The organism is Thermoclostridium caenicola (assembly GCF_900142095.1).
Taxonomy (GTDB): Bacteria; Bacillota; Clostridia; order DSM-8532; family DSM-8532; genus Thermoclostridium_A; species Thermoclostridium_A caenicola.
On record NZ_FQZP01000011.1, the window covers coordinates 1 to 56,821 of the forward strand.

Here is a 56,821-nt window from a genome sequence, read left to right on the forward strand (position 1 = left end):
ATCTTCATTCTTAATTATCATTTCCGTCACCCAATAATATTTTACTATATTAATGCAAAAAAGCCCAGTTCTCACTGGACTTTTTCGACAGTCTGACAGGAACCCTCGGGTTCCTGCTTTGTTCATCCATGAACTGTTTTTACTCGTCCTTATTGTTCTGAGCGTTCTTGTTCTTGTTGTTGTTCTGCTTGTTAGCTTCGTTCTCGCAGTTTTTCTGCTTGTCTTTGCCCATTTATTCCACCTCCGAGGTTTATTTTGTCCTGCGCCGGTGAAAATATGCGCCCGAAAATACTAATCTTTACCCGGTTGTATATTCAACGGCTGCATTCCTTTCCGCCTGCCGCTTTCGCCGGTGCTCATTCCCGGACAGACCCGGGAGAGATTACTTCTTGATGAACATCTGCACAAACAGGTAGCCGTACTTGTTGCTCCTGGTGATGCCAATACCGGTATAGTTATAGTCGCCGTTGAGGATATTGGCCTTGTGTCCCGATGATTTCATCCAGGCGTTCACGGCTCCCTGGATGGTGGAGTTACCGGCTATGTTTTCAGCAGCGGCCTTGAAGGATATGCCGAACTGCCTCATCATGTCGAAGGGCGAGCCATAGGTCGGGGAATAATGGGAGAAATAGTTGTTCTGGGCCATGTCATTGGCCTTGGTACGGGCCACCTTCATCAGCTCCATGTCCACCTGGAGCGGCGGAAGGCCTGCCTTGGCACGCTCATTGTTGATAAGGGTCAGGAGCTGTTGCTCTTCGCTGGTCAGCCCGGTGGTCGTCTTGGGTGTGGACGGGCTGGGCGCCGGGGTCGCTGCGGGCTGTTTCGGCACGGTCGTGCTGCCGGAACCCGCCTGCTTCTTGAAGGTCTCTCCGTCCATCAGGTATTGCTTGGCCACACAACCCACCTTGTCGGTGTCCGGATCATAGACCACATACCAGTCGCCTATCTTGGAAAGCACGTTCACCCACTTGTTCTTTTTCAGAACCTGTATGATGGAATGCTTGGTGGATGGTCCTGTCCGCATGTTGAGCTCATTGGCAATGACTACGCCACTGATGAAATCCACATCTTCAAAGGTCTGGGCAGCCCTGGCCTTCGGCATGCCGCCGCCGGACAAGCACATGACGCTCAGTGCAAAAAACACTGTCAGCGTTGCAGCCAAAAAACGTCTTTTCATACTCTCCCTCCATTGTCTTATTTTGATTGCCTGGTTAGTATTCTCTTTTTTCCGGACAATTATTTGAGTATAAAAATATGGCAACAACCATTAAGTATTGTTGCCACATTGTTCTGATTATATAATCCGCTGGCCGCCGGCGGAATATCTGCTTTTCAGCCGTACCCCTCTCCTGCCCGGGTGCGTTCTCATAGGACAGGACTTCTCAGCCAAGGCTTTGAATGATTTTATCCAGTTCTTCCGGGGTGAAGATGTACTTTCGATTGCAGAAATGACAATGGAGTTCGGTATCCTGTTTGTCCTGGGCGATCTCCATCAAATCCTTTTTCCCCAGGCTGATGAGATTCCTTTCCATTCTCTCCCTGGAGCAATTGCACCGGTAATGGACCTCGCTATGCCCCAGGATCCTCACAGGCTTTTCCTGGAAGAGCTCGTGTATGATCGCTTCGGGCGTGAGTCCGTTGGATACCATGTTGGTTATGGGCGGAAGTTTCATAATCCTTTCCTCAAGAAAAGCGATCAGTTCTTCCGGCGTGTCGGGCATGAGCTGCACAAGCAATCCCCCGGCAGCCAGGATATGCCCCTCTGGCGCAACCAGCACACCCAGGTTCACAGCCGTGGGAATCTGCTCCGAGGAGGCGTAGTAGAAAGCAAGATCTTCGGCGATTTCACCGGAAACCAGGTTCACATAGCCAATATACGGCTCCTTGAGCCCGATATCCTTGATCACGTTCATGTAGCCCTTTCCCACGGCGCCCTTGATATCAAACTTGCCCTTATCGTTCAGGGGCAGGTCGAAGAAGGGGTTGTGCACATAGCCGCGAACATTGGCATTGGCATCGGTCACCGCAACGATGCCACCAATCGGGCCGTCCCCCTTGATCTGGATGGTGATGGTATTGCTCCTGTCCTTGAGGGTTTGGGACATGAGGGCTGCCCCGGTGAGCGTTCTGCCCAGGGCAACGCAGGGGGTCGGGTTCATGCTGTGAATGTTTCTGGCTTGCTCCACGGTTTGGGTAGTAACGCCCGCATAAACGCTGATGGTATCTGCCACCAAGGCTCTGACGATATAGTCCTGCATGGCTCCTCCTCTGAATGTTCTTAAATCTTATTTTGCTCGAAAAAGCTTTGAATCTTTCCGGAAAGCATTGTAAACGGCAGGTCTTATGGACCGTCACAGGGCAGACCCGTGTCATAGCTGAGATCCGGAAAAAGCCCGTCGATGGGTTCTCCCTTCAGGATGCCCGCAAATACCCCGTTGATGTGATTGGCCGCCTCAAAGGAAGCCTTGCTCAGGATTTCATCCACCGATTCCCGATGGGCTTCCCCCGCCTTAAAGGGATGCGTCCAGGTCCGCCGCTTCCGGTTGGCCCAGTCGACAGTCTCATCCAGTAAGGCCGGATAGGGCACCTTGGGCGGTTTTATTCCGCCTCCGGTAAAGGCATCCAGCCAACCGACCAGCTCTTTCTTCCATCCCCTGGGATCATACAGAAGATCATGGCCCCTGTAAAAATCGGAGAGGACTCTGTTCAGGCTTTTCTCATCGGCCCGGACACCATAAAGGCTGGCAAAGGCCTCCAGGAGAAAATCCCTTACGCTTTTGGGCCACTGCCTGCCGATATCCACGTACTTCCGGGTTTTCACCTTACAGGCGGAAGACATGCGCCTTTCCTTCCAGAACAGCACGTCCAGCGCCATTTCAACAGCCTGGTGCGTTGTGCTGACCAGGCGCCCGTCCACCGACCATATCCAGTTTTCCGCCGCCCAATAGACATAGGGATGGATCAGGCGGTCGAGGGTGAAATGGCAGATAAAGCCCGAAAGGTATGCGGCAAGCTCCAGCCATTCCTGCTCCCAGGACACCTTTTGAAGCCGGCTGAATCCCATTTTCAGGAATGCGCCGGTATGCTTTTTGTGCATGGTATGTCCCAATTCCCTTAACGGGCTTCTTTTGCCGCCCGATATGAACTCATAAAAAAACAGGGGATCAGGCCCCTGGGCGCCAAGCCGGTACAGCGTCCTGTACCTTTGAATGCCCTCCAGCACCCTTCGGCTTTCAATTTTCTCCAAGACGTCGTCCGACAACAGGATATGCATCAGAAAATCGGCCATGGATCCTCCTTCAGGATATCATCATGGGAAATATCCCGCATCAAGCCACAAAATCTGCAGGCCTTTCCCCGGTGATGCCAAAACCGTGAAGCAGCGCTTCAACAATGCGTCGGGACGCCCTGCCATCCCCATAGGGATTAACGGCCCGCGCCATTTTTGTATAGAGTTCCTCCCTGTCCAGAAGCTCCCTGACAGACCGGTAAACGCTTTCATAACCTGTACCCGCCAGGCGGACCGTTCCTGCCGCCACGGCCTCTGGTCTTTCGGTTTCATTGCGGAGGACCAGCACAGGCTTTCCGAGGGCCGGCGCTTCCTCCTGCAGGCCGCCCGAATCGGTCAGAACCAGATAGGAACGCGCCATCAGGTTATGCATCTCCTGGACATTGACAGGCTTAATCAGGTGTATCCGGGGATGATCCCCAAGAATTCTACGGGCCGGCTCGCCCACCAGGGGATTCAGATGCACCGGGTAAATGATGTGAACGTCGGTAAAATCATCGGCAATCTTCCTGACGGCTGCAAAGATCTCCTCAAAAGGCCTGCCGATGTTCTCACGTCGGTGTGCCGTCATGGCGATCACCCTTTTATTGTCAAAGGAAAATCCCTTCAGAAAGGGATCCCCGAAGACAAAGCCGTCGGAAACGGTTGTGGACAAGGCATCGATCACCGTATTGCCGGTCACATAGATTTTTTCGGGGCTTATGCCTTCCCGGATCAGGTTCTCCCTGTTGGATACGGTAGGCGCAAAATGCAGATCGGCAATCGCGCCGGTAAGCCTCCTGTTCATCTCCTCCGGATAGGGAAAATACTTGTCGTGGGTCCTGAGGCCTGCCTCCACATGCCCCACCCGGATCTTCAGGTAGTAGGCAGCCAATGCGGCGGCAAAGGTCGTGGTGGTGTCCCCGTGGACCAGCACGATATCAGGGGCCGCTTTTCCGAACACATCATACAGGCCCTCCAACGCCCTTGTGGTGATATCCGCAAGTGTCTGCCTGTCCTGCATGATGTTCAGATCGTAATCCGGACGGATACCGAAGATATCCAGCACCTGATCCAGCATCTCCCTGTGCTGGGCTGTGACGCACACCGACGATTCCATGTATGGATTTGCTTCCAACGCCTTTACCAGCGGCGCCATCTTAACCGCTTCGGGACGCGTCCCGAATACGGACATGACCTTGATTCTCTTCATGATCCCGCTCCTTTATCCTTATCGGTCGTGTCGGATCCTTCCGCCGGTTTCCCCGGTTCTTCAGAGTGCTGGAGACCGGATGCCGCTTCAAGGCTGGCTTCATCCACGCCCTTCTCCTTGCCGGTCTTCGCCGGATGACCATTGATCGGAAGATCCTTGTTCATCTCGGATATGTTCCTGGCGCCGCCTACCATGAACATGACAATGAGGATCAAAAGTATAATTGAAGGCAAGAGCCCCTTATCCACCAGCACAATGGACAGAAGCCCCAATGCACCGCTTATTACGTATAGGATCACAACCGACATTTTATGGCTGAACCCCATATCGATAAGCCGGTGGTGGATATGCCCCCTGTCACCCTCGCCGATGGGTCTTCCGTTGGCAATACGCCTCAGGATGGCAAACAGGGTATCAAAGATGGGAAGGCCCAGCACCAGGATGGGGATGGCCAGGGCCAGGGTTGTAACCGATTTCAGGGTTCCTTCAATGGACAAAACGGCCAGAATAAAGCCCAGAAACGTGGCGCCCGTGTCTCCCATGAAGATCTTGGCGGGATTGAAGTTATAGGGTAGGAAACCGAATATGGCACCGGCCAGCGAGACTGCCGCCAGCGCGATGTCATCCTGTCCGCGGATGACCGCAACGATGAACAGGGATGCGGACGCAATTCCCGAGACACCTGCAGCAAGCCCGTCAAGCCCGTCAATCAGGTTGATGGCATTGGTGACACCCACAATCCAGAATATCGAAATGAGAAAGGCAATGGTTTCTCCCAGGATGTAGGTCATCCCGTTATCGGCACCCGATGTGAAAGGCATGGTAATGGAAATGATACTGGTGCCCGTTGCGACGACCACACTGGCTGCCAGCAGTTGAACAACAAACTTAACACCGGCCTTCAGGGGTCTGATATCGTCCACGATGCCCAGCACCACGATGATCAGCGCGCCGAAAATGATGCCCAGGGATTTTGGCCGGGACAGGAAGAACAAGAACTCGGATAAATCCCGGGACGCAAAGCCATAAACCATGGCGATGACAAAGCCCGCAATAATGGCCAGACCGCCAAAAAGCGGCATGGGCTTCTTATGCATGCGCCTGTTGTCCCTGGGTACGTTTACCGCGCCCGTGCGAAAAGCGATCCTTCTGGCGATGGGGGTGGAAAAAAAGGCAATGATCAGTGCTACGGAAAAGGCTACCAGATGTTCATATTCAATGGTTATCATTTCACACCTCGGACCTCTTTACAATCCCCGGGTCAAAACCATGCGACGGTTCTTCATATTTAACCACCCGGATGCCAGCTTCCTTCAACAATTCCATGGCAAGCTCATCCGGGTAATCACCCTTGAAGACAATCTTTGAGATACCGGCGTTGATGGCCAGCTTCGCGCACATGACACAGGGCTGTGTCGTCACATACAGGATGCTGTTTTTGACGCTGGTTCCCGAATAGGCGGCCTGGGCGATGGCATTCTGTTCCGCATGGGTGGCACGGCAGATCTCATGCCGCTGGCCCGACGGCACGCCCAGTTTTTCGCGGAGGCATCCCACCTCCAGGCAGTGTTTGCAGCCCACCGGCGCGCCGTTATAGCCCGTTGCCAGGATCCGCTTGTCTTTGACCAGCAGGGCGCCAACCTGGCGTCTCAGACAGGTGGAACGCGTCTTGACCAGTTCCACAATGCTCATAAAATACTCATCCCAGGTAGGACGCATGTGCACCTCTCCTTGTCCTATTTGGTCCCGAACAGCCTGTCGCCGGCGTCGCCGAGACCCGGTACAATGTAGCCGTCGTCATTCAGCGTCTCATCGACAGCCGCACAATAGATGGCCACGTCGGGATGCTCCCTGTGAAGCCTCTCAATGCCCTGCCTGGATGCGATGAGGCAGACGAACTTGATGCTCTTTGCGTTGTTTCTCTTCAGAACCTTGACGGCGTCACAAGCCGAACCGCCGGTTGCCAGCATGGGATCGAGCACAACCACATCCCGTTCGCTGATATCTTCGGGCAGCTTGCAATAATACTCCACGGGTTCCAGGGTGTCATGATCCCGGTACAGCCCGATATGGCCGACCCTGGCCATGGGAACCAGTTTTAAAAGGCCGTCCACCATACCCAGCCCGGCACGCAGGATGGGAACGAAGGCCAGCTTTTTGCCCGAAATGACTTTCGTCCTGGCGTGGCCAATGGGGGTTTCAATCTCAACCTCTTTCAGCGGGATATCCCGTGTGACCTCATAGCCCATCAGCATGGAGATCTCCGATACCAGTTCCCTGAACTCCTTGGCGCTGGTGTTCTTGTCCCGCAGCAATGAGATCTTATGCTGGATGAGAGGATGATCGAAAACAAAGACATTATTCATTTTATTAACCTCCAAAGTCATTTTAGATACCTGTTCTCAATATCATGAACCTTATTGATCCTGTTTGCGTGCCGTTCCTCGTTGGAAAAGGGTGTTTTGATCCATTCATCCACGATGGCCGCCGCCAGTTTTTCTCCAACAATAAAAGCGCCCATGGCCAACACGTTGGTGTTGTTGTGTTCCCTTGTAAGCCGTGCTGAAAGCAAGTCATGGCAGAGCGCGCACCGAATTCCCCTGATCTTGTTGGCCGCGATAGAAATGCCTATACCTGTTGAGCAGACCAGAACCGCCCTGTCGCATTTGCCCTCCGTCACCAGCTGACAGGCTTTGAGGGCATAATCGGGATAGTCCACCGATGATTCGTCATAGGTTCCGCAGTCGGTGCATTCATGTCCCTGTTTTGTCAGATGCTCTTTTATGAATTCCTTAAGGCGAAAACCGCCGTGATCACTGCCTAAAGCGATACGCAAGCCCATTTCCCCCTCTCTTTCATTGATTGTATAGTAATCAATCCTTATTGTCAAAAATTTTGTCGGCGATATGCATCAGCGCATTTTCTATCTCGCTGGCACACTGCCTGTAGACCTCATAATCACCGCCGAACGGATCGGATATGCCCGAACCGGTATCCCGGATCTCGGCATAGTCCTTGATTGTGAAAACCTTGTCGGCAGCTTCGGGCCACACATCCAGGATCATCCTCCTGTGTTCCTCGGTCATGGTCAGGATCAGCCAGGCACTCCTGATATCGTCAATATCCAGAACCCTGGCCCTGTGGGATGTGATATCGAGCCCGTACTCATTTTTAAGTACCTCGATGGCCTCATGGCTGGCCGGATCGTTCTCAAAAGCGTATATTCCGGCCGAGGAAACCACGATATCCTTTCTGTTCCGCTGATCCAGGAGGTGGTTGAACAGGGCTTCAGCCATGACACTCCTGCAGGTATTGCCGGTACAGACAAACAGAATCTTTCTCATAGGGTCCATCCTTTCATTCATCATCAAAAAGCGGTTCCTTCTCATCCTGCCAGGGTTTCGGATGATGCCTCAGACCCGGATCATCCTGCCGCCTGCCGCTTTTTTCAGGCGGTTCATGATGGCAAGGCCGATCCCCTCTTCCGGGAAGGTTTCCGAAAAAATAACCTCCACACCCTGATCGTCAAATTCGCGCAGGCATCTGTAAATGGCCGCCGCCACAGCCTCGGGTTCCTGCCTGGATCCGGGGCTCAGCACCACATCAGCGGCGTAACTCATCTGGGTTTCGGAAGCAGCCAGAACGCCGGTCTTCCTGTTCTTTGCCCGGTTTTCCGCCACCAGCGCATTGATGGTATCCGCAACCCGTTCCGGTTCCCCGCACACGAGAGTCATCTCAGCCTTCGGGGAATAGTGCCTGTACTTCATGCCGGGAGACTTGGGCACGGTATTTCCGCCCATTTCCGGCAGTTTATCCACCTGGACGGGACCAATGACCCTTTCCAGCATTTCCACGCTAATCCCGCCCGGCCTTAAGACCACCGGGGAGTCTGCGGTCATATCCAGGACTGTCGATTCCAGCCCGACCGAAGTGCTTCCACCGTCAATAATGTAATCAATGCGCCCCGAAAGGTCCTCGATCACATGGTCAGCGCATGTGGGGCTGGGCCTTCCGGACAGATTGGCGCTGGGCGCGGCGACGGCCACCCCTGACAGGCGGATCAGCGCCAGCGCAATCGGGTTTGCCGGCATGCGCACGGCCACGGTGGACAGCCCTGCCGTTGTTTCATCGGGTATCTCTGCGGCCTTGGGAAGGATCAGGGTCAGCGGACCGGGCCAGAAGGCTTCCATCAGCCGGCGCGCCTTTTCGGGTACCGTGGCGGCAATGGACTCCAGCTGCTCTATGTCCGAGATGTGCACGATCAGTGGATTGTCCGAGGGCCTTCCCTTGGCTTCGAAGATCTTCCGCACGGCCCGGGCATTGCGGGCATCCGCCCCCAGACCGTACACCGTCTCGGTGGGAAAGGCCACCAGTCCACCTGCGGCCAGCGACTGCGCGGCAGGAAGCAGCTCCTCCGGCTTAAAATCGCTTTGGTTTATCCTGATAACAGTTGTTCTCATAGCATCGCCCTGTTTCGTTTGTCGCTGCACTTGTCCGTTTTTCCCAAACTTACCTCTGGATATTATATCAGAATACACAGGCTGATTGAAACGCTGCATGGCAGTTATTAAAATTATGAGGATTGCCTGAAGATTTCATGCGGTTTTTCAGCCCATCCCGCATCAGTTGCATGCCGCTTTGGATCCAAAGCGGCTCTTTTAGGCTCATGAACAGGCCGATGGGGCTGCCGGCGCGTAAGCCGACAACCCCATCCCTTTATCGAATATGCCAGTTTTTACTTTTCATCCTTTTCATAATACCGGACTTCGCGGGTATACTTGTGCTTGTCCTCCTTGAACTTGCCGTATGGTGTGATCTTTACGCCTTTCAACTGTTTGGCGGTTCCTTCCCTGTAACAGATGTCACAAAAGCGGCCGCTGTTCACAGGCTTTCCGCACAGCTCACACCGGAGGAAACCCTTGTTGTCCCCTACGATCTCCAGTCTTTCCTCTTTCAGATAGCGCTTGATCTGCCGCAGCGACACACCCGTATGCTGCATGACCTCGGTGGTGCTGGCTCCCTGGTGTTCCGACAGGAAATCCTTGATCTTTTTAAAATCCTCCTCGTCCAGGGGCGCGCAGACGGGACAGACATTTTCCAATCCTCTTCTCTCAAACATGCGACCGCATCGCTGACACTCGTAGTTTGCCATAGTCCCCTCCGTTACTTTTTTTGATCAAAATAGGGATTGGCAAGATTCTGCCCGGGGCGCAGGTAGGCCGCACTAACCTTTCTGAAACTGTTGGACTGGCTGATTTTGCCCTTGAGTTCGGCTATCCTGCTCTTCACCGCCGCGGTATTTTCATCATCCACGACCTTGATTTCGCGGAGGATGTCAAGAACAGCAGCGGTATTCTCCTTCAGTTCCGCAGCGCCGGGAATCTGCCAGGCGGGCAATTCGTCGAGGGATTTTATCCCCAATGTCCGCTTAAGCCCCTGCAGATAGACCAGGAACTGCTCGTCCAGCTTGTCCACCGCATCCATCCTCGCCTGCTTTTTGGCGATGAGGAGTTCCAGTTCATCCATGTCGTCGCCGGCAATGGCTTCTTTCTGAAGACGGGTCAGGTCCAGCATCTCCTTAAGCCGCGCCTGCTTCTGGACAAGGATTTCATTGAGTCTTGAAAGATATACCTGAGGCTCCATACCGGCAGCTCCTATTTCGCCTGCTCGACAAGCTCAGGCATCTTCCGGGGATGTTTGGCAAGCTTCATGGCCTGTTCCCATGTATCCCTCAGCTGCTTTGCCATGTCGAGGACCTCTCCCAGAATGGCGGAATCCTTGTGGGTATTGGCTTCGATCAGCCTTCTGAGCATATAGTCGTAAAGCAGTTCCAGACTGGCGGCTATTTCGTATTTCTTATCCAGTGTGGCCATGAATTCCTGGATGATATCCTGGGCCCGGATGATATTGTTGTGCGCCTCTTCGGTCTTGTTCTTCTCGACGGCATCAATACCCCTCATGATAAACTTGACCAGGCCGTTGTAAAGCATCAGGGTCAATTCTTCAGGACTGGCCGTCTGGATGCTTTTTTCCTTGTATTGCTGATAGGCGTTCTGAGCTAGCATGAAAATGATCCTCCCCTGAAATCAAGCTTTGCGCGGCACTCTATGGTCAGCCCTGGTTAAATTGCATGGCCAGCCATGCGCTCTGCATATTCATCTGGCTGATATAGGTCTCCAGCACAGAGAACTGCCGGTAATAGTTTTCTTCCTTTCTGGTCAGCTTTTCAATCATGGCCTTGATCCTTTTGTCATAGTCCTCCAGTTCGTCATCCAGCAGGTTGTCGTTGTAGGTGATATCCCCCTCCATGCCTGCCTTCTCCAGGAGAACGCCCTTATTGCCGTTGGCATCCCTGTAAATGGAGATCTGATCCTCAATGATATCGGCTATCCTGTGGAAGACACCCGATTTCTTGTATCTGGATGCCTTCTGCTCGGCTGTGGATGTCCTGTAATAGGCCGGATTTTCGGGATCCACGCCGTTCAAAAGTTTGGCCACTTCATCGGGATTCTCCATCAGGGCCTTCCTGAGTTTGTCCTCATCGACCGTCAGCCTGCCCCCGTCAAGGTAGCTGGTGGTTCCGATGCCGATATCCTTCATGGTCAGGCTGCAGCCTTCAACGGGTTCATACATGGCCGTACGCATGGCTGTCAGCATCCTGCGGAGGATGTCATCATTCCTCAGAAGGCCGGTCTTGGCCTTCGCCTCCCATTTTTCGATGTCGGAATCCTTCATCTCCGCCTTTTGGGCATCGGTGAGGGGTGGGAAATTCCTGTCATACTTCTCATTGATCTTGCCGTTGAGGTAATCGATGAGCTCATTGTATTTATTGATGAAATTCCTGATATTCTCAACGGCCTTGTCCACATCCATCTCCACCGTGACGGTGTCTCCTTCGGAATCGGTGGGATGCGCTTCCTTCAGGTTGTAGGTCACGCCGTTGATGGTGAACTGGTTGGAACTTCTGACCACCTGCTGGTTCCCGTTAATCAGGATGACGGCATCCTGGCCCTCAGTGCGTTCGGCCCGGTCATCCGAAAGGCCAAGCGCGGTCAGGAAATTACCGCCAATGTCCTCCACCACCAGGTTATCGCCCTGGCCCAGCTGTTTGGAGGTCAGGGTAAATTTATCGGCCAGCTCATCATACTGGATGGTTACATTGGCCTCGGTGGTGTTGTTGATGCGGGCCAGCACCTGGGAAAGGGTCTCAGTCTTTTTGGCGGTGATAAGCTTGCCATTGATGCTGAACTGGACTTCGCCGTTCTCATTGAACTGGAGCGGTTCGGCCAGCTTGTCCTGCAGTTTTTCCAGCGTGTCGTTGAGGGATATGCGGTTGGAATCCCCGGCCTTAAGGCCAAGGGCGGAAAGACCGCTTTTTTCGGGATCTGCTGGATTTCCTACGGTCACCCTGGTGGCACCACCAGTGGTACCGATGGTCAGTTTCCCGGACTCAAAGCCCACTGTGAGCTTGCCTGTCCCAAAGGCCTTATCCAGGGCATCCTGAAGCTGTGTGGCTATATAATTCGGATCCGCCGGATTCAGGCTGTAATTATCCAGCGCGATTTCCTTCGATACCCCGTCCAGGGTTACCATGATGCTCTTGCCTGAGAGGTTCAGGTCATCGGAAACCTCACCGGTTATCGCCCTGCTCACGGGCGCGCCGCTGACAGCCTTATCCCCGGTAGCCACCTGCAGCACCTTCACCCGGTGGATTCCGGCCTGCGCGTCGGCGACGGCGGAAACATCCAGGTAGGCATTGCTGCTGGTTTTTGCCGACATCACCTTGACGGAATTGGTGGACAGGATATAGGACGAGCGGTTCACAATGTCGAAGAACGTACTCTTAAGTCCCCTGAGCCTGTTGATCACTTCACGGTAAGCATCCCGCTTCCATTCCACGAGGGTCCGTTTTTGGTAAAGCCTGTCCAGCGGGATTCTTTCGGCCTTCATGAGTTCCTGGACCATGGTATCGGTATCCAGTCCCGACAGCCCGGTGATCCTTGTTTTGGACGAAAATCCCGTAATGCCGCTGGTATTGAATATATTCATATATTAGTCACCTTCTTTCATCCACCAGCAGGCCCGCGATTTCGAGCATGCTGGCAAACATGTCCAGTATCTTTTCCGAAGGTATCTCCCGGATCACTTCCTTTGTTTCGCTGTCAACGACGCGAACAATGATCTCATTGGTCCTTTCATGGATCCGGAACTCCAGGTAACGGTTCTGGATGGCCATGGTCTTGTTGGCCTTTTCCACGGCTTTCCTCAGAAAGCCTTCGCTGAGCTGCCAATCGGAGGCGGTCTCCTCATACCTGGCAGCTTCCTTTACAGGGCCGGCATTCCCGGGGGATACGTTCTTCGCCGCAGTCTCCGAGGAAACCGGAGCCTTAACGGTTACATTATTTTCTATACCACCAATTCGCATACCTTTCCCTCCCGAAACAAACGAAAACTTCAAACCTCTTGCGAAATATATATCGGCATGCCGTGAAAAAAAATGAATTCATTAAAAAACAATAATAAATTATTCAAAGCAAAAATGCGATGATTAAACCGCCGGTGTAATTTTCCAAAATTTTTGTTTTGTCATCCGCCATTGTGGTAAAAAAGTATTGCGCACTCTAAAGTCGGACACAAAGTGAGACGATATATTTGGCAGAAGGAAAACTTTTTTGCCGTTCAGGCGCCGGTTCGGCAGAAAGGTTTACCCATAAACCCCGTTCCGGGTGAAAGGAACAAAACGCGGGAGAAAGGACTCTCCCGGAAAATGAATCAAGGAGGATGATTGTATGATTATCAATCACAACATTTCCGCGCTGAACACCTATCGTCAGCTGACCGTCAACAATTCCGCAACCAGCAAGTCTCTGGAGAAGCTGTCTTCCGGTTACAGGATCAACCGTGCCGGTGACGACGCTGCCGGTCTTGCCATCAGTGAGAAGATGAGAGGTCAGATCCGTGGTCTGAACATGGCTTCCAAGAACGCGCAGGACGGTATATCCCTGATCCAGACCGCTGAAGGTGCCCTCAATGAAACCCACAGCATCCTGCAGCGCATGAGAGAGCTCGCCGTACAGGCTGCCAACGGCACCAACACCGATGCGGATCGTACAGAGATCCAGAAGGAAATTGAACAGCTGAAGTCCGAGATCGACCGTATCTCCACCGACACCGAGTTCAACACCCTGAAGCTCCTGGACGGTTCCATCTCCAATAACATGAAGCTGGATGACACAAATGCAACTAAGATCCTTTCTGTGGAAGTCATGGACGACAACCTTAAGGTTGGGGATTTCACCATATCCCTCACCGGAGCAACAGTTGTAGCCGCAGCTGAAAATAACTTGAGCGGTGTCGACACGACTGTCGGATTCACATCCAGCGGAGACCCCGTCAAAATGGGGACTTATACCCTTCAAATCAAAGACTCCGGAGATGGTACTACTTTCAACCTGTATCTTGTTGATTCAAAGAAAACCGTTATTGGTACAGGTTCCGTAGATAAGGATTCCAGCGGTTCAACAACTGTTGTGTCAATAGGCGGCTTGGATTTCACATTTGACGAGACGGCAATAGCTGAAGGCGATGTAGAGATAACCGTATCCGCTGATATTGAGGGTTCTGTGACTGGACCTGACGGTACAGTGCTTGGCGCCATAGATGCTGATGACATCACCACCGGTTATGTGAATGTTGGCGGCTTAAAGATCAACTTTGACAGCACAATAACTGGCGGTTCGTCCGGTTCACCTACAGTAACCAAAGCCACCTTCTCATCCAAAGCGGTCGCCTTCCAGATCGGAGCCAATGAAGGACAGTACACCAAGCTGGCCATCAACAACATGTCATCCGAGGCTCTGGGTGTTGACGGCATTGATCTTTCAACCGGTGAAAGCGCCAGCAAGGCCATCACCACCATCGACAATGCTATTCAGCTGGTTTCCGCTGAGCGCGCCAAGTTGGGTGCCATCCAGAACCGTCTGGAACACACCATCAACAACCTGGGTACCTCCGCAGAGAACCTGTCAGCCGCCGAAAGCCGTATCCGCGACGTAGACATGGCAAAGGAAATGATGGAGTTCACCAAGAACAGCATCCTGCAGCAGGCAGCACAGGCCATGCTGGCTCAGGCCAATCAGCAGCCCCAGGGTGTACTGCAGTTGCTCAGATAATTCAATCATACAACCGGCGCAAATCAAAAGAACCGGATTTATATCCGGTTCTTTTATTATGGTTTCAGGTTCTAAAATAAATAGGTTCTATATTAAGGTTCTACATCAAATGTTGGGGTGGAACCAGTAAAATGAAGTAGCGTATGTAATAAAGGCAGATGATCAGGTATGGTCATCTGCCAATTTTGAAGGTTCTATAATAAATGTTGGGGTGCTGAAGAATGAACGCTTCAGCACTCCATCGAAATGCCGGGGCATTGGCTGAACGTCAGCAACGACCCGGCATTTGTATGCGTTCTGATAGTATGGACATGTGATAAACCATCACTGGAATCCTGTCAGCATTACAGCCCAGCAATATTGCCCGGGCTGGCCCTGCTTCAGGCCTCCGGCTCAGCGTCTCCCTTCAGCGGTCGGCCTTTCAGCCTGTCAATGACATCCCGGGAACGCATGGTGGCCAACTGGTTCTCACTCCGGATCTCCTCATAGATTTCCTTGCGGTGCACGGCCACGCTCCTGGGCGCCTTAATCCCAAGCCGCACCTGGTCCCCCTGGATATCGATGAGGGATATCTCTATATCATGGCCGATCATGACCGATTGTCCTTTTTTTCTTGTCAGTACCAACATATGGTTCAACCCCTTAATCGCGCGGCGGCTTCGTTACTGTCATCGGTTGAGGTAGTACCGGATGGGCAGGGATTCGTCCTGCTGAAGCACCTGCTTGCCCAGTTTCTTTTCCACATTGATGATGAGCGGCGCCTTCAGGTTCACCCTTATGTCCCTGGGATCTTCAGGAATGACCACAACGACCAGAGTCAATACCGTATCGGGGCTGGTGATGCCTAAAAACTCAACATCCGCATCCTCCAGCTTTACCTCATACCCATTATATATAACAAAGGGATCGGTGACAACAAAGCATATTTCAGGCCTTTCAAGGCTCTGGAGCCAGAAGAAGTTCACAAACCCTTCTCCCATGCTCAGCAGGGTAAACCTGCGAAGCTCCTCAAAGCCCGGTATGCCCTCGGGAAAGGTGATCACATCTTCCTCATGAATCTCGATGGCTCCAAAAGGCTCCGTATTGATTTGCATAGCAGCACCTCCAATATGTCCCGATGGCATGATGCGCATCATTTCAGGTAATCAACCAGTGACGGCTGAATTACCCTGGCCGTGGTCGAGAGTGAAGCCTGATACACGTTTTGCTCGTTAAACAGGTTCATGATGGCCTCCGCCATATCCACGTCCTCATTGAGGCTCATGAGCTTGGTGAAATTCACATAGTCGTCGTCCAGGCGGTTGCTGGTCAGCTCGACGCGGTTCATCCTGGCACCGAGACCGGCCCGGACGCGGAGCAGGTTCTCTATTTCCAGATCCAGTTCCCCCAACAGGTTTGAAATCTTTTCATGCTGATTTTCACCAGGATCTAGCTCCTCGCCGTTTATTGCCTTCTTAATGTTAACCAATGTACTGATTAATAAGCAATCGCCATCCTCGGCAGCATCATTTGCCCGGTTGAACAGATCGCTTCCCGGCACGTTCACGTTGATTCTATCGCCTATGCCGATCTCGAACTGGATAAATTCATCTTTCGCAACATCAACATTAAATGTTCCATCACTCTTCAGCAGAGGTTTGTCGGTTTTAAAGCCGGAGAAGATGTAGCGCCCGGCGTAAGAAGTATTGGCCAGCTGAATGACCTGCGTGATAAGTTCCTGGGCCTCTGCGCCTATCTTTTGCAAATCATCAGGCGTATTGGTTCCGTTGGCGGCCTGCACGGTTATCTCCCTGAAACGCTGGAGAACGTCATTGATCTGGTTCATGGTGGCCTCGGTGATCGCCATCCAGGAAAGGGCATCATCCATATTCCTGCTGTACTGCTGTATCTCGGCCACGTCAGTCCTGAGCTTCAGCGCCCTGGAGGCCACGATGGGATCATCAGAGGGCATGCTGATCTTCTTTCCCGTGGCCAGCTGATTCTGGTATTTCATCGTCCTGTTCAGGTTGCTGGACAAATGCGTCATGATATTGTTAATGAGCATGTTATTGGTGATTCTCATAACCCTACCTCCCGGAATACCGTTCTTTGAGCGATTGCATGGCGCTCTATACGCCCAGCCGGTTGATCAGGATGTCCAGAACTTCCGAATAAGCCTGGATCATCTTGGCAGCCGCCCCATAGACCTGCTGGTACTTGACCAGGTTAACCATTTCCTCGTTCAGGGAAACACCGGATATGGATTGCCTTCTGCCCTCAATCTGCTTTACTACGCCCTCCTGGATGCCCAGGTAGATGGAAGCCTGCTGTCCGTCCACGCCCATGGTGGATATGAGGGTTTTGATGAAGTCCTCGCCGGTACCTTCCATGAACATATGGGTATTGTGCCGCATCTCAATGAGCTTGAGCAAATTGTTATTGTTCCCGATCTCTCCGGCTTGATCTGAGGCCGCAATATTCTCCACCGGATCAGAGTCAATCTCAAAACTGATGGAGAAGTTCCTGGCGGTGAGGATCCCGTATCCGGCGACCAGCTTATCAAAATTCGACGCAGTAACCCCTTTGGCCTCCGCATACTTATATACCTCTGATTCAAATTGATCGCTGCTCATGGGCTTGCCTTCATCATCCAGCATGGTGAAGAAGCGACCGGCCGGAGCTCCGGACAGGGTATACCCGTCCACATGGCCATCTGCATCATTCAGAACGCCATCACCGTCAATGTCTATTATCCCTTCATTGAATGCGCGGGCAAAGACCTGGACAAACTCGTTCATCTTGCGCTGGTAGTAGGGGATGCCCATGCAGCTCGGGCTGTTGCCGCTGCCGTTCAGCGCAGGCAACCCGTCGTTGCCATCCCTCATGTCCAGGTAGCCCTTAAGCTCGCCGGACTTGATTTTGAGCTTGTTGCCGTCCTCCCAGACAACCTCATAGAGGTTGTCAATATCCTCAAAATTCAGTTTTTCTTCACGGGTAACGCACTTGAGATGGACAACGCTTCCATGATCCACCAGGGCCTTGCCGCTGATTGCCACGACAAAACGTTTCTCCGGCATGCCGTTGGGCAGCGTATAACCGGTTTCCACCTCATAGGCGTCACAGTTAACCAGTTGAGCCAGCTTGTCCACAAGATAGGTGCGCTGATCCCTGAGATCATTGGCCGTGTAGCCCATGACCTCAAAATTGTAGATCTGCATATTCAGCTTCTGGATCTGATCGGCCAGGGTATTGATCTCCTCCACCTTGGCGTAGACCATGTTGTTCAGATCCTCCTGGAGGTGGTCAAAATGGGCGGCCACGCTGTTGAAGTATTTGGCCACCGCAATACCCTTCTCCTTCACCGCATTCCGGATGCTGTGGCTTGAAGGATCGGTGGACAACTGCTGCAGCGCATCATAGAAATCGCTGATGATCTTGGAGAAGCCGCTGTCCGACGGCTCGTTGTATATGGCCTGCAAATCAAGCAGGATGGTGTGCTTCACATACCACTCGCCAAAATGCTGGATTTCGCCCCAGTATTTCTCGTCCAGGTAGGTATCCCGGATCCGGTCCACCGAGACCACGTCGGAACCCATGCCCACCATACCGACCCTTCCGGCCATCAGCATGGGGCGGGCCGCCTTCTGGTTGACGACCTGCCTGGAATATCCCGGCGTATTGGTATTATCCACGTTATGGCTTACGGTAGCCATACCCCTCTGTGATGAATAGAGTCCCCTCAGGGCGATTTCCATTCCCAGAAACGCGGAATTGCTCATAAGCGCATTCTCCTCCCTTTAACGGAGCGTTTCAGCGATCAATCATCTGCCGGCCAGACCCAGGCGATAGATGAGGGTTTCCAGCATGCTGTCGATCACGTTTATGATTTTCGAATTGGCGTTATAGGCATACTTGAACTTGATCATATTGGTCATCTCCTCATCCAGGGAGACACCCATAATGGACTGCCTGAGCTGATCAGCCTGCTGAACCAGCTTCTTTTGGCTTTCCAGCATGTTGGCAGCCTCCTGACCCTTATTGCCCACATCCATGATGATGTTCTGGTAATAGGTATCCAGGCTCAGCACCTTGCCATTGCCCGTCATCAGGTTGGCATTTCTCAGCCCTGCAATCCTGAGGGCCAGGGTGTTGTCGCCGTTGGCATCGATGGCAGAGGCCACAATATTGTTAAAGTCATTCAGGCTGCCTGCAACCATCAGATTGCCCATTTCTATGGGCAATTCATCGTTCACCGGCTCAAAGAACAGGCCGCCGTCAGCACCATTCAGGGTTTTTCCCGACTGATGGATGTAATTGATCTCGCGGGCCATAATGTTGATAAGGGCGTTCAGCTGCTTCTTCACCGAGGAGATAATGTTCAGATCCTCGGGTATGGTGGAAATCTTCATGTTGACGTCATCATTGATGCCCTTGCTGATGGCTCTCATCAAGTCCACATAGCCGGTGCTTGTAATGTCATAAAGGCGTCCGGTAAGGGCATCCCAGCCACTTTCACCGGTATCGTCGGAACCGCTATAGTTATCCGTTTTGGTAGCTACCGACAGGGTAAAGCCATGGGCATTGAGCTTTTCCTGATAGGTCTTGATATCATCGCTGCTTGCCGTCGAACCATCCCCGTTCAGGCTGTCGCCGGTAAACATCAGAAGATACCTGTTGACCTCCGGATTCAGCGTGGAGATTGCCTCTCCGGCCTTGTCGATAACATCCCCGAAATCATAGGTATATTCAACAGTCACAGGAACGCTGGATGTAATCTTGTTGATAAGAGCGTCCACATCTCTGCCGAAATTCACGCTTTCGAATTCAGTGGCGCCATCTACACCGATGACCATGAGCCGGAGATTATAGTCCAATCCCCGTTTTCTGAGATCCTCGGCCAATTCCCGAATATTATTCTGAAGCTTGGTACGGTAGTCGTCCGTAGTATTGTTCGCTATGTCCACGACAATGGTAACATCCGCCGTGGTGTTGGGCGTGCCGTTGTCATAGCTTCCCTTGGCGCCGCTGACCTGCCCCCTGGCTTCCAGCAGGCCCTGAATCAGCCCCTGCCCCAGATGGATCTCCACATCAAAGCCCTCCACCATGGGGGTATAGAACTGGGAAAGATCATCGCTGGGCTGAGCGTAAATCCTTGTCTGTTTTCCCTTGCTGACAAGGTAATAACCTCCCACCATGATATCCATATTGCCTTCAGGGCCAAGATAAGTCTCTGCTTTTACAAGGGTGGAAAGCCTGTCCACCAGGGCATTTCTTTCATCATAGTAGTCGTTGGGCGTATTTCCCGCCGCTTCGGCGCTCATGATCTTGATGTTGAGATCGGCAATTTTTTGTGTGATCTCATTCACTTCATCGATTCGAAGCTTTATCTCATTGTTCAGATCCTTCTGCAGCTTGTTGAGCTGGGCGCCGATATGGTTGATGCAATCGACCAGAGCATCGGCCCTTTGCTTGAGCAGGGCACGGATGGTCAGGCTCTCAGGAGCTTTGGAAAGTTCCTGCCAGCCATCCCAAAACCGGTTCAGCGCGCTCTGAAGCCCTTCGGCCATAGGTTCAGCCAGAATGGCCTGCAGATCGTTGAGGGCCGTGCTTCTGGCTTCCCAATACCCCTGGGCATTGGTTTCAACCCTATAGATATTATCCAGGAACAGGTGCCGGATCTGGCGGATCTGCTGGATGCTCACGCCCATTTCCACTTTCCAGTTGCCGTAAACGTGCGGAAGGGCAGTCGCCATGATAACCCCCTGGCGGGCAAAGCCTGCGGTTCCCAGGTTGGAAACATTGTGACCGGTTACCTCAAGGGCCCTCTGGTTCGCTGATAAGCCTGATACGGCATAATTTAATCCAGGAATCACCCTGCGTCACCTCCTAATACCGGATATCCAGCATGCTTCTTTTCCCGCCGGTCGATATTTCCGTACCGGACTTGCCGTAAACCGATGCTTCGGGTGCCGGACCCGCCATCAGTTCCAGGTTAAAATTGATATATTCCAGCGCATTTTCTATGAGCTTCTGGTTGATGCCGTTCCGGAGCATCAGCTGCATCACGGTTTCCTTCAGCCTGGCCCTGATATCGGCAAGCTGCGCCGCCTGCGGCTCGGACAGAAGCTTTTCAGCCTCCTCCAGGGAAGCATTGGCAGCGAGCCCGAGAGCCTCGTTGAGCTTTGCGGCATATTGCTCGCGCACTCTGGCCAGTTGTTTGCTTTGCTCTGCCAGTTTGCCTTCTTCCTCTGTGAGAGCCGACAACTGGGCAGTGTCATGCCTGACCAGGACATCGGTTTTTTTCTCGGCCAGTTTCAGAAGCTCTTGATAGATGCGCCATTCATACTGAAGCGCTTTCATCAGGTTTTCGGTCAGCTTGACATCCGGCATCGACTGTCACTCCAATTTGCCTAAAGTACACCTTCAAACTGTTTATCGGCAAAAAAAAAGAATGGGATAACGCAAAGCTCCACATTCCTTTCCTTCCTTTTGATGCGGGGTTTCTGTCAGAACCCCCTCATCATGAGTTCCGTTATCTTGGCGGCGACATCCTTGGCTGATACAGCATATTCGCCCCTGTTGATCCTTTCCAGTATCGCGTCAACCTTATCCTTCCGGATATCCGGAACATCCCTCAGGGCTTTCATGGCAACGGAAAAATCCCTGGCAGGACCCGACAGGGTGAGCTGATCCTTTTTGGATGCCACAGCATGGCTTTTTGACAGCTTTTCAGTTGCGCCGGTATTACCATAAATACCGGTAATTTTGGGCACGTCACCCCAAATCTTCATGTTTACCCCTCTTCCTATTCATACCGCATTTGCTAAATCCAGCAGACTAATCTTTTGTAGAAGGGAAACGGGATCAGGCTCCCGCCTTATTCTATATCGTCACGGTCATATTTTAACTTAACCACATTTTAAAAATTACCGGTTTCTGTCGCGCCGATACTCGTCAAGATACCGCAGACCGCGCGATTCCTCGTCGTCAGCTCCGCCCCTTTTCCGTTCGATGGCATCCCTGAGGGTTTTCCCGGTAGCGATCATTTCGTTGGCCAGTTTTCTTGAGCAATTGATGCAGAACCTGCCGCTGGTTATCCTGACGCCGCAGTTTTCGCAAAGGAGCGCAATGGGGCTGTCCTCCGACACCTCAAGACGCCCCTCCCTGAGGAATTTGTAAATCAGTTGGGCGCTGACTTCGGTTGCCGCGGAAACCTCCTGTATGGTGGCACCGGGATATTCGCGCAGGAATTTGCGCACCTTCTCAAAATCCTCTTCTTCCTGCTTCTTGCAGACCTCGCAGATCTGCGGTCCCATGGCATACATAAAGATTCTCTTGCATCTTTTGCAGTTTCTCAACTCAGGCATCGATCCCCACCCCTTTTATTCATAAAAAATCATAACGCCCAACCATGCCCATCCGGTTTCCCAGGCCTGGGACTTCTTCATCGGATTAAACAGATTCTACTATTTATTAATTATATCGTCATTTTCCCGCAATGGCTATAACGGCTGCAAAAATCCATGAGGCACCGGCCTCGCGCAGGGCCCTGGCGCAGGCGCCAAGGGTGGCTCCCGTGGTGGCCACATCATCCACCAGAAGGATGCTGCGCCCGGCCACAACCGTAGGGTCGGCGACACGAAACGCGTCCTCCAGGTTCGTCAGCCGCTCTTCCCTGGTCGACAGGCTTTGGGGCTTGGTATGCCTGGTCTTAATTAGCGCGTGTTCCACAGGGATATCCAGCATTTCTCCCAGGGCCTGCCCAATTATCCCGGACTGGTTGTAGCCCCGGCTGAGCTGTTTTCGTCGGTGCATGGGCACCGGAACAATGAGATCACAATCGGGCGTCATGGGATGCCTGCCCATTTCCTCCCACATCAGAAAAGCGAGCGTATGCGCCGTTCTGGGCCTGCCAAAAAACTTCATGGCATGGATGGCCTGCTCCACCATGTCCTCATACACGAAGGCGGCAAACAGGCCGTTGACCCACGGGATATGGGGAGCCCGCTCAAACCCTCTGCCATACCTGGGCAGCGTGGCATGGCAGACCTTGCAGGTACTGATTTTTGCGGTTTCCGGGAGTATGGTCCCGCAAAAAACGCATTTTTCCGGATAGAGCAGCCTTAAGAGCCGCTCCCAAAAACCCGGCCCGTCAAGCAAACCGGTTCTGGGCACACAATCTCTCCTTTAACCCGGAATAACGTTCCCTTTCATTGCTGTTTTCGACCATCCGCCGAAGCACTTCAGGGTCCCCCACGATCACCACCAGCTTTTTTGCCCTGGTGATGGCGGTATACAGAAGGTTTCGGTAAACCAGCACGGGAGGAACCTTCAGCAACGGTATTACCACGGCAGGGAACTCACTGCCCTGGCTCTTGTGGACAGTCACTGCATAGGCATGCTCCAGGTTGTCCAGTTCGTCAAAGGTATACTCACAGATCCGCTGATCGTCATATTTGACGGTGAGGATCCGGTTTTGCATATCCACATCGGCAATAACGCCGGTATCGCCGTTATAGACGCCCAATCCGTCGCTCAGGTTGCCCTGCCGGTCCAGTTGCATCCACACCTTGTTGTAGTCGTTCCTGATCTGCATGACCCGGTCCCCGACGCGGTAGATCACGCCGCCCGCCTGCTTTTCCGGCTTGTTTTCGTGGGGCGGGTTGAGCCGCTGCTGCAGCATGGCGTTGAGATGATGAACGCCGGTATCCCCCTTACGCATGGGTGTAAGCACCTGGATATCTCTCATAAAATCAAAGCCGAACCTTTCAGGGATATGGGAAACGCAAAGCTCAACGACGGTTTTGACCGCCTCCTGGGCATTCAGCCTGGGGATGAAGTAAAAATCGCCCTCATCCGTGCTGAAAATGGGCTCCAGGCCCCGGTTGATCCGGTGGGCATTGACGATGATCATGCTTTCCTCGGACTGCCTGAAGATCCTGTCCAGTTTGACAACCGGTATCTCCCCGCTCTCGATGATATCGGACAAAACCTTTCCCGGCCCCACCGACGGCAGCTGATCCGCATCCCCCACCAGTATCAGCCTGGTGCCAGGTTTCAGGGCTTTCAGCAGCGAACTCATGATCACGATATCGATCATGGAAGCCTCGTCCATGATGATGGCATCGGCATCCAGGGGATTCTCTTCATTACGCGAGAAGCAGACCTGATCGTCCTGTCCGATCTCATACGCCACTTCCAGGAGGCGATGCACGGTTTTCGCTTCATATCCGGAAGTTTCGCTTATCCTTTTTGCGGCACGCCCTGTGGGAGCACAGAGCAGAACATTGATCCCGTGTTCCTGAAAGATCTCGATGAGAACCTTGATAATAGTGGTCTTTCCGGTCCCCGGTCCACCCGTTATGACAGTGACGCCGTTCTCAAGGGCAATCATTACTGCCGCCTTCTGGTTCTCATCCAGGATGATGCGGTGCCTGTTCTCGTAATCCGCCAGCCATCCCCGGATATCCCTGACCGGACTGTCCCCGATGCTGCACCGCAGGGCGATGAGTCTTCTGGCGCAATATCTTTCGGCCTCAAACAGATAATGGGTGTAAACCCTGTCGGGATGCTGCCTTTCCACATGGATGGCCGACTCCAGCAATAGTCCGTCAAATGCGTTTTGCATCAGGGATTCGGGCGCACCGGTCAGTTTTTGGGCTTCCCTTAACAGCTCTTCCCTGGGACAATAGGTATGCCCGTTGAGGGCGGAAAGGCCCAGCAGATACCACAGGGCGCTTTTCAGGCGGAATTCGGAGCAGGGATCAATCCCCAGGCCCAGGGCAATGCTGTCGCATGTCTTAAAGCCCAGCCCGATATCGGAATCCATGAGGCGATAGGGATTTTTCTGAATCTCCGTTTCGGCGGAAGCACCAAACTTCTTCCATATTTTCGTCGCGTACAGGGAGGAAAGCCCGAATCTCTGGGCCAGCATGACCACGCCGCGCATGGCCTCATGTTCCGCGAAGGCTTGTCCAAAGGCCAGAGCCTTTTCCGGCTTTATGCCCTTGATCTCGGTCAGCCGCAGGGGATCGTTCTGCAAAACCTCGAAGGTTTCCTCCCCGAACCTCTCCACGATTTTTTTCGCGGTGGAAGGCCCAAGCCCCTTGATAAAGCCGCTGGCCAGATAGCGCTCCATTTCCTCCAGTTCGGTGGGAACCTGCCTTTTGCATTGGGAAACGGCAAACTGCGGACCATAGTCCGGATGCCGGGTCCATTCGCCTGTTGCGACCACAGACTCGCCGGGCATGAGCATGGGCATGGTTCCAACCAGGATATGGACCCGTTTTCCGTCCCTGATCTCACATACTGTATAACCGTTGTTTTCGTTTGTATAGATTATGGACCTGACGATGCCCGAAACCTGTTCCATCATCCACCCGTCTTGGCTTAACCATCGGTATATAAGTTGCTACCAGTAATGATACAACACCTGTCGATCCGGGGCAACACTTCAATGGGATACATGGCCTGCATGTCCCTGATGATACGGTTGATTTGCGCATTATTTCCGCTTGTGGACACATAGAGCTTGCGATCGGTCATGAGCTTATCGGGCATTTCCTCTGAAAAGGCCGTCCGGATAACACCCTCCAGATTTTCCGCGGCATCTTCAGGTATGTCGAGGATGATTCTATAGCCGGCATCCTTGTTCTCATCGGGCTGTACCTTTAAATATTCCATGATGGCGACGAATAACCCGTAGAACGCAAAGACAGAGAGCAGGACAATTGACAGGATCTCCATACGGCCTCCAAAATCCGACATTCTATGACACAATTTATTGTTATTGATAATTTCTTTTATATCATATGCTTGGTGGTAAATATATGTTATGCAACAGATCCTTGCGCCGGAGGAGTTGTATGCAGAAAATATCGATTTCTCGCTTAAAACCGGGGATGAAACTTGCCAAAGACGTGATCGCAAACGACGGCCGCATTCTGCTGCTTAAGGGGTTTATCATAAAGCCCCGTTACATCCAGCGGCTTAAGGCCTATAAGGTAAGTCATGTCTATGTGGAAGACGAACTGGTTCCTGTCAGGCAAATCGATGAGGAACTGATCTATGAGGATGTTTTCTGCAATATCAAGTCGGTCATGGAGCATGCCCGGCTTGAAAAGCCTTTGGATCTCCAGGCGCTCAGGGAAACCGTTTACGAACTGGTGCGGCAGATTCTGAACGATGATACCGTTTTCATGGCCCTTACCGGCATCCGGGACATCGACAACTATACCTTCCTCCATTCGGTGGATGTCTGCATCTATTCGGTTATCACGGCAAAAGCACTGCATATGCCCCTCGATGAAATCAGGGAGCTGGCCTTTGCCGCCATTCTCCACGATATCGGAAAATGCAGGATACCCCTGGAGATACTGAACAAACCCGGAAAACTGACGGATGAAGAATACTTCATCATCAAGAACCACACCATCTACGGCATGGAGATCACCAAAAACACACCGAATCTTTCGGCCAGGATACCCAAGGTGATCTGCCAGCACCATGAAAAGTGGGACGGCACAGGTTATCCCGTCGGCCTTAAGAGCTTTGACATCGATCGCATGGCGCGGATCATCAGCATCGCCGATGTTTACGATGCCCTCACGGCCAACCGGGTCTACCGCAAGCGGCGCATGCCCCACGAGGCTGCGGAGTACCTGATGGCCCAGACCGGGCAACACTTTGATCCCTACATCCTGCAAACCTTTATCAACAACATCGCCATTTATCCGGAGAACCTCATCGTGATGCTCAACACCGGCGAGATTGCCCGGGTGCTTTCCTCAAGAAGGGGTCTATTGTCCATGCGGCCCGTTGTTTCGGTTATCACCAGGAAGGACGGACCACCCATCCTCAACCCCTATGTGCTGGATCTCCAGCAAAATCCCACGGTCTTCATCGTGGATATCATCAGCTGAAATCCCGATGCTCTCCGGGACATTTAACCGCACGCTTTATTCCTCAGCCGAACAGGCTGAATTTTCTATGTCTTTCGCCGGCGGAAAAGAGGTACCGCGGACTGTAATGATAAGGATTTCCCGGTGGCCTGCGAGGTGGACATCTATGGCGCGCTCAGCGAATACATAGGCGCATGCGTGACAGGGGATGCGGTTACCCTGCTGGACATCAACAACACGGTGCCCGAGGACCTGTACAGGGAAAACATTGCCGGCAAATACCCCTATAAGCTGTCCGACACCTTCATGGGCTTCCATTGCGGCAACACGCCGCTCTGCAAGCTGGGCAAGGGGTGCGCCATCAAGTACCAGCTCATCCAGCACCGGCTGCTTGAAAAGGGTGAGCCCGATTTTACCAGGGGCACCCTGGAGGGTGACATTGCGCCCGGCAATATCACGTTCTTCAGGCTGCAGAGCGCGGCCGACACCAGCCTGCACGCCTATATCGCCCAGGGCGAGGTTCTGCCTGTGCCTACCAAATCCTTCGGCGGCATCGGTATCTTCGCCATCCCGGAAATGGCCAGGTTCTACCGGCACGTCCTCATCGAAAAAAGATACCCCCATCATGGCGCCGTGGCCTTTGATCATTGCGGCAAGGCGCTCTTTGCCCTCTTCAGGTACCTGGGCGTGGAGGACATCTCCTTCAACCAGCCCAGTGGCATGCTCTACAAATCGGAAAACCCGTTTGCATAAGCCTTTATGGAAACAGCAAGGGAGAAACCGGAACGGTCTCTCCCTTTTTTCATCCCGCTGTTCAGCCGGCAGCCGCACAGCCTTAAAGGCCTGCTTCCTGCCTCAGTATGCCTGCCTTGTCGGTCTTCTCCCAGGTGAAATCCTCGTCTTCCCTTCCGAAATGACCGTAGGCAGCCGTCTTTTTGAAGATGGGGCGCCTTAAGTCCAGCATCCTGATGATGCCGGCAGGTGTCAGGTCGAAATGCTTCCTGATGAGTTCGACGATCCTTTCGTCGGGAATACGGCCTGTGCCAAAGGTATCCACATGGATGGAAACCGGATGAGCCACGCCGATGGCATAGGCGAGCTGGACTTCACAGCGGTCTGCAATGCCGGCCGCAACAAGGTTTTTGGCCACATACCTGGCTGCATAGGTGGCCGAACGGTCCACCTTGGTGGGGTCCTTGCCGGAGAAGGCACCTCCCCCGTGCCGGCCCATGCCGCCGTAGGTATCCGCTATGATCTTCCTGCCCGTAAGACCGGAGTCACCCTGAGGGCCACCTACGACAAAGCGGCCGGTGGGATTGATGAAATACCGGGTCCTTTCGTCCAGCATGTGTGCAGGAATGACCGGGCGGATCACATGCTCGAGGATATCCCTTTCGATTTGATCGTGCTCAACTTCCGGCCCATGCTGGGCAGAAACGACAACCGCATCCACCCTGACCGGCTTGCCGTCCACGTATTCCACCGTCACCTGGCTTTTGCCGTCAGGCCGAAGGTACGGCAGCGTCCCGTTCCTGCGGACCAGAGCCAGTTGCTGCGTGAGCTTATGGGCAAGCAGGATGGGCATGGGCATGAGTTCAGGGGTTTCATTGCAGGCAAAGCCGAACATCATCCCCTGGTCACCCGCACCGATGGCCTCGCCGCTTTCGCCCTCATCGGCCTGGGTTCTCGCTTCAAGGGCTTTGTTGACACCCATGGCGATATCAGGCGACTGCTCGTCGATAGAGGTGATCACGGCACACGTATCACAGTCAAAACCATATTTAGCCCGATCATAACCGATCTCCCGGATGGTTTCCCGGACGATACGGGGAATATCCACATAACAGCTGGTGGTAATCTCACCCATGACCAGCACCAAGCCTGTGGTAACTGCGGTTTCACAGGCCACGCGCGCATAGGGATCCTGAGCGATGATGGCATCCAGGACCGCATCGGAGATCTTGTCGCATATCTTGTCGGGATGCCCCTCTGTCACCGACTCGGAGGTAAAAAGTGTTCTTATCGGCATATCAAGCCCTCCTTTCAAGTTGCGGAGCCGGGGGAAAGTCTCACGGCGCCAGCGCGGTCATGGCTTACCATAAAAAAATCTCTTCCAATGAAGAGACTTCCCAAAGCTCCTCATCTTCCAGAATGCTGCCATTCTGCGGGAATTAGCACCATTGCCGTTAAGGCCGGTTGCCGGGTTTCATTGGGCCCGATCCCTCCACCACTCTTGATAAGGCACAATATTGATTTTAGGTGAATGATACCATATGAAAATTTCGACGTCAAGTGCGTTGACAAACACTTTTTGCAATAAATATAATTGACTTGCATGGTATTAAATACAAAAAACGGGAGTGCCGCGCCGCCGGGCCCACATCCCGGAGGCAGGCAGAAAGCTCGGCCGATACTGAACCGTTTCTGTGCCGAGGCGCAGGGACCATTTCATGAAGCAGGAGGGATCACGGATTGAAAAACATAAAAGATACCGCATTGGACAGCTTCCAATACACCGTTTCGGAACTGTTGATCCGTAATAAAAGCATATTGGACGGCATGACAAAGCTTGAGGATTCCAATGCCAGGATCAACAGGACCATCTCCAAGGCCGTCACCCAGTGCGGGTGTATCAGGGTCAACGCCAAAAAACAGGAATATCCCGAGGACATGGAATTCGAAAATATCAACGGGTTATTGGATTCCCATGTGGAAGGGCGCCTTTGCGAATCATGCCGCGACCTCCTCGAAAAGGATATCGGCAGGCATCTTTTCTACCTGACTTCCATATGCAATACGCTGGATCTGAACCTTTACGATATCATCATCAAGGAGCTGGACAGACTTCAGCTTCTTGGCAAATACAGCCTGAGATAGCCCTTGCCCCCGAATACCTGGAAATCATCACAAATGGGAGGACTTGCCATGTCCTCCCATTTACTTTATGGCAACCGTATGATGCCTGTAACCCTTCGGTCGTTCAGCCCGGCCCGGATGCATTCATTCCGGATCCGGATCCAGGCACAGCCTTTCCTTGAACCGCTTAATTCCCTGGTTGATGCTGCGCGCCCTCTGACCCCCGATGCCGTCCACCAGGTCCAGCTGATCCACCGTGGCCGCAATGATGCCCTTCAGGTTGGAGAAGGCACAGATGATATTCCCCTGGACATTCTTGGGAAGGCGGGCGATCTTGCTCAGTGCCCTGAAGCCCCTCGGGGATACCAGGCTGTCCATGGGCACCTCGGCAGGATCATAGCCCAAAAGGCAAAAAATCACTTCATGCCTGGCCAGGTCATCCTCACTGAGCCGATGCAGCTTCTCAATCATCTCCACGGGCTGAAGGCCACAGCATTCCGCCATGTAGTCCTCCAGGATCAGAAGTTCTTCATCCTCGATATTGGTCAGCAGTTCCTCCAGCTGGATGCTGATCAGGCGGCCTTCCACCCCCAGCTCGCAGATGCAGGTCCTGATCTCATCGGCGATGCGCATGGCGATCTCGCAACAGATGATCACATTGATCACATCGGTATAGCGGCACATGTCGCTGAACTCCAGGTTGGTCAGCTTGTCCAGCTCCTGCATCAGGACCTTTCTGTTCTTGTCCAGGGTCTGGAGCGCGTTGCTGGCATAGGTCATGATCTCGGACGGGCTTCGCAACACCACTTTCAGTTCCCCCTTGTAGAGGGAGATGGTGCTCCGCCTTTCGGAGATGCAGATGACCAGTTCCCCGGTTTGCCTGGCCGTCCTTTCGGCAGCCCGGTGCCTTGTTCCCGTTTCAGAGGTCTGGATTAATGGATCCGGAATCAGCATGGTATTGGCCATCACAATCCTGCTGGCATCCTTGTTCAGCACGATGGCGCCGTCCATCTTCGAGAGTTCATAGAGATAGGCCGGCTTGAACTCACAGTCGATTCGGAATCCGCCGTCGATAAGGCAGGTGAGTTTTTCCGGATCGGTCACCACGATCAGGGCCCCGTTCCCTGCCCGGATGATGCTGTCCAATCCTTCCCGCAGCAGGGTGCCCGGTGCCGTCATCTTGATCATGGAGAGGGCTTCATGATCCAGCATATGAACTCCTCCCGGCAGCGATATTCACCAGTTTAAAAGAGGATTTGCAGCAGTTCATCTATGGTGTTGACAGGTAGTATCTCCATGCCATGGCTGTCGCGAAGCGATTTGGCGCTCCCGGCAGGCATGACGCACCGCCTGAAGCCCAGACGGGCGCATTCCGACAGGCGCTTTTCACTGTGACCCACAGCCCGGACTTCCCCGGTCAGGCCCACTTCCCCGAACAAAACGGTGTCATGGCTCACAGGCTTACCCTTGAAGCTGGAGGCAATGGCCGCAACAACCCCCAGGTCGGCTGCCGGCTCTTCTATCTTGAGCCCGCCTGCCACGTTCATGTAGGCATCAAAGCTGTGCAGCTGCATGCCGGCCTTCTTCTCCAGGACCGCCATCAGCATGGCAAACCTGTTGTAATCCATTCCGGTGGCCATTCGTCTCGGCATACCGAAGCTGGTAGGACAAACCAGCGCCTGCACTTCCACCAGCACAGACCGGGTCCCTTCCACAAGCCCGACCACCACGGATCCGGGCTGGTTTTCAGACCGTCCTTCCAGCATGATGGAGGACGGGTTCAAGACATCGGTCAGGCCTCTTTCTCCCATTTCAAACAGGCCGATCTCATTGGTGGACCCGAAACGGTTTTTCACAGCCCGCAGGATCCGATAATCCTGGTGGCGCTCCCCTTCAAAGTAGAGGACCGTGTCCACCATATGTTCCAGAACCCTGGGCCCTGCAATAGCCCCTTCCTTTGTGACATGGCCCACGATGAAAACCGTGATACCCAGTTTTTTGGCAACCCGCAGAAGGCCCCCGGTCACTTCCCGGACCTGGCTCACGCTGCCGGGGGCAGAGTTCAGCTTCTCGCTGTACATGGTCTGTATGGAGTCAATGACCGCAAGTTCGGGCTGATCCCGCTCCAATACGGCCTCGATTTTTTCAAAGGAGGTTTCGGAAAGCATGTAGAGGCTGCCGCCGGTCAGGCCGATGCGATCGGCCCGCAGCTTTATCTGTCTGACGGATTCTTCACCGGAAACGTAGAGAACCCGCTTCTCGGAGGCTATTCTTGAACACACCTGGAGGATCAGGGTGGACTTGCCGATCCCCGGATCCCCGCCCACCAGGATCAGGGACGCCGGGACAATTCCTCCGCCAAGGACCCGATCCAGTTCAGCGCTTCCGGTGCCAAGCCGCAACCCTTCGGCGGCATCCACATCGGACAGGGCCACTGCCGGGGGCAGATCCTTCCATGCGCGCTTGCTGCCCGAAGCCTGTTCCGGTTCGGCCGTTTCCTCCAGCAAGGTGTTCCATTTCAGGCAGGATGGGCATTTGCCCAGCCAGCCGCTGCTCTCATATCCGCATTCGCTGCATACATACTTTGTGCGTAGCTTTGACATTTCCGCCTCCATATGGTAGCACTAACTTTTATTTATCACAAAAAGGGGAGTTTAAAACTCCCCTTTCATTCTCATATATCAGCGCCCTGTAGCGCATCCGGTCGCCCTATGATGTGGGCTATGCATCGCTGTCGTTGTCGCAGTCGGAGTGTTTATCCGAATGTTTTCTGATTTCATTGAGCATATTCTCATATTCCCTGAGTTCTTTCTTCAAACGCTCGATTTCACTGCGGAGCCTGCAGAACTCCTGGGAAACGGGATCGGGCAGGTGGATCTGATCCAGCTCAAAGGACTGCCGGATTTTTTCTCCATCGCGCCTTACGGCACGTCCAGGTACGCCCACCACAGTGGTGTTGGGTTCCACCTCGCTGGTCACAACGGCGTTGGCGCCGATCTTGGCATTGTCGCCCACGGTGAAGGGCCCCAGGATCTTGGCCCCTGCGCCTATAAGCACATTATTCCCTATTGTGGGATGCCTCTTTCCCTTGTCTTTTCCTGTTCCGCCCAGGGTAACGCCGTGGTAAATGGTGCAGTAGTCCCCGATTTCGGCCGTTTCGCCGATTACGACGCCCATCCCGTGATCAATGAACAGGCACTTGCCGATCTTGGCCCCGGGATGGATTTCTATGCCCGTCTTGTGGCGGGCATGCTGAGATATGGCACGTGCAATGAAGTACATGCCCCTTTTATGAAACCAGTGGGCAATCCTGTACCATCTCACGGCCTTGTAGCCGGGATACTGGAAGATGACCTGCCACGGGCCCCGCGCGGCCGGATCACGTTCGGCTATCGATTTGGCTTCCTCAAACCATCTGAACATATGCTTCACCTTATTCCCCAAAAGAGGATATCCTGCCTCCATGTGTCCATGTAACAGGTCTGACTTGATTAATACCCATTATACTGGATAACCGGGCGCAGAACAAGCAAAACCTCTCCATCACTTGTTTTCCATCCGGATGCAGGAATGCCCGGAAATGACAGGACAACCCGGCCCCTGCTGAAACATCCCTTACAATATGGTATGCTCGGGTGTGACAGTCAGAACCGGGTTGCCTTTACATGCAGGATCCGGAGCCTACCGGAGGATTGGGCATCAGCCCTGCCAAAGCCTAGCCGATCTCCTCGGCCTGGCCATTGTTGGCGCAGATGGCCGCTGCCCCTACAGCCGTGGCAAACTCCGCGTTCTCCGGGATGATAAAATTCACGTTGAACAGGTCCGAAAGCTTGTGGAATACGTCCTTTGCCTGGGGCACATTGGTCAGGTTTCCTGTCAGCACCACGTCCCTGACATGCTCCATCCTGGTGGCAAAAACCGCCAGCATACCGATGGCCTGGAACACCAGGTTGATGATCCCCAAGGCCACATCGGCCTTCGTTGCCAGATCGCTGATCTTCCCGAAATTGGAGGCTGTGGTATCGTGCGAAAGATTGGTCACGCCGTTCCTGGATATGTCGCCTATGGTCAGATCCACATGGTCCAGACTGCCGCCTTCCGCCATTCTGATGATGTCAGCAAAATTACGGATATTCAGCATCCTGTTGGAAAGGCCCAGAAGCGTTCCTCCGCCAATGCCCGTGCCGCCCAGGTGGGTAGCCCGGTCATGCTCGGCCATAACAAAGGCCGTGCCGGTCCCCATGCTGACAACGATGGCTTTCTCCAGGCCGCTTAGGAAAAGCCCGCCCATGCCGATGGCCAGAAACTCGTCAACCTTTGCGGTGGGCACGCCCAAAAGACGTTCGTTGAGGAAGGTTGAGCCCACGCCTGTCACCATGATCTTGTCCACAGCAGCCAGATTCAGACCGTTATCGTTCAGAAACCGTCCAAAAGCGCCGTAAACCGATGCAACGGGATCGGTGGCTTTGACCAGAATCGGACTTAATATCCTGCCATCGGAGTAACCCACGATTTTGGTGGTGGTGCCACCAATGTCAATACCGATGATGATGCCCATTACGAAGGCCTCGCTTTCTTATCCGTTCTATTTTTTGAACCTTTGAAGCGCAAGAACCACAGGCACGCTGATAAGGGATGCCGCCGCTATCTCAACCAGCATATTCAAAAACGCACCACTGAAGATGATGGCAAGAGCGCTCTTTCCCGCTGTGGTCGCACCAACCGCCTCCACATACTGCTGGGCATACAAAACATAGATCATGCCCAATACGCCGACCGTGTTGGTGAGGGTACCTCCCAGCGCAGCCCCGATGATGGATACGGTTTTGTTCTTCACCAGCTTATTTAGCCATGCAAAGACATAATAGGCCGCAAGACCGATAAGGATCCGGGGCACGACGGAAACCAGCGGATTCAGGAAGAAAGGCGCTACCGGCATGCCCGAAAAGATGGTGGCTGCCGTATACAGGCTGGACAAACCGAACATGAGGCCCACAAAAGCGCCTGTCAGCGGCCCGTCAAGCACAGCTGCAATGATAACCGGTATATGCATGGTGGTAATAGAAAATGGCGGAATCGGGATATACCCCAGAGACGGTATGAGTGTCAGAACGATGGTAAGAGCCGAGAAAATGCCGGCAACAGCGATACGCCTCACACTGATGCGAGGCCGGGATTGAATGTTTTCCATTTTTCATCCTCCGTTCTCATTCCCTTGCGGGATATAAGTCGAAATATTTTTGGTTATTGGTTGTATTATGTTCGGTTTTCTGCAGAAATACCGACAGAGCCATAATAACACATATCCGGTTTTTTGATCAAGATTTTTGTATACACGGGCAGATGTGTCTCAAACTGTATTGCGTGCCTCGTCCGTCTTTCATACGACACTTTCAGGACTCATGAAACAGCAACTTGCTGGGCATACCAAAGATTGAAATATCCCATCATTCCATTGTCCGTCAAATTATGATAGAATGGTGCAATCAACTGGACAGGTGATCAAACTTGCTGCACGTTTTCATCGTGAACCCGACTGCGGGAAAGGGCAAATCCCTTTCCATGATCAGCCATATTGAAGAGCGGTTCCGGGATTTCCCCGAGCCTTATCATATTGAAATCACCAGGTACCCCGGGCATGCTACCGCCATTGCCAGAAGCCTTTCTGCCGACGGCGTTCCCATGCGCGTCTACTCGGTGGGCGGGGACGGTACACTCAACGAAATCATCAACGGGCTCTCCGGCGATCATATGGAACTGGGGGTCATTCCCTGCGGTTCGGGGAACGATGCCATCCGGTCCCTCTATGATATCACGGATCCCCTTGTCCTCCTGAAAATCCTGCCGGCAGCCTCATCCACCCTGCTGGATACGGGAAGGATCAACGGCAGGTATTTCATCAATATCGCTTCCATTGGCTTTGATGCGGAAGTGGTGATTTTCAGCAGAAAGTTCAAGCGCATCCCCCTGGTTTCCGGCCCCATGGCTTATGTTCTGGGCGTTCTGGCCGCCGTTATCGGCTTAAAAAAGCACCGTGTCAGGATCGCCGTGGATGGCGCTCCGGAGCGGAGCAATGAGCTTCTGCTTTGTGCGTTTGCAAACGGAAAGTATTACGGGGGCGGCATGAAGCCGGCTCCCGATGCGGATATGACCGACGGCCTGCTGGATATCTGCGAGGTGGAATCTCCGGGCAGGCTGAGGCTTCTGAAGTTCTTCCCCGCCTTCATGAAGGGTGAGCATACCGGCCTGAAGGAAGTGTCCATGCACCGCTGCAAGCGGATTGAGATCACCAGCCGAAGGCCGATGCCCATCAATATCGACGGCGAAACAACAAAAGAAACCCGGGTAACGGTTGAAATCGTCCCCGGGTCGCTTCGCGTCCTTATTCCATGAATCTTATCGGAATCAGAATCTGACAGGTTCGCCCGTAACCTCGAAATCGGCGTGCAGAACAGCCTTTCCGGTCAGCTTCCGGCTCCTGTCATCGGGCTGGCTTCCACCCACGAATACCCTGAATTTTCCGGGTTCAAGGATGATATTCCCCTCGTCGTCCACCATGGCCATCTGCCTGGGCGTCAGCGTAAACTTGACGGTTGTTTCCTCGCCGGCTTTCAGGTAGACGCACCTGATACCGTTGAGCTGCCACCTGGGCACGACAGTGCTGGCTTCCATATCCTTAAGGTACAGCTGTGCCACTTCATACCCGTCGTATTTGCCCGTATTCTTGATCCGCACCGTGCATTCAATGGGCTCACCGGCCTGTATCCTGTCTGCGCTCAGCGACAGATCAGAATATTCGAATGTGGTATAACTGAGTCCATAACCGAAGGGATACAGGGCTTCGCCTTCCATGTAGCGATAGGTCCTGCCCTTCATGCTGTAATCCCTGAAATCGGGAAGCTCTTCGGTGGAACGGTAGAAGGTGACCGGCAGCCTGCCGCTGGGATTGCTCCTGCCGAAAAGAACCGATGCAACGGCATTTCCGCCTTCTTCACCCGGATACCAGGCCTGGAGAATGGCATTGGCCTTCTCATCAGCCAGCCGCAGATCCAGCGCACTTCCCGCGAGGACCACAACGATGACAGGCTTTCCTGTCGCCAATATAGCTTCCAGAAGTTGGACCTGGCACTTGGGCAGGCTCAAATCCGCCTTGTCGCCCGAGAAGTATTCGTTGCCCTGGTCGCCTTCCTCGCCTTCCAGGGTTTCATCAAGCCCGAGGCAAAGGATGGTGACGTCGGCTTTCTCCGCGCAGGAAACTGCTTCGGACAGGCGATCCGGTCCTTCTCCCAGCATCCTTGACAGGCCCTCGTTGTACTGGTCGGCAAGGGGCGAGCCGATGGAATAGAATACCCGTATGTCATCTCCGCAGATATTGCGGATGCCTTCAAGAACGGTCACATATTTGGAAGCGGTGCCGTAATAGTTGCCCATGAGCGCCTTGCGGCTGTCGGCATTGGGTCCGATGACGGCCACCGATTTGATCTTGCCTGCATCAAGGGGCAGAATCCCGTCATTCTTCAGGAGTGTCAGGGATCGGATGGCAACTTCCCGGGCCAGATCCCTGTGCTCCTTGCAGTCGTTGACCTCATAGGGAATCCTGGTATAAGGCACGTTCTCTTCCTTGTCAAACATGCCCAGCTTCATCCGCGTCATCATCAGACGGGTTACCGAGCGATCGATTTCCTCCTCGGTGATGAGCCCTTCCTGCAAAGCGATGAGCAGATTGCCGTACATGCTTCCGCAGTTGAGGTCACACCCGTTCCTGACAGCCAGGGCAGCCGATTCGGGTGCGGTTGCGGTTACTTTATGGTGGAGGTGGAAGTCCTGGATTGCCCAGCAATCCGAGGTAACATGACCTTCAAATCCCCATTCCCCGCGCAGGATATCGACCAGGAGGGTCTTGCTGCCGCAGCAGGGTTCGCCGTTTGTCCTGTTGTATGCGCCCATGACCGACTCGACTTTCGCTTCCTTGACACAGGCCTCAAAAGCGGGCAGGTAAGTTTCGCGAAGATCCTTCTTGGAAGCGATCGCGTTGAAGGAATGGCGTTCGGACTCGGGACCGCTGTGAACGGCAAAATGCTTGGCGCAGGCCGCGACTTTCAGATACTTGGGATGATCGCCCTGAAGTCCTTTGATAAAGGCAACACCCAGCCTTGAAGTGAGATAGGGATCCTCCCCGTAGGTTTCATGACCGCGCCCCCATCTGGGATCCCTGAATATATTGACATTGGGTGACCAGAAGGTAAGCCCCTTGTAGATACCCCTGTCGTCTTTGCGCGCATATTCATGATGTTTGGCGCGGGCTTCGTCGGATATGACTTCTGCCACCCGCTTGATCAGGTCCTCGTCAAATGTCGCCGCCATCCCGATGGCCTGGGGAAATACCGTTGCGGTACCGGCCCTGGCCACGCCATGAAGCGCTTCATTCCACCAATTGTACCGGGGTATGCCCAGTCTTGGAATGGCGGGAGCATTGAAAAGCATCTGAGATACCTTTTCCTCAAGGGTCATCCTGGAAACAAGATCCTTGGCTCTTTCCTCAAAGCTCCTTGATTCATCAAGATAAACAGGACGATCGTTCATTGAAACTTTCCTCCTTGCTGCAGTTGATACTCTCATTGTATATCAATCTATGACATATTGAAAGCACTAATTCATATGACTTTAATAAGTCAGACGATTTTCCATCCTGTTTATCAGGAAAAAGCCCGTGGGATTTTCCGGATTCTCCTTGTTGTAGGTAAACGGACGCCCGTGCATCCCCAGGAAAATGCCTCCGGCTTCCCCGGCAAGGATCTGCATGGCTGCCGTATCCCATTCCATGGTCTTGCCGAAACGGTAATAGGCCTCCACGTCGCCCCGGGCAAACAGGCATGCTTTATAGGCGCTTCCGGCAACGACGATATGCCGGATGTGGTTTTCTTCGATGAGCCTGTCCAACTCCCGGGTACGGTGCGATCGGCTGACCGCCAGCCGGATGTCTCCTACCCGGTCAGACACGCGAAGGGGCTTTTCCTGTTCATCCTCCCGGTGCCAGTAAGCCCCTTGATTTTCGAAGGCATAATAATATTCCCGCAGCATGGGAACATATATCAGGCCGGCAATGGGAACACCATTCCTTGCCAGGGCAATGTTGACCGTAAACTCGCCGTTTCTCTTGACAAATTCCTTGGTACCGTCCAGCGGATCCACGATGAAGCAGTACGTCTGCGAAAGCCGGGACAAATCGTCGGCCGATTCCTCCGCCAGAACCGGAATCTTAGGGTAAGCATCCTTCAGGCCCTGTACGATCAGGTCGTTGGCCAGTTTGTCGGCCATGGTAACCGGTGAATTATCCTCTTTATATTCCACTGTAAAATCCTGCTCATAAACTTCGCGTATCTTTTCACCTGCCGCACCCGCAAGGTCTTTGAACAGGCTGATGATTCTGCTTGCGTCCATGGCATGCTCCTTCCGTATCCTTGTCTGTATTTTCGGTATCATCTCTCGATTTTTATATATTCCCGCTTGCGGTTTTGTTCAACCACTTTGTAGGCCGCCCGCACCGGGCATCCGCAGGCAAGGCTCTCTGCCAGGACCGATTTCAGGTATTCGCAGGGGAAGCTCAGGCAATAGCCGCAACCTGCTTCGGAAATCTTGCAGGGCGTAGCGATAACCTCGAACTCCAGCCCCTTCTTCTCAAAGATCCGGCAGACCCTGTATGCAAAATTTCCGGAATCATAAATGGCAAGGCACTCCATCCACACGCCTCCAATACGCACCAATCATATTATTATGCTATTCGCCATTCACACCGGTTGTCACTTTACCATTGTTTATGCCATTGACATAATCGGCCACCCTGTAGTACAATAATGTCTGCAGTTTACGGGCGCCCATAGCTCAGCAGGATAGAGCGACGGTTTCCTAAACCGCAGGTCGGGGGTTCGAATCCCTTTGGGCGTACCAGAAAATCCGCATTCCGAATAGGTTTGCGGGTTTTATTATATCGCTGCTGTTGACAAATTTAGCATAATAGCATATTATAATATTAACAGTGCTTACCACGCCTCTCAACGATGCGGACCAGGGTAAGCCATTTGTTTTTTCCGGGGGTTTTATGGACAATATACCAAACAATCCATCATTGAAGCCGCCAAAGTCTTTCGAAGAGCAAATTGATTTGATGGTTTCCAGAGGTTTAATTGTTGCAGACAGAGAAAAAGCTATTTCAATACTTAAGCGAATAAACTATTATAGACTATCGGCATATACGCTTACCCTAAAAAACCGCAATAATCAATTTAAAAAAGGAGTAACATTTCAGGAAATATACTTGTTGTATGAGTTTGATCAAAAATTAAGGACACTGCTAATGCCCCTGATGGAAACAGTAGAAATTGCTTTTCGAACCCACATTGCATACTTCCTGGCAATCAAGTACGGCAATGTTGCTCATCTTGATAAAAGCATCTTTCGAAATGAAGAGCAGTTCCGCAAATTTCTTGAAGACTTAAAACATTTGGGTTTCCCCGACAATTGGGAGAGCATACTTCGAAGAAGCACTCCTGTATATTAATCGTTCAAGCAATGTGTCTCCTTATATTCTGCCCCTGATGTTTCATTCCATGATTTGTATGTTACAATAGAATTAAAATACATATGTACAGGAGGTCATTATGAATCTGAAGGGGACAAAGACAGAGGCCAACCTGCTGGCAGCATTTGCAGGCGAGGCTCAGGCAAGAACAAAATACACTTTCTATGCTTCCAAGGCACGCAAGGAAGGCTTAAACCAAATCGCCGACTTTTTTGAGGAAACCGCCAACAACGAAAAGGAGCACGCCAAGATCTGGTTCAAACTGCTCCATGAAGGCATTCCTTCCACAGAGGAAAACCTTCTGGACTGCATCGCCGGCGAGCACTATGAATGGAGCGACATGTATGCCAAGTTCGCCGAAACAGCCAAGGAAGAAGGCTTTGACAAGATCGCCTTCCTTTTCAAGGCCGTAGCCGAGATCGAAAAGCATCATGAAGAGCGCTACCAGAAGCTCCTGGACAACATCAGGGAAGGCAAGGTCTTCAGCCGCGAGAGCAAACAGTACTGGGTATGCGGCAACTGCGGACACGTTCATTACGGTGAAAATGCGCCCGAGGTTTGCCCCGTTTGCGATCATCCGAAGGCCTTCTTCGCGCTGAAGGCAGAGAATTACTAAGCCGCAGGCTTTACACCATAAGCTTCACGGAAAGCAATCAAAAAGGCTGTCCCCATGGCAACTCCGAAAAGCCATTGGGAACGGCCTTTTTTCTGCATGCCGGTTTTATGGAAAATCTATTTGGCAGATACGGGAACGGACGGGATATAGAAGTTCCGGACAGCGCCCCGGATGGGATGGATATGGCCAACCAGGGAAAGGATCGGATTCAGCACTGTATCCCGGTATTGGATGTACCGGTCGAGCATCAGCACCATCTCTTCCCGGCTGATGGTTTCATCATAGCCAAGGATTCCGTCATCGGCCAGGGGAATGATCCCGGTCTTGACAGCCTTCAGCACATCAAGCCTGGAAGAAGCCGGTATGGCTTTAAAGTCTTTGATTCTCAACATAAGGGCAAACTGCTCCAAAAGGTTCCTTCTGGCCGGGATATGCCGGCTCATGACGGTTACGGCATCGCCCCGGGTCATCGTCAGGCTGCCCGTTCCGCTCCAGGTTGCATCCACCACACCCTGTTCAATGGCCGCTGCCAGGTATGTCCGGCCTGATTCAGCGGTACCCGTAGCAGCAACAGGATCCTTGATCCTGCCAAGCACCCGGAGGAATTCTTCCCGGGAAACATCGGCGGCATAATCAAAACATCCGTCTTCATTTCCGGCGACATAGCCGCTTTCATAGAACTTATGGATGACATCGGCCGATTCCCTGTAGCGCAAATCATAGAAGCCTGTTGCCGCCAGGCTCCTGTCCCGGCTGACCAGCGCAAAGCCGTATTCAAACAATTTGTAGGAATCCTCGAACATGGCTCTCCGATTGGGATGCTTCATGAGGACGAGTATCAGTTCAACCCCTTCCCCGTTTCTGGCACAGGCAACAAAAACGTTCTGGGCGGCCTTTGTATAACCGGTCTTGCCTCCCACCACCGAAAAGCTATCCGACTGGTATTGAAGCTGTGTGAGCAGAAGATCGGTGCTCTTTCTGCTGCCCCGGCTCTCCGGATGAAAATTGGTTACGGGCAGGGCATATTCCGTCTCGCCGATGATCTCCCTGAAGCGCGTGTTGCTGGTGGCATAGCGCATGAGTTGCGCCAGTTCCCGCGCCGTCGTCTGATGCTCCGGATGCCCGTCCTCCACATCCAGTCCGACGGGATTTGTGAAATGCGTGTTGGACAGCCCAAGCTCGCGGATCTTTTCATTCATCAGGAGGACAAATGCGCTGATGCTGCCGCTCACGCCTTCTGCCAGCGCATTGGCGGCGTCATTGGCCGAGCTTATCAGGGTCATTCTGAGCAAATCCTTGAACTGAAGCGTTTCTCCCGGCTTCAGGGCCATATTGGAACCATTGATGCCGATACCGTCCACGGCGGCCTGGCTGACCGTGGTGGTCTGTTCATAATAACCTGCTTCCAGGGCAAGAACGGCCGTCAGGATCTTGGTCGTGCTGGCAGGATACTGTTTCCTGTCCGCCTCCTTCTCGCAAATCACCCGGTTGTCAGCCGCGTTGATCAGGATATAGCTCTCGGCCTGAACTTCGGGCAATACAGGCCTTGTGTCATCCGCATAAACCGGAAATGAGGTGACGCATATCAAAAGGTAAAGGGTAAGCATCAGAAGAGTACCTTTTTTCCGCATGACGGGAGACTCCTTTGCAGCATGTTCCGCCGTGCTGAAGCAGCAACGATACGGACAGGACAGCGAACTGGGCGCTTGAATACATCGACATTAGACATTATAAGCCATGGAAAGCCGAAACGTAAACCCTCATTCGACCAAAACCGGCATGGTATCTCTTTTCCAGGCCACCTGCGGTTGTTGCCGTTCCCCCTGCTGTGCTATAATAAGGGCAATCCGGCCAAGTGCCAATGATAATGGAGTTTATATGATCAGCGTACTTGAGAACATGGATCGCTGCATAGGCTGTTCGGCCTGCGCACAGCGTTGTCCCATACAGTGCATCTCGATGGCAGACGATCACGAGGGGTTTTTGGTACCCCATATCGATGCAGGCAGGTGCCACGATTGCGGCCTCTGCCGAAAGGTCTGCCCTGTTCTTAAGGCAGACGCGGAAACATCGGAATCCAACCAGGCAACCGATTACCCCAGGGCCTGGGCTGCCTGGAGCCTGGACGACACCGTTCGCCTTGAAAGTTCTTCCGGCGGCCTGTTCTCCTTGCTGGCCGAATCCTGCCTCAGCAGGGGTGGAACCGTCTTTGGCGCCGCCTTTGATCAGGATTTCATGGTACGGCATATCGGGATCGAACAGCCTTCGGAACTGGATTCCCTGAGGCGGTCCAAATACGTCCAGAGCGATATCAACAGGTGTTATAAAGAGGCTGAAAGGCTTCTTAAGGAGCAAAAACCCGTCCTGTTTTCAGGGACGGGCTGCCAGATCGCGGGCCTGAAAACCTTTCTCGGAAAGCCCTACCCGGAGCTTCTGACGGTCGATTTGGCCTGCTATGGGGTTCCGTCCCCAAAGGTATGGTCCCTTTACCTGGAGGATATGAAAAAGCGCTTCAAAAGCGAGATTGAGTCTATTTCCTTCAGGGACAAGAAAAACGGCTGGAAGAACTACTGCATGCATATCCGCTTCAGGAACGGCCGTTCCTATCGGGATGCCGCCGTGAAGGATACTTTCTTCATCGGGTTCGGGAAAAATCTTTTCAGCCGGAAGTGCTGCTATTCCTGCCAGTTCAGGCATCCCCATACCCGGGCCGATCTCACCCTGGCCGATTTCTGGGGCGCGGAAGAGCTTGGAATTGTACATGGGCAGGATGACAAGGGTATTTCCCTGGTGATTGCCAACACGGCCCGGGGGCAGGCTGCCCTTGAGGATATCCGGGATCGCTGTTTCCTGAAGGAAACCTCCTTCCAAGAGGCGGCTGCGAAAAACCCGCGGCTGACGGTTTCGGCTCCCATGCCCCGCGCCAGAACGCTGTTTTTTAAGGATCTGAACAGCGGCATGCATTTTTCGGCCCTGAAGAGGAAATATATGAACCGCTTTGTGCAAAACCTCAAGCTGATGGCCAGGCGAATGCTGGGTTCAGGCATGGTGGACAGGCTCAGAAAGCTCATACGGGGATGAACCCTCCATCTATTGAGGCCCGTAGTTGTTCCGGGGAACATCCGGCAATGGTACCGCAGGGATGCCGGCATACTGCCACAGGATGTTCCGGGGAGGTAGGCGTTTGAGAACCAGGCTTTCTCTGTATAACACAGGCAGCGCCATGCTGCTTCAGATCATCAATATGATCATCAACCTGATCCTGCCCAGGGTCATCGCCCTGGAATACGGATCAGTCGCCAATGGCCTTGTCAACTCCATCCGGCAGTTTGTCCAATACTTCAGCGTGGTGGAGGGCGGGCTGGCGTTTGCGGCCGTTTATGCCCTGTATAAACCCCTGGCAGATAAGGACCAGGACAGGATCAACCGTATCCTGTCCGGCGCCAACAGGCTCTACAACTACTCCGGGCTGATCTTTTCCGGCCTGGTTCTGCTGGGTACCTTTGTTTATCCGGTTTTTGTGCATGAAGAGGGTATCAGCCCTCTGGCCATGGGCATGCTCGTCCTGATCATCGGATCCCAGGGCGCGCTGGAGTTTTTTGCCATAGGCAAATACAAAGCCCTGTTCACGGCCGACCAGAAAAGCTATGTCATCTCACTGATCAACGCCATGGGCGTTACGCTCAACTCTGTCATCATCATCGTACTGGCCAGGCTCCATCTGGATATCGTGCTGGTATGGCTCTTCTCCATGGCCAGCTACATTATCCGCACACTGGCCTATATCCTTTATGCCAGATTGCACTACAAGGAACTGAATTTTAAGGCCGAGCCCGATTTCAGGGCGCTGGACAAGCGCTGGGACTCCCTGATCCTGCAGATACTGGGCGCCGTAACCATCGGAACGCCCGTTCTGGTCACATCCTTCATGTGCGGCCTGGCGGAGAGCAGTGTCTATGTCGTGTACAACATGGTCTTTGCCAGCGTCCTGGCCATCCTTTCCACTTTCAACAACGGCCTTTCCGCCATATTCGGCGACATGCTGGTCAAAAACGAAACCGAAGTCTTCCAAAGGGCCTACCGGCAATACGAATATCTCTACTATGCGCTCATGGGCTGGGCATACGCCTGCGCCGCCATCCTGATCATGCCCTTTATCCGCGTATATACCCGGGACATGACCGACGTCAATTATATCCGGCCTGAGATCGGTCTGCTCTTTGTGCTTTACGGTCTATTGTACAATGCCAAGACGCCCCAGGGCATGCTGGTCATATCGGCCGGCCTGTACAGGGAAACCAAGTACCAGACGCTGGCCCAGGCCATCATCAACATCGTGGTCTCGGTTGCCCTGGCTCCCGGCCTCGGGATCGCCGGTGTGCTCCTCGGCTCCGTGGTATCCAACCTGTACCGGACCATCGATCTGGTCATCTTCATCCCAAGGGTTTTGACCAGGCTTCCCGTCATGATGACCGTAAGACGCCTGGTGAGAATGTTTGCTTTGCTTGTGCTCAGCATCTGGCCGCCGCTGCAATACCTGCACATGATGGAAAAATCCCCGGACGGCTACCTGGGCTGGCTCCTCTGGGCCATCCCCACGGGCCTGTGGTGCCTGTTCGTTTTCGCTCTGGGAAATGTTATCATGGAAAGAAGGACGGCACAGGACATCCTGCTCAGGGTGCGCTGGATGTTCACCCAAAGGCGCAAGGCCTGAGCGCAGCGCAGAAGGCGTACAGTCTTTCCGGAAAGGTTCAGTGAGAGATGATGAAAATCGGATTGATCACATTCCATTACGCACACCATTACGGAGCCCAGCTCCAGGCTTATGCCCTGCAGAAAGCGGTTGAAAAACTGGGCCATGCCTGCGAGATCATCGATTATGTCCGCCCCGACACCATCGAGGGAAGCAGTCTTTTCAAGCGGAGCCTGGCGCCGGGAGCCATCCTGGCCAACATGCACACCCTGCTCCATCTTCCTTCCTTCCGAAGAAGGCACGAGCGCTTCAACAGCTTTGTCAGGGAGCACATGAAGCTCAGCCCGAAACGCTATACCCGCCTGGATGAACTGCTGGCCGATCCGCCCGTTTACGACTGCTACCTGTGCGGCAGCGACCAGATATGGAATCCCCTGATCTTTACGCCAAAAGGCCTCGATCCCGCATTTTTCATGCCCTTTGCCGGTGAGAAAAAACGGATCGCCTACGGACCCAGCTTTGGCATAAGCGTTATCCCCGAACCCTATACGGCCAGCCTGAAAGAATATCTTTCTGGTTTCAGCGCCCTCTCGGCAAGGGAATCAAGGGGATCCGAGATCATCCGGGAACTCACCGGCAGGGATGCGGAAGTTGTGCTGGACCCCACCATGCTGCTTGAACAGGACGACTGGCTTGAAGTCTGCTGTAAAGAGCGGCAGAAAACGCCTTATATCCTTTGCTATTTTGTTTCAGATCCCGCGCCCTTTACGGAAACCATACAAAAACTTTCAAAGGCACTGGATCTCCCCGTGGTCATGCTCTGCGGCTCAAGAAAACCCATCCCCGGAGCGATCCGGCGCGTATACGACGCAGGGCCGAAGGAGTTTCTGGGGCTTATACGGGATTCGGCCTTTGTATGCACCAATTCCTTCCACGGCATGGTGTTCTCCATCCTGTTTCGTAAGGCATTCTACTGTTTTGAGAGTCACAGGCCCAACCCCGAGCAGTCGGTCAACTCCCGGCTGCACAGCCTCCTGAACAAGCTGGAACTGTCGGACCGGCTTCTTTCAGGCGGCAAGGCACAGGACGGGATAAACCTGTCAGAATCAGAGATAGATTATCGCAGGGTGATGGAGAAATTGGAACAGGAAAGGGAAAAATCGCTGGGCTATTTAAAGGGCGCCCTGGGATAAGACGGATCAGGCGTTTCCCTGTTCTTCTTCCGGTTCCCGGGCAGCCAGCCTGATCGCTGAAAGGACAATGCCCATGAAAATCCAGAACAGCATCATGGCCCGGGGATAATACCAGATATATTCCACAAGGGCTATGACCAGAAGTCCTAATAGACCGGAGACGCCCGCCCGCAATACATGCTTCAGGTAGGGATCGCCTTCTTCGCTGAAGATGACGCGCAAGGAGCATTTGACGGTCCTCACCATCCACCCGATAAAGGCGACAAGACCCATAATTCCCATCTCAAGCCAGATTTGAAAATAGACATTGTGGGCATGAAGCGGCACGCTCTTGGTGAAGATTTCGTAGTTCTCGGTCACCCGTTTCACCGCATCGCTGCCAAGGCCGATGCCGGTGTACCAGAAATCCGTAATGACCTGCCACATGGTCATGAAGATATCGAACCGGTAGGAAATGGATGAATCGTTGAAATTGGTGATGGTGGATATTCTCCGCAGCACCGTGTCCGGAAGAAACGGCATGGCAGCAATGCCCAGGACGGCAAACAAGGGTATGAGGCTCCTTTTGACGAGGAAAATAAAAACCAGCACGGCTACCGCCAGACCCACGTACCCGGATCGGGAATAGGTCATCAGAAGGGCAACCAGCGACGGCAGAGCCGCTACGGTGAACAGCGCCTTCTTCTGCCAGCCCTTGGCACTGAGGACGATGGCTGCAAAAAAGGGAGCGAACAGAACGATGTTCTGGGCAAAAATATTGCTGTTGCCAAAGAAAGATTCGACACGGCCGGGCATCCCTTCATTCAGTTCCACGTCCACCTGCGCCTGGTTGACCGGAACGCCCACGATACCTTGGTACAAGCCATACAACCCCGCCAGGGCCACACCTATCATGATGATCTCCAGAACTGTGGAAAGATCCTTTTTGGTTCGGATGGTGCTGATCAGAATGAGCATCATCAGAAAATCGGTGCCGTAAAACGCCAGAAATCGGAGGCTCAGCGAAGGATAGGTCGAAAAGACCTGGGCCAGGAAAATGGAGAGCAGGAACAGAAACAGGAACAGGTCAATGGCTTTGACGGCAAACCTGACGCTGCGGTCTCCCATGGTCCTGATGAGAAAAAGGCCGAAGAAGAACAGTACGGCCAGTGTCGTGTAACGGTTGTTCCAGCGCGAATAGGGTATGACCAGAGAGGCCATGACGAACAGGGCTATCAGCGTGGATACATGACCGGAAGCAAAATCCAGCAGCCTATAAAGGAAGCTGTTGCGGAACCATCGCTCCAACCGGGCATAGATGCTGCCCAAAAAGTTCGGAATCAGGTTCGCCAGCCAGTCTGTAAAACGCAGTACAGCACTGTGCTGCCAGGTTCTTACCAGCAGACCGTCCTTTTTAAACCAGCTGATGATACGGCTGTGGTGCCAGATATTCATGAACCAGGCCGACAGCCGACAGATCAGCCTGTACGCCAGGCTGTTTTTCCAGAGCCATATGATATACCGGACAGGCTTTGAAAGCCACCGTATGAATAAGCTGCTCTCAAACAAAGCGGATCTCCCTATTTCTTTTCAATATCCTTAATGCGGGTGAAGAGGATGGTATCACCTACATAAACCGTGGTGTCGCGATAGACATAGTAATTAGTGTTGCCGATATTCACGACCTTGCCGTTGAAAACCCCGGTTCCTTCAACAGTAAACTCCAGCGAACAGTAGCCTTCCCTGGAGGAACGCACATACTTGCCATCCTGATCAGGCGCGTAGCTTCTGTCCGGTAGCTTTTCCACTTTCGTAACCTTGCCCAGGTGGGCGGAGGTAACCTTGTCGGTAACCGGATCGTTTATTTCAACGTTGTCCGCGGCATACTCAGGCAAGCTTTCAATGATAAAGGTGATGGCTACGGGTTCCTGCTTGGCAAGCGGGGTAACGATATTGGCCTTCTGGAATTTGTTGAAGAGGAAAACGCCTGCGGCCAGAATAATAAGGATGATCAGCAGATCGATGAGATTGATCTTTTTGAATAATCTGCCCTTGTCATCAATGATCATGGAGACAACTCCTTTGTATGGTTTATCGGTAAAGTGTGTTCCAAAAATGTTTGGCGTACGGATGAATGGATTGAAGCCTAAATACCGCTCCCCATAATTATAAGCGTATCGCCCAAACGAATTCAAGCCGATTAATGCAATCGTAACACAGCACTAACAATTCGGGGAAATGCTGTGCGCAAAGGCTATCCCTGGGTCCGGTGCCCCGTCAAGAAAATATTAACCTTGATCGCGCCGAACGGAGAATGATACATTTAGAATAGCAAAGACCGGCCAAAAAAACCGGTAACCCGCGTGAGGTCAAGAAATGCTTAAGATCCTGTACTTGTTAAACCATGCCGGAAAAGGCGGCACAGAGCGCTACGTCTATTCCCTTGCCCAAAAACTGAACGGGAGCGAAGCAAAGGTTTTTTTTGCCTACAATGAAGAAGGCCCGCTGGTGGAGCAGATGAAAGAGCTGGGCATACCGGTATTTCGACTTGTAATGAAAAGCCGATTTGACTTGAAGGCGGCATGGGCATTGGCGGGACTATGCAAAAGACTTGAGGTTAACATCGTACATACCCAGTTTTTAAGGGAATACTACATCGCTTTACTATCCCGCCTGTTCGGGAACAATATCTGCATCGTAAACACCTGTCATGTGATCCATACGGCCCGCCCGGTCGACAAAATCCTCAACAAACTGCTTTCATTCAAAAACACCAGGACGATTGCCGTCAGCCACGCCGCTGAAAACATGCTCATCCGGCAGGGCATGCGCTCCGAAGACATCAGCGTCATCCATAACGGTGTGGATGTGGATTATTTTGCAGAAAGCAGCCCTTCCACCATCAGGGAGGAACTTGGCATTGACCGGGACGGCCTGGTTGCCGTATCCATCGCCCGGTTCAGCCCGGAAAAGGGACACAGCTTCCTCATCCGTTCCATCGCAAGACTGGCGGAAACCGACGAGGATTTGCTCAATGAGCGAAAGATTACTTTCCTGCTTGTCGGTGACGGGCAAACCCTGGCAGAATCCAAAAAGCTGGCCTCTGTACTGGGCGTTTCCCGCCACATCCTGTTCGCCGGCTATCGTACCGATGTCCGGAATATCCTCAAGGGAAGCGATATTTACATCTGCCATTCCGTGCATGAAGCCCTTCCCATCTCCATCCTGGAAGCCATCGCCTGTTCCCTTCCCGTCATAACCACCGATGCGGGCGGAACGGGTGAAATTGTCAATGAGCGCAGCCAATGCGGCATCAAGGTCATTTACGGAGATGTGGACGGCATGGCCGACGCCATGAAACAACTCTTCGAAAGTGCCCAACTGCGGGAGCAATATGGCAGGAACGGCCTGGAAACCGTGAAAAGGGAGTTTTCCATCGACAGCATGGTCTCAAAGACCCGGGAAATATACCGGAACTGCGTATACTCCCCTGCTTCCCGCTGCAAACCCTGAACCGTGCGTTGGTTCCTCAGAGCATTTCCATCACGAAGCCCTTTTTCCTGGTGCCGCTGAAACCCAGGCTTTCATAGAACCCGTGGGCTTCAGTCCTGTGGGATCCGCTGAGGAGCATGACCTTGTAGCAGCCCATTTCTTTTGCAAACTCAATGGCTTTCATGAGGGTTGCCCTTCCAAAGCCTTTTCTTCGGGCATCGGGATGGGTGATCACATTCTCGATGACCGCATAGGGCCTGGCGGCCCGGGTCAGGTTGGGGACGATGGCAATGTTGCAGGTGGACAGAATCACCCCATCCTCCTCGGTCACGATGTAGCGGTAGCGGTCCTGATGATCCAGGATATCCTGCCAGACCTCCCCAAGGCGCTGCGGATCCGCTTCAAAATCGTTGGGGACCAGGAAGCGGTAAAGCGCCATAATTTGCTCCAGGTCCTCGGGCTTTGCAAATCTCGTAATCGGCATAAAACACCTCTTTTAAAATGGATTCCTGTCATCAGGATGAGGACTCGATATTGTTGAAGATGCCGGCAGAAAACATGAACAGGGTGACAGCCAGCACAAAGGCCCAGGCTCCCATGGCGCCGATCATATAAAATTCGCTATCAGTGGCTATAACGGCGATAACCGAACCAATGATTCCAGGCACAACCAGCAAGAAGGAGAAGATCATCTTGATGAAAATCATGAGTCCTTTGCTGTGGACACGGCCAAACATCCGCCTTGTCAGCACCTCGGCATACAGGAACACGGCGCCGAAAAAGACATAGGACAGGATGCAGGCCAGGACGGTGGGGACCTGGGAACCGAAAAAGATGCCGGAAAGGGTGAAGAGCAATGCGCCGTCAAACAGGTTCTTCACATGCTCGGAGAGCGAAGCATAAAACAGCTTTTCAAAGGAGGATGCAGGGATCAGGAAAATATAGGGCTTTTCCACCTCAACGGACCATCTTCCCTGTGCCTGCATGAGCAGCAACATGTATAGGCTGAAAGCCAGAACCATGAACATAGAGAATGCATTCAATCCCGCTTCCGACGGCATGATCAGCTTGAACAGGATGGACGACAGGATAACCATAACCGACATCCTGTCCAGAAAAAGAAACATGGATGTCTTCCTGATCTCCATCATGTTTTTCGCGAACAAGGCCCGGGCCCCCTTGCCGGAAAGCCCGCCGCGGATATTTTTCCGGGTCTTCTGGCCAAAGGTCATGTTCCTGCCCTCGCGTTTGGCTTTTAAAGCCGCCTCCACATACTCGGTGGCTTCCAGCACATCCTCGTAATAATCCAGTTTCATCCTGTAAATCAGTAGGGAAAGGCCGAAGATGACCACGGCCATGCCCGCTGCGCCAACCAGGAATGCCGTATCGGGCTCGGCAACGGCCGCCGAGGCAATGGACCCTGTCCAGCCGATGATGGGGAAGTAATGGGCAACCGGATGATCAAAGACATGGCTCATGGACTTTACAAAATCCCTGGTTTGGCTCAGGTCTATCAGGAAGATGAGCACCACCGCCAGGGCCGCTCTATCAAAGATGCGCTTTGCCAGGCGCTTTCTCTCTTTGGATACCGATGTCCAGGAATAGATCAGCATGCCGATAAGCGGATATGCCATCGTATAGGCGACCACCGCCAGCAGCAGCACGATAACACCATGGGGTTCAAAAGCAAAATTGTTCTTCAGGTTGGGGATCTGAAAAAAGGCCAGCAGGATAAAGAACAAGGTTCCTCCCAGCTGCTTGATGAATCCATAGAGCAGGATTTGATTGGGGCGCAGCGGCGCGGTAAAGGCCATGTTGACGTCGGACATGCGGAAATAGCTGCTTCCCTTCTCAATCCCCAGCTTCAGCGACGTGTAATAGAGCACGGTAAAGACCAGCATCATGATTCCCCTGAAGAGCGCAGGCGGCAAGGTCCGTATTTCACCGCTTGGCATGGCGAAGCTTGCAACAATAAAGGCAATGATAAAAAGGAGAATGAAGATATAGCCTATCAATACCAGCGGCTTTTTGAAAGCAGACTTGATGCCGTTCAGCAGGTTTCTCCGGATCAGAAAAAGAAGGGCTTTCATGCTTCACCCTCCCCTTTGCTGTCGGTAACCTCCAGGAAAATCTTCTCCAGGGACTCGCCCTTGTTGTCCAGTTCGTCGCGCGTGAGGTTCAGGACGATCCGGCCCTTATTCATGATGAGCACCTTGTCCCAGACCTCCTCGATGCTGTCGATGATGTGGGTACTGATCAGAACGGCGCATCCCGCCTGCTTCAGCTCCAGGAAGACGGACTTCAGTTCCTTGATGGCCTTGGGATCCAGGCCGATCATGGGCTCGTCGAACATGATCATTTTCGGCTGGATCAAAAGGGCACAGCAGATGCTGACCTTCTGCTGCATACCCTTGGAGAGTTCCTTACCCAGCTTGTCCTTTTTATCATCCATCTCAAACCGGGTCAGAAGGCGGTTGGCCGTCTCCTCCCAGTCCCTCAGGCTGTAAGCGCGGGCAATGAACTCCAGGTGCTCCCAAACGGTCAGGTTCTCATAAAGCGCCGGCGTTTCAGGTATGTACCCAAAAGCGCGTTTGGCTTCGACCGATTTGTTATCCGTGTTGTTGATAAGGATTTGGCCTTTAAAGCGCAAAAGCCCGGCGATGGATTTGATGGTGGTACTTTTGCCGGCACCGTTGGGACCCAGCAGGACGGCGATCTCGCCCGGATTCACCTCAAAGGAGACATCATCCACCGCCTGAACCTTATCAAACACCTTCGACAGATTTCTGACCTTAAGCATACCCTTCCTCCAAAATCGTTATCTCTCTGGCTGAAGTTCAGGCGCCGCAACACTTCTTATATTTCTTGCCGCTGCCGCAGGGACACGGGTCGTTCCGGCCCACCTTGCTGCTCACGGCACGATGGTCCTCGTTGAACTTTTTGCGTATCTCCCTGCGTTTTTCAGCAGAAAGCCGTTCGTCCCATTCCTCCAGCCCGTAAAGCCAATGGGCCTTTGCCTCCAGCATGTTGTAGAAGAGCTTCTCCAGGTTGATGTCGAGCTGAATCTCGCTGTCCGGTTCCAGGGACTCCAGGTCCAGATCATTGTCCAGGCTTGTCCGGATGCCGTCCAAAAAACCCATGAAGGTGATATCATCCATCTGGTAGGCTTCGGCAAGCTCTGAGAGCTTTCCTCGGATCTGGATCTCGTTGTTTTTCAGTATCCGCCGGTAGGCTTCTTTCTCAGCCTGGATATAGTTGTTGAAAAAGGCCTTGTCGGCTTCGGTCTCCCTGTTGTTCTCCAGTTTGCTGCGCCATTCCTTGTAAAGACTCATCGTTTTTCCCCCAATAATACAACTTTATTGAAAAAATGTCTGATCACATCTTTTCCGGAGCGTGGATGCTGATGAGATCCAGGACATTTTTAATGACAATGCGCGTTGAATCCACCAGCATGAGGCGCGCCATCATCAAAGGCTCCTCTTCGCCCTTCACGCGGCAGGCGTTGTAGAAGCTGTGGAAATGAGCGGCCACATCCATCACGTAGCGTGTCAGCCTGCTGGGCTCCAGCGTTTTTGCAGACAGGGCAATCTCTTCGGGATATTCGGCCAGCTTCCGGATGAGATCCAGTTCCTCGTCCTTTGTCAGGAGCGTCAGATCGATTTCGGCCACATCCTTCAGCGTGATGCCCTCTTCCTCCTTAAGCTTTCTTATCAGGCTGCAGATACGCGCATGGGCATATTGCACATAATAAACCGGGTTCTCGTTGGACTGGCTGACCGCAAGGTCCAGATCAAAATCCAGGTGGCTACCCGAGGTTTTCAGGTTGAAGAAAAAGCGTGCGGCATCGCGGCCCACCTCTTCCAGAAGGTCCTCCAGGGAAATGGACTTGCCGGTGCGTTTGGACATGCGGACGATCTCCCCGTTCCGGTACAGGTGAACCAGCTGGAACAGGACGACATGCAGCCTGTCCGCGGAAACCCCGAACGGGGCCATGGCCGCTTTCATCCTGGCCACATGCCCATGGTGGTCGGCTCCCCACAGGTTGATGCACCAGTCAAAGCCGCGCTTGACGAATTTATTGCGGTGATAGGCGATATCCGCCGCAAGGTAGGTGGGAACGCCATTGTTTCTGACCAGCACCTCGTCCTTCTCCAGGCCCAGTTTTTCTCCGCTGAGCCACAAGGCGCCGTCCTTCTCAACGGTATAGCCGTTATCCTTCAGGAACTGGATGGTATCCGCCACTTCGCCGTTGTCATGAAGGGTTTTTTCCGAGAACCAGACATCGTATTCGATGCCGTAGTCGGAGAGCATCTTCCTGATCCTTTCAATATTGATGGGCAGGGCATACTGGACCAGGATTTCACGACGCTTTTCGGGCGTCTCCTTAAGGAGCGAATCGCCATGCTGGGCGATATACGCCTTCGCATGCTCGATAATATCCTCACCATGATAGCCATCCTCGGGGAACGGTACCTGGTCCTCTCCCAAAAGCTGCTGGAGATAGCGCGCCTCCAGCGAAAGGCCGAATTTCTCAATCTGATTGCCCGTATCGTTTATGTAGAATTCACGGGTCACATCATAGCCGGCCTTCTTGAGAACATTGGCAATGCAATCTCCCAAAGCACCTCCCCGGGCATTCCCCATATGGAGCGGGCCCGTGGGATTGGCGCTGACAAACTCCACGTTGACGCGGACATTCCTGCCCATATCCAGCTCGCCGTAATGCTCCTGTTTCTCCTGAATGAGCTTCAGGGCATCATACAGCCAATAGCGGTTCAGGTAGAAATTGATGAACCCGGGCCCGGCGCACTCAACCCTTTCAATATAGGTATCCTTCAGATCCATGGCCTGGATCAGCATTTCGGCCGCCTTTCTGGGGGGCATCCTCAGCTGCCTGGCCGCCTGCATGACAACATTGGTGGAAAAATCACCAAACCCTCTCTCCCTGGGAACCTCCACGATGATCTCCGGAAGTTCCACTGCCGGAAGGGTTTGATTTTTCGCGCAAGTCTCGAAGGCATCCTTTACAACCCGATTGATTTGCTGGCGTATTTTTTCATAAATACTGTTCATGTGCAGTTCATCCCTCTTTGATTTTTATATTGAAAATCCCGCAGATCAGGAAGGAGAACGGTTTCCCGTCATTTCCTGGATCTTTACGCTGATGGAATTCCTTCCGCCAAAAACCCGGTTGTATTCCACGATATAATCCACATCGATCCGACCGCCGTTTTCGGTCATGTTCACATCCACCTTCTGGGCCGTCACACCCAGCATGACCGTTCCATACTGGGTCTGATAATCGGTGAGATGGGTCTTGCCCACCTCAAACAGCATCATGGTGCTGACGCTGCCATGGCGGATCAGTGTCACCGAATCGTTTGATGCCCTGATAACCGTTGTGGTGCCGTCCAGACCCGTGATCTGGCTTTCCTCATAGCTCAGCACATATTCGTTGTTCTCCACCTTCAGCTTGCCCTCGGTCACCAGGCTCAGGGCATTATTGCCGCCGGTTAAGTCATCCATCTTGCTGTCAACTGTTATGAGTACCTGTTTCTCCACGTCTACGCCCTCTCATACGACCGGATTGATTGTTCATGTTTTTCGAAGGCCAGCTCGATGAGCCGGTTGATCAATTCCGGATAGGGAATCCCGCTGGCGGCCCAAAGCTTGGAGTACATGCTGATATCGGTGAAACCGGGCATGGTGTTGATCTCATTGAGAATCACCCTGTTGGTGCCCTTCTGCAGGAAGAAATCCACCCTTGAAAGACCCGAGCATCCCATGGCCTTGAAGGCCTTAACCGCATAATCCCTGATCTGTTCAGCCACCCCGGGCTCGATATCGGCAGGAATTATTGTTTCCGATTTGCCGTCGAGATATTTTGCGTTATAGTCGTAAAACTCGTTGCTGGGAACAATCTCTCCCACCACCGAAGCCATGGGATGACGGTTGCCCAGTACTGCGCACTCCAACTCCCGGCCTTCGATGTATTCCTCAATTAATATTTTGTTATCATATTTTGCCGCCTGGCGCAATGCCTCCAGAAGATTTTCAGGGGATCTGACCTTTGTCACGCCCACCGAGGATCCCGCATTGGCAGGTTTCACAAAGCAGGGCCAGCCAAACCGTTCCTCGATCCTGCTTTGGATAACCTGAACAGAGCCCTCTATCTCATCGCGATAAACCTTGATATACTCGGCGGTTGGTATACCGGCCTGGTTCAGCACCAGTTTGGTAAACTCCTTGTCCATGCAGGCCGCCGACGACAGGATATCGCATCCCACATAGGGAACACCGGCCAACTGCAGCAGTCCCTGAACCGAACCGTCCTCCCCGTTTGGGCCGTGGAGCACCGGGAAAACAACGTCCACGGTTTCCATCCGGCCATCCTTGTCCCTGGTTGCAATGAGATCCATACAGCTGGGAACCGCTCCCTCATCCTTTTGGGGACCGGGTAGCAGGTTTGCCCTGGCGATATTCTCCCACTCGCCGGAGGCAAGATACTTGATATCCCCGTCATAACGCAGCCACTCGCCGTTTTTGGTGATCCCGATCATGCGAATATCATAGCGGTTGGGATCCATATTCTCCAGCACGCTCTGGGCCGATATCCTGGAAACCTCATGCTCCGATGACTGCCCGCCGAAAAGTACAACAACCCTGATTTTCCTATCCATCCGGTCACGCCTCCGATCTGTCAAAAAACATTATATAGTATAAAAATAATAAGATACGCGGTGATATCGTTCACCCCTGGCCGCAGCGCCAAAGGGTTTAGATAATATAAATCCATAAGGGGAGCATTGCTTGCTCCCCTGGGTTCAGGCTTTAACGCCAATCGTTCCGGTCTTCAGTCAGAATGATTATACATATGTTTT

Annotated in this window: 55 protein-coding genes, 1 tRNA gene, 1 pseudogene and 1 riboswitch; of the genes and pseudogenes, 12 read left to right on the forward strand and 45 right to left on the reverse strand. The window is 53.0% G+C overall.

What is annotated here, in order from left to right:
* Window positions 1-382 precede the first annotated feature (382 nt).
* The 15 genes from F3H12_RS04720 to F3H12_RS04790 all read right to left on the reverse strand — a co-directional run bounded on the left by F3H12_RS04720 (window position 383) and on the right by F3H12_RS04790 (window position 12,906).
* Window positions 383-1,177, reverse strand: coding sequence for a CAP domain-containing protein (locus F3H12_RS04720; RefSeq protein WP_149678212.1), 795 nt, complete (start codon window positions 1,175-1,177; stop codon window positions 383-385).
* 205 nt (window positions 1,178-1,382) lie between these two features.
* Window positions 1,383-2,258, reverse strand: a complete 876-nt coding sequence (gene hslO, locus F3H12_RS04725; RefSeq protein ID WP_149678213.1) for an Hsp33 family molecular chaperone HslO — start codon at window positions 2,256-2,258, stop codon at window positions 1,383-1,385.
* Window positions 2,259-2,341: 83 nt separating this feature from the next.
* Entirely contained in the window at window positions 2,342-3,289 is a 948-nt protein-coding gene (locus F3H12_RS04730) for a zinc dependent phospholipase C family protein (protein ID WP_149678214.1), read from the reverse strand.
* A 40-nt stretch (window positions 3,290-3,329) separates the two neighbouring features.
* Entirely contained in the window at window positions 3,330-4,481 is a 1,152-nt protein-coding gene (gene wecB, locus F3H12_RS04735) for a non-hydrolyzing UDP-N-acetylglucosamine 2-epimerase (protein WP_149678215.1), read from the reverse strand.
* The gene (locus F3H12_RS04740) at window positions 4,478-5,710 is read right to left on the reverse strand and encodes an MraY family glycosyltransferase (RefSeq protein WP_149678216.1); all 1,233 of its coding nucleotides are present in this window, start codon (window positions 5,708-5,710) and stop codon (window positions 4,478-4,480) included. The genes wecB and F3H12_RS04740 overlap by 4 nt, the downstream gene beginning before the upstream one ends.
* Before the next feature lies 1 nt (window position 5,711).
* Entirely contained in the window at window positions 5,712-6,200 is a 489-nt protein-coding gene (locus F3H12_RS04745) for a deoxycytidylate deaminase (protein WP_149678217.1), read from the reverse strand.
* A 17-nt stretch (window positions 6,201-6,217) separates the two neighbouring features.
* The gene (gene upp / locus F3H12_RS04750) at window positions 6,218-6,847 is read right to left on the reverse strand and encodes a uracil phosphoribosyltransferase (RefSeq protein WP_149678218.1); all 630 of its coding nucleotides are present in this window, start codon (window positions 6,845-6,847) and stop codon (window positions 6,218-6,220) included.
* A 17-nt stretch (window positions 6,848-6,864) separates the two neighbouring features.
* Entirely contained in the window at window positions 6,865-7,317 is a 453-nt protein-coding gene (gene rpiB / locus F3H12_RS04755) for a ribose 5-phosphate isomerase B (protein ID WP_149678219.1), read from the reverse strand.
* Between the two features lie 37 nt (window positions 7,318-7,354).
* A complete protein-coding gene (locus F3H12_RS04760; RefSeq protein ID WP_149678220.1) occupies window positions 7,355-7,825 on the reverse strand; it encodes a low molecular weight protein arginine phosphatase in 471 nt (156 codons plus the stop codon).
* 69 nt (window positions 7,826-7,894) lie between these two features.
* A complete protein-coding gene (locus tag F3H12_RS04765) occupies window positions 7,895-8,941 on the reverse strand; it encodes an L-threonylcarbamoyladenylate synthase (protein ID WP_149678221.1) in 1,047 nt (348 codons plus the stop codon).
* A 275-nt stretch (window positions 8,942-9,216) separates the two neighbouring features.
* Window positions 9,217-9,633, reverse strand: coding sequence for a flagellar protein (locus F3H12_RS04770; protein WP_149678222.1), 417 nt, complete (start codon window positions 9,631-9,633; stop codon window positions 9,217-9,219).
* Window positions 9,634-9,644: 11 nt separating this feature from the next.
* Window positions 9,645-10,124, reverse strand: coding sequence for a flagellar protein FlgN (locus F3H12_RS04775; protein ID WP_149678223.1), 480 nt, complete (start codon window positions 10,122-10,124; stop codon window positions 9,645-9,647).
* A gap of 11 nt (window positions 10,125-10,135) precedes the next feature.
* Entirely contained in the window at window positions 10,136-10,546 is a 411-nt protein-coding gene (gene fliS / locus F3H12_RS04780) for a flagellar export chaperone FliS (RefSeq protein ID WP_149678224.1), read from the reverse strand.
* A gap of 46 nt (window positions 10,547-10,592) precedes the next feature.
* On the reverse strand, window positions 10,593-12,530 hold the full coding sequence (gene fliD, locus F3H12_RS04785; protein WP_149678225.1) for a flagellar filament capping protein FliD: 1,938 nt from the start codon (window positions 12,528-12,530) through the stop codon (window positions 10,593-10,595).
* 7 nt (window positions 12,531-12,537) lie between these two features.
* Window positions 12,538-12,906 (reverse strand): flagellar protein FlaG, encoded by a 369-nt coding sequence (locus tag F3H12_RS04790; RefSeq protein ID WP_149678226.1) that lies wholly within the window; start codon window positions 12,904-12,906, stop codon window positions 12,538-12,540.
* Window positions 12,907-13,270: 364 nt separating this feature from the next.
* On the opposite strand from F3H12_RS04790, the gene F3H12_RS04795 reads away from it, so the two are divergent.
* Entirely contained in the window at window positions 13,271-14,653 is a 1,383-nt protein-coding gene (locus tag F3H12_RS04795) for a flagellin N-terminal helical domain-containing protein (protein WP_149678227.1), read from the forward strand.
* Between the two features lie 380 nt (window positions 14,654-15,033).
* On the opposite strand, the gene csrA is transcribed toward F3H12_RS04795, so the two are convergent.
* The 11 genes from csrA to F3H12_RS04850 all read right to left on the reverse strand — a co-directional run bounded on the left by csrA (window position 15,034) and on the right by F3H12_RS04850 (window position 25,378).
* Window positions 15,034-15,282, reverse strand: coding sequence for a carbon storage regulator CsrA (gene csrA, locus F3H12_RS04800; RefSeq protein WP_149678228.1), 249 nt, complete (start codon window positions 15,280-15,282; stop codon window positions 15,034-15,036).
* A 39-nt stretch (window positions 15,283-15,321) separates the two neighbouring features.
* Window positions 15,322-15,747, reverse strand: coding sequence for a flagellar assembly protein FliW (gene fliW / locus F3H12_RS04805; RefSeq protein WP_149678229.1), 426 nt, complete (start codon window positions 15,745-15,747; stop codon window positions 15,322-15,324).
* Window positions 15,748-15,785: 38 nt separating this feature from the next.
* Complete coding sequence (gene flgL / locus F3H12_RS04810) at window positions 15,786-16,715, reverse strand: flagellar hook-associated protein FlgL (protein ID WP_149678230.1); 930 nt, start codon at window positions 16,713-16,715, stop codon at window positions 15,786-15,788.
* 46 nt (window positions 16,716-16,761) lie between these two features.
* Entirely contained in the window at window positions 16,762-18,411 is a 1,650-nt protein-coding gene (flgK, locus tag F3H12_RS04815; RefSeq protein WP_149678231.1) for a flagellar hook-associated protein FlgK, read from the reverse strand.
* Between the two features lie 42 nt (window positions 18,412-18,453).
* Window positions 18,454-20,505: a flagellar hook-associated protein FlgK gene (gene flgK / locus F3H12_RS04820; protein WP_149678232.1), complete on the reverse strand. Its 2,052-nt coding sequence runs from the start codon at window positions 20,503-20,505 to the stop codon at window positions 18,454-18,456.
* 13 nt (window positions 20,506-20,518) lie between these two features.
* Window positions 20,519-21,022 carry a flagellar protein FlgN gene (locus F3H12_RS04825; protein WP_149678233.1) on the reverse strand — a complete coding sequence of 168 codons (504 nt, stop codon included), beginning with the start codon at window positions 21,020-21,022 and terminating at the stop codon, window positions 20,519-20,521.
* Between the two features lie 116 nt (window positions 21,023-21,138).
* Window positions 21,139-21,423: a flagellar biosynthesis anti-sigma factor FlgM gene (gene flgM, locus F3H12_RS04830; RefSeq protein WP_149678234.1), complete on the reverse strand. Its 285-nt coding sequence runs from the start codon at window positions 21,421-21,423 to the stop codon at window positions 21,139-21,141.
* A gap of 135 nt (window positions 21,424-21,558) precedes the next feature.
* Complete coding sequence (locus F3H12_RS04835) at window positions 21,559-21,999, reverse strand: TIGR03826 family flagellar region protein (RefSeq protein ID WP_149678235.1); 441 nt, start codon at window positions 21,997-21,999, stop codon at window positions 21,559-21,561.
* A gap of 118 nt (window positions 22,000-22,117) precedes the next feature.
* Window positions 22,118-22,807, reverse strand: coding sequence for a ComF family protein (locus tag F3H12_RS04840; RefSeq protein ID WP_149678236.1), 690 nt, complete (start codon window positions 22,805-22,807; stop codon window positions 22,118-22,120).
* A complete protein-coding gene (gene recD2 / locus F3H12_RS04845; RefSeq protein WP_243133197.1) occupies window positions 22,785-25,007 on the reverse strand; it encodes an SF1B family DNA helicase RecD2 in 2,223 nt (740 codons plus the stop codon). The genes F3H12_RS04840 and recD2 overlap by 23 nt, the downstream gene beginning before the upstream one ends.
* A gap of 14 nt (window positions 25,008-25,021) precedes the next feature.
* Window positions 25,022-25,378, reverse strand: a complete 357-nt coding sequence (locus F3H12_RS04850) for a hypothetical protein (RefSeq protein WP_149678237.1) — start codon at window positions 25,376-25,378, stop codon at window positions 25,022-25,024.
* Window positions 25,379-25,497: 119 nt separating this feature from the next.
* Here F3H12_RS04850 and F3H12_RS04855 point away from each other — a divergent pair, with 119 nt between their 5' ends.
* Window positions 25,498-26,553 carry an HD-GYP domain-containing protein gene (locus F3H12_RS04855; protein WP_149678238.1) on the forward strand — a complete coding sequence of 352 codons (1,056 nt, stop codon included), beginning with the start codon at window positions 25,498-25,500 and terminating at the stop codon, window positions 26,551-26,553.
* A 111-nt stretch (window positions 26,554-26,664) separates the two neighbouring features.
* Window positions 26,665-27,285: pseudogene (locus F3H12_RS04860) on the forward strand (fucose isomerase); the annotation flags it as partial.
* 82 nt (window positions 27,286-27,367) lie between these two features.
* On the opposite strand, the gene metK reads toward F3H12_RS04860, so the two are convergent.
* A complete protein-coding gene (gene metK / locus F3H12_RS04865; protein WP_149678240.1) occupies window positions 27,368-28,561 on the reverse strand; it encodes a methionine adenosyltransferase in 1,194 nt (397 codons plus the stop codon).
* Window positions 28,562-28,668: 107 nt separating this feature from the next.
* A riboswitch (SAM riboswitch) is annotated at window positions 28,669-28,775 on the reverse strand.
* 238 nt (window positions 28,776-29,013) lie between these two features.
* Here metK and F3H12_RS04870 point away from each other — a divergent pair.
* Window positions 29,014-29,409: a nucleoside triphosphate pyrophosphohydrolase family protein gene (locus tag F3H12_RS04870; protein ID WP_149678267.1), complete on the forward strand. Its 396-nt coding sequence runs from the start codon at window positions 29,014-29,016 to the stop codon at window positions 29,407-29,409.
* Between the two features lie 123 nt (window positions 29,410-29,532).
* On the opposite strand, the gene disA is transcribed toward F3H12_RS04870, so the two are convergent.
* From disA to F3H12_RS04895, 5 genes are all read right to left on the reverse strand, one after another.
* Window positions 29,533-30,600: a DNA integrity scanning diadenylate cyclase DisA gene (gene disA / locus F3H12_RS04875; protein WP_149678241.1), complete on the reverse strand. Its 1,068-nt coding sequence runs from the start codon at window positions 30,598-30,600 to the stop codon at window positions 29,533-29,535.
* Window positions 30,601-30,632: 32 nt separating this feature from the next.
* A complete protein-coding gene (gene radA, locus F3H12_RS04880) occupies window positions 30,633-31,991 on the reverse strand; it encodes a DNA repair protein RadA (RefSeq protein ID WP_149678242.1) in 1,359 nt (452 codons plus the stop codon).
* A 118-nt stretch (window positions 31,992-32,109) separates the two neighbouring features.
* Window positions 32,110-32,811 (reverse strand): serine O-acetyltransferase, encoded by a 702-nt coding sequence (gene cysE, locus F3H12_RS04885; protein WP_149678268.1) that lies wholly within the window; start codon window positions 32,809-32,811, stop codon window positions 32,110-32,112.
* 292 nt (window positions 32,812-33,103) lie between these two features.
* Complete coding sequence (gene coaW, locus F3H12_RS04890; RefSeq protein WP_149678243.1) at window positions 33,104-33,946, reverse strand: type II pantothenate kinase; 843 nt, start codon at window positions 33,944-33,946, stop codon at window positions 33,104-33,106.
* A 27-nt stretch (window positions 33,947-33,973) separates the two neighbouring features.
* Complete coding sequence (locus tag F3H12_RS04895) at window positions 33,974-34,579, reverse strand: ECF transporter S component (protein WP_149678244.1); 606 nt, start codon at window positions 34,577-34,579, stop codon at window positions 33,974-33,976.
* 317 nt (window positions 34,580-34,896) lie between these two features.
* Here F3H12_RS04895 and F3H12_RS04900 point away from each other — a divergent pair, with 317 nt between their 5' ends.
* The gene (locus tag F3H12_RS04900) at window positions 34,897-35,781 is read left to right on the forward strand and encodes a diacylglycerol/lipid kinase family protein (RefSeq protein ID WP_149678245.1); all 885 of its coding nucleotides are present in this window, start codon (window positions 34,897-34,899) and stop codon (window positions 35,779-35,781) included.
* A gap of 12 nt (window positions 35,782-35,793) precedes the next feature.
* Here the strand turns inward: F3H12_RS04900 and F3H12_RS04905 are convergent, their stop codons facing one another.
* The 3 genes from F3H12_RS04905 to F3H12_RS04915 all read right to left on the reverse strand — a co-directional run bounded on the left by F3H12_RS04905 (window position 35,794) and on the right by F3H12_RS04915 (window position 39,128).
* On the reverse strand, window positions 35,794-37,971 hold the full coding sequence (locus tag F3H12_RS04905) for a glycoside hydrolase family 3 C-terminal domain-containing protein (protein WP_149678246.1): 2,178 nt from the start codon (window positions 37,969-37,971) through the stop codon (window positions 35,794-35,796).
* 81 nt (window positions 37,972-38,052) lie between these two features.
* Complete coding sequence (gene cysQ, locus F3H12_RS04910; RefSeq protein WP_149678247.1) at window positions 38,053-38,829, reverse strand: 3'(2'),5'-bisphosphate nucleotidase CysQ; 777 nt, start codon at window positions 38,827-38,829, stop codon at window positions 38,053-38,055.
* 38 nt (window positions 38,830-38,867) lie between these two features.
* The gene (locus F3H12_RS04915; protein ID WP_149678248.1) at window positions 38,868-39,128 is read right to left on the reverse strand and encodes a putative Se/S carrier protein; all 261 of its coding nucleotides are present in this window, start codon (window positions 39,126-39,128) and stop codon (window positions 38,868-38,870) included.
* Between the two features lie 131 nt (window positions 39,129-39,259).
* On the opposite strand from F3H12_RS04915, the gene F3H12_RS04920 reads away from it, so the two are divergent.
* From F3H12_RS04920 to rbr, 3 genes are all read left to right on the forward strand, one after another.
* A tRNA-Arg gene (locus F3H12_RS04920) sits at window positions 39,260-39,336 on the forward strand.
* A 151-nt stretch (window positions 39,337-39,487) separates the two neighbouring features.
* Entirely contained in the window at window positions 39,488-39,946 is a 459-nt protein-coding gene (locus F3H12_RS04925; protein ID WP_149678249.1) for an Abi family protein, read from the forward strand.
* A 97-nt stretch (window positions 39,947-40,043) separates the two neighbouring features.
* The gene (rbr, locus tag F3H12_RS04930; RefSeq protein WP_188118387.1) at window positions 40,044-40,583 is read left to right on the forward strand and encodes a rubrerythrin; all 540 of its coding nucleotides are present in this window, start codon (window positions 40,044-40,046) and stop codon (window positions 40,581-40,583) included.
* Window positions 40,584-40,699: 116 nt separating this feature from the next.
* Here rbr and F3H12_RS04935 read toward each other — a convergent pair whose 3' ends face one another.
* Window positions 40,700-42,214, reverse strand: coding sequence for a D-alanyl-D-alanine carboxypeptidase family protein (locus tag F3H12_RS04935; RefSeq protein WP_149678251.1), 1,515 nt, complete (start codon window positions 42,212-42,214; stop codon window positions 40,700-40,702).
* Between the two features lie 247 nt (window positions 42,215-42,461).
* Here F3H12_RS04935 and F3H12_RS04940 point away from each other — a divergent pair, with 247 nt between their 5' ends.
* From F3H12_RS04940 to F3H12_RS04950, 3 genes are all read left to right on the forward strand, one after another.
* The gene (locus F3H12_RS04940) at window positions 42,462-43,664 is read left to right on the forward strand and encodes a Coenzyme F420 hydrogenase/dehydrogenase, beta subunit C-terminal domain (protein WP_188118386.1); all 1,203 of its coding nucleotides are present in this window, start codon (window positions 42,462-42,464) and stop codon (window positions 43,662-43,664) included.
* A gap of 103 nt (window positions 43,665-43,767) precedes the next feature.
* Window positions 43,768-45,297: a lipopolysaccharide biosynthesis protein gene (locus tag F3H12_RS04945; RefSeq protein ID WP_149678253.1), complete on the forward strand. Its 1,530-nt coding sequence runs from the start codon at window positions 43,768-43,770 to the stop codon at window positions 45,295-45,297.
* Window positions 45,298-45,344: 47 nt separating this feature from the next.
* Window positions 45,345-46,469, forward strand: coding sequence for a polysaccharide pyruvyl transferase family protein (locus F3H12_RS04950; RefSeq protein ID WP_149678254.1), 1,125 nt, complete (start codon window positions 45,345-45,347; stop codon window positions 46,467-46,469).
* A 6-nt stretch (window positions 46,470-46,475) separates the two neighbouring features.
* Here F3H12_RS04950 and F3H12_RS04955 read toward each other — a convergent pair whose 3' ends face one another.
* A complete protein-coding gene (locus F3H12_RS04955; protein ID WP_149678255.1) occupies window positions 46,476-48,017 on the reverse strand; it encodes an O-antigen ligase family protein in 1,542 nt (513 codons plus the stop codon).
* Window positions 48,018-48,028: 11 nt separating this feature from the next.
* Window positions 48,029-48,517, reverse strand: a complete 489-nt coding sequence (locus tag F3H12_RS04960) for a DUF4330 domain-containing protein (protein WP_149678256.1) — start codon at window positions 48,515-48,517, stop codon at window positions 48,029-48,031.
* 307 nt (window positions 48,518-48,824) lie between these two features.
* On the opposite strand from F3H12_RS04960, the gene F3H12_RS04965 reads away from it, so the two are divergent.
* Window positions 48,825-49,961: a glycosyltransferase gene (locus F3H12_RS04965; protein WP_149678257.1), complete on the forward strand. Its 1,137-nt coding sequence runs from the start codon at window positions 48,825-48,827 to the stop codon at window positions 49,959-49,961.
* Window positions 49,962-49,977: 16 nt separating this feature from the next.
* Here the strand turns inward: F3H12_RS04965 and F3H12_RS04970 are convergent, their stop codons facing one another.
* Genes F3H12_RS04970 through F3H12_RS05000 form a run of 7 tightly spaced genes read right to left on the reverse strand, consistent with a single transcriptional unit; the run spans window position 49,978 to window position 56,620 of the window.
* Window positions 49,978-50,424 (reverse strand): GNAT family N-acetyltransferase, encoded by a 447-nt coding sequence (locus F3H12_RS04970; RefSeq protein ID WP_149678258.1) that lies wholly within the window; start codon window positions 50,422-50,424, stop codon window positions 49,978-49,980.
* 31 nt (window positions 50,425-50,455) lie between these two features.
* Window positions 50,456-52,030: a putative ABC exporter domain-containing protein gene (locus F3H12_RS04975; protein ID WP_149678259.1), complete on the reverse strand. Its 1,575-nt coding sequence runs from the start codon at window positions 52,028-52,030 to the stop codon at window positions 50,456-50,458.
* Window positions 52,027-52,740 carry an ABC transporter ATP-binding protein gene (locus F3H12_RS04980; RefSeq protein WP_149678260.1) on the reverse strand — a complete coding sequence of 238 codons (714 nt, stop codon included), beginning with the start codon at window positions 52,738-52,740 and terminating at the stop codon, window positions 52,027-52,029. Before F3H12_RS04980 ends, F3H12_RS04975 begins: the two co-directional genes overlap by 4 nt.
* Window positions 52,741-52,777: 37 nt before the next feature.
* Window positions 52,778-53,272: an SEC-C metal-binding domain-containing protein gene (locus F3H12_RS04985; protein WP_149678261.1), complete on the reverse strand. Its 495-nt coding sequence runs from the start codon at window positions 53,270-53,272 to the stop codon at window positions 52,778-52,780.
* A gap of 43 nt (window positions 53,273-53,315) precedes the next feature.
* Complete coding sequence (gene argS / locus F3H12_RS04990; protein ID WP_149678262.1) at window positions 53,316-55,013, reverse strand: arginine--tRNA ligase; 1,698 nt, start codon at window positions 55,011-55,013, stop codon at window positions 53,316-53,318.
* A 45-nt stretch (window positions 55,014-55,058) separates the two neighbouring features.
* On the reverse strand, window positions 55,059-55,502 hold the full coding sequence (locus F3H12_RS04995) for a YwiB family protein (RefSeq protein ID WP_149678263.1): 444 nt from the start codon (window positions 55,500-55,502) through the stop codon (window positions 55,059-55,061).
* 2 nt (window positions 55,503-55,504) lie between these two features.
* Complete coding sequence (locus F3H12_RS05000; RefSeq protein ID WP_149678264.1) at window positions 55,505-56,620, reverse strand: D-alanine--D-alanine ligase family protein; 1,116 nt, start codon at window positions 56,618-56,620, stop codon at window positions 55,505-55,507.
* Window positions 56,621-56,821 lie beyond the last annotated feature (201 nt).

What these genes read in the sequence shown, in the direction of transcription:
- coaW (WP_149678243.1), bottom strand. Translation starts at nt 33,946, where the DNA reads ATGGGCATCATCATCGGTATTGACATTGGTGGCACCACCACCAAAATC.
- F3H12_RS04835 (WP_149678235.1), bottom strand. Translation starts at nt 21,999, where the DNA reads ATGCCTGAGTTGAGAAACTGCAAAAGATGCAAGAGAATCTTTATGTAT.
- upp (WP_149678218.1), bottom strand. Translation starts at nt 6,847, where the DNA reads ATGAATAATGTCTTTGTTTTCGATCATCCTCTCATCCAGCATAAGATC.
- recD2 (WP_243133197.1), bottom strand. Translation starts at nt 25,007, where the DNA reads ATGATGGAACAGGTTTCGGGCATCGTCAGGTCCATAATCTATACAAAC.
- disA (WP_149678241.1), bottom strand. Translation starts at nt 30,600, where the DNA reads ATGCTGGATCATGAAGCCCTCTCCATGATCAAGATGACGGCACCGGGC.
- F3H12_RS04730 (WP_149678214.1), bottom strand. Translation starts at nt 3,289, where the DNA reads ATGGCCGATTTTCTGATGCATATCCTGTTGTCGGACGACGTCTTGGAG.
- F3H12_RS04760 (WP_149678220.1), bottom strand. Translation starts at nt 7,825, where the DNA reads ATGAGAAAGATTCTGTTTGTCTGTACCGGCAATACCTGCAGGAGTGTC.
- F3H12_RS04965 (WP_149678257.1), top strand. Translation starts at nt 48,825, where the DNA reads ATGCTTAAGATCCTGTACTTGTTAAACCATGCCGGAAAAGGCGGCACA.
- F3H12_RS04980 (WP_149678260.1), bottom strand. Translation starts at nt 52,740, where the DNA reads ATGCTTAAGGTCAGAAATCTGTCGAAGGTGTTTGATAAGGTTCAGGCG.
- csrA (WP_149678228.1), bottom strand. Translation starts at nt 15,282, where the DNA reads ATGTTGGTACTGACAAGAAAAAAAGGACAATCGGTCATGATCGGCCAT.
- F3H12_RS04975 (WP_149678259.1), bottom strand. Translation starts at nt 52,030, where the DNA reads ATGAAAGCCCTTCTTTTTCTGATCCGGAGAAACCTGCTGAACGGCATC.
- F3H12_RS04960 (WP_149678256.1), bottom strand. Translation starts at nt 48,517, where the DNA reads ATGATCATTGATGACAAGGGCAGATTATTCAAAAAGATCAATCTCATC.
- hslO (WP_149678213.1), bottom strand. Translation starts at nt 2,258, where the DNA reads ATGCAGGACTATATCGTCAGAGCCTTGGTGGCAGATACCATCAGCGTT.
- fliD (WP_149678225.1), bottom strand. Translation starts at nt 12,530, where the DNA reads ATGAATATATTCAATACCAGCGGCATTACGGGATTTTCGTCCAAAACA.
- F3H12_RS04775 (WP_149678223.1), bottom strand. Translation starts at nt 10,124, where the DNA reads ATGGAGCCTCAGGTATATCTTTCAAGACTCAATGAAATCCTTGTCCAG.
- fliW (WP_149678229.1), bottom strand. Translation starts at nt 15,747, where the DNA reads ATGCAAATCAATACGGAGCCTTTTGGAGCCATCGAGATTCATGAGGAA.
- F3H12_RS04950 (WP_149678254.1), top strand. Translation starts at nt 45,345, where the DNA reads ATGATGAAAATCGGATTGATCACATTCCATTACGCACACCATTACGGA.
- fliS (WP_149678224.1), bottom strand. Translation starts at nt 10,546, where the DNA reads ATGCTAGCTCAGAACGCCTATCAGCAATACAAGGAAAAAAGCATCCAG.
- flgM (WP_149678234.1), bottom strand. Translation starts at nt 21,423, where the DNA reads ATGAAGATTTGGGGTGACGTGCCCAAAATTACCGGTATTTATGGTAAT.
- metK (WP_149678240.1), bottom strand. Translation starts at nt 28,561, where the DNA reads ATGCCGATAAGAACACTTTTTACCTCCGAGTCGGTGACAGAGGGGCAT.
- F3H12_RS04905 (WP_149678246.1), bottom strand. Translation starts at nt 37,971, where the DNA reads ATGAACGATCGTCCTGTTTATCTTGATGAATCAAGGAGCTTTGAGGAA.
- F3H12_RS04925 (WP_149678249.1), top strand. Translation starts at nt 39,488, where the DNA reads ATGGACAATATACCAAACAATCCATCATTGAAGCCGCCAAAGTCTTTC.
- F3H12_RS04795 (WP_149678227.1), top strand. Translation starts at nt 13,271, where the DNA reads ATGATTATCAATCACAACATTTCCGCGCTGAACACCTATCGTCAGCTG.
- F3H12_RS04825 (WP_149678233.1), bottom strand. Translation starts at nt 21,022, where the DNA reads ATGCCGGATGTCAAGCTGACCGAAAACCTGATGAAAGCGCTTCAGTAT.
- F3H12_RS04850 (WP_149678237.1), bottom strand. Translation starts at nt 25,378, where the DNA reads ATGGAGATCCTGTCAATTGTCCTGCTCTCTGTCTTTGCGTTCTACGGG.
- wecB (WP_149678215.1), bottom strand. Translation starts at nt 4,481, where the DNA reads ATGAAGAGAATCAAGGTCATGTCCGTATTCGGGACGCGTCCCGAAGCG.
- cysE (WP_149678268.1), bottom strand. Translation starts at nt 32,811, where the DNA reads ATGTTCAGATGGTTTGAGGAAGCCAAATCGATAGCCGAACGTGATCCG.
- cysQ (WP_149678247.1), bottom strand. Translation starts at nt 38,829, where the DNA reads ATGGACGCAAGCAGAATCATCAGCCTGTTCAAAGACCTTGCGGGTGCG.
- flgK (WP_149678231.1), bottom strand. Translation starts at nt 18,411, where the DNA reads ATGAGCAATTCCGCGTTTCTGGGAATGGAAATCGCCCTGAGGGGACTC.
- F3H12_RS04855 (WP_149678238.1), top strand. Translation starts at nt 25,498, where the DNA reads ATGCAGAAAATATCGATTTCTCGCTTAAAACCGGGGATGAAACTTGCC.
- flgL (WP_149678230.1), bottom strand. Translation starts at nt 16,715, where the DNA reads ATGAGAATCACCAATAACATGCTCATTAACAATATCATGACGCATTTG.
- F3H12_RS05000 (WP_149678264.1), bottom strand. Translation starts at nt 56,620, where the DNA reads ATGGATAGGAAAATCAGGGTTGTTGTACTTTTCGGCGGGCAGTCATCG.
- F3H12_RS04935 (WP_149678251.1), bottom strand. Translation starts at nt 42,214, where the DNA reads ATGCGGAAAAAAGGTACTCTTCTGATGCTTACCCTTTACCTTTTGATA.
- F3H12_RS04895 (WP_149678244.1), bottom strand. Translation starts at nt 34,579, where the DNA reads ATGGAAAACATTCAATCCCGGCCTCGCATCAGTGTGAGGCGTATCGCT.
- F3H12_RS04985 (WP_149678261.1), bottom strand. Translation starts at nt 53,272, where the DNA reads ATGAGTCTTTACAAGGAATGGCGCAGCAAACTGGAGAACAACAGGGAG.
- F3H12_RS04720 (WP_149678212.1), bottom strand. Translation starts at nt 1,177, where the DNA reads ATGAAAAGACGTTTTTTGGCTGCAACGCTGACAGTGTTTTTTGCACTG.
- F3H12_RS04765 (WP_149678221.1), bottom strand. Translation starts at nt 8,941, where the DNA reads ATGAGAACAACTGTTATCAGGATAAACCAAAGCGATTTTAAGCCGGAG.
- F3H12_RS04940 (WP_188118386.1), top strand. Translation starts at nt 42,462, where the DNA reads ATGATCAGCGTACTTGAGAACATGGATCGCTGCATAGGCTGTTCGGCC.
- F3H12_RS04770 (WP_149678222.1), bottom strand. Translation starts at nt 9,633, where the DNA reads ATGGCAAACTACGAGTGTCAGCGATGCGGTCGCATGTTTGAGAGAAGA.
- F3H12_RS04790 (WP_149678226.1), bottom strand. Translation starts at nt 12,906, where the DNA reads ATGCGAATTGGTGGTATAGAAAATAATGTAACCGTTAAGGCTCCGGTT.
- radA (WP_149678242.1), bottom strand. Translation starts at nt 31,991, where the DNA reads ATGTCAAAGCTACGCACAAAGTATGTATGCAGCGAATGCGGATATGAG.
- argS (WP_149678262.1), bottom strand. Translation starts at nt 55,013, where the DNA reads ATGAACAGTATTTATGAAAAAATACGCCAGCAAATCAATCGGGTTGTA.
- F3H12_RS04915 (WP_149678248.1), bottom strand. Translation starts at nt 39,128, where the DNA reads ATGGAGTGCCTTGCCATTTATGATTCCGGAAATTTTGCATACAGGGTC.
- F3H12_RS04745 (WP_149678217.1), bottom strand. Translation starts at nt 6,200, where the DNA reads ATGCGTCCTACCTGGGATGAGTATTTTATGAGCATTGTGGAACTGGTC.
- F3H12_RS04740 (WP_149678216.1), bottom strand. Translation starts at nt 5,710, where the DNA reads ATGATAACCATTGAATATGAACATCTGGTAGCCTTTTCCGTAGCACTG.
- F3H12_RS04970 (WP_149678258.1), bottom strand. Translation starts at nt 50,424, where the DNA reads ATGCCGATTACGAGATTTGCAAAGCCCGAGGACCTGGAGCAAATTATG.